Raw genomic sequence first — 44,054 nt, 5'->3', positions numbered from 1 at the left:
CAACTTCACTTTAGAGACCTGCGGGCCGATCATGACCGCCTTGATGAAGCCTGCGGGCGCTACGCGCCCTTGCCTTCATCAAGGCAGTGCGCCCCTTCGAGGGGCCGCTTCCCAATGTGCTATGGCACTGAATTTACGAGCCGGGCGATCCTGCAATGGGCCAGCCAGAACAAGGTCGAGTGGCATTACATCGATCCCGGTAAGCCCCAGCAGAACGGCTTCATCGAGAGCTTCAACGGCTCATTGCGCGATGAGCTGCTCAACGAGGAGCTGTTCGACAGCTTGGCTGACGCCCGCCGGAAGCTGGCCATCTGGCGCTACGACTACGACCATGTTCGCCCTCACTCATCGTTGGGAAATCGAACGCCTGCACAAGCGCGTCGGACGTTCGTGCAGGACGATAGCATCACGCCCGGCGCGCTTGTGCAGGCGAGCATACCGGAATATTCAACCGCAAGACTCTCGTTATGATCGAGGGACCGCCGGGGGGCAGGTCACTTGCCTCGAATTCCTGAAGGCCGGCGACACCTTGGTCGTTTGGAAACTCGACCGTCTCGGGCGATCATTGACCAATCTTCTGGCGATCATAACCGATCTGAAAAATCGAGGTGTGGCCTTCCGATCGCTAACGGAGCAGATGGACACAAGCACGCCCCATGGTGAATTGCTGTTTTCGCTCTTCGGCGCGCTCGCCCAATATGAACGCGCGCTCACGCGTGAGCGGGTGATGGCAGGCTTGGTCGCAGCTCGACGACGGGGCCGGCGCGGGGGCCGGCCGCCCAGCATTGACGCGGAAACGATCGAGCAGATCACGGCAGCCCTCGATGCCGGCGCAAGCAAGGCGTCGGTGTGCCGATCATTCAAGGTGCCGCGATCGACCCTCATCGGCACGCTCGATCGCATTGGCTGGACGGGACCGGTCAAGGCCTGACCCGATGCCCCGCCGCTCTGTTCTGACCGAGGCGCAACACGCCGAGTTGTTCGCCTTGCCGGAGAGCGAGCCAGATCTGGTGCGATACTGGACGCTCAGTTCCGCAGATCTGCGCGTCTTCACGAGCCGGAGGCGTCCCCACAACCGCCTCGGTTTTGCGCTGCAGCTCTGCGCCTTGCGATATCCTGGCCGATTGCTGAAACCCGGCGAATTCATCCCTGATGCTCCTCTCAGGTTCGTCGGGGATCAGCTCGGCGTCGAGCCGGACGCGCTTGCCGATTATGCCACGCGTGGTCCCACCCGGTATGAGCAACTCGATACGCTGCGCGAGGTATTCGGTTTCCGGCAATTGAGCCGTCCGATCCATGCAGAACTGCAGGCTTGGCTCTTGCCGATCGCACTGACCATGACCGGTGGAATCGATCTCGCGCGGATCCTGATGGAAGAATTCCGCCGCCGGCAGATAATCGTGCCCGGTATCACGTCCCTGGAACGCATGGTGAGCAAAGCTCTGTTAGATGCCGAGCGGAACGTGGGCAACCTGCTGACGGGAAGTCTGACTTCAGTGCAATGCGGCCTGCTGGACTCGCTGCTGCTGCAGCACAATGCAGGCCGCATCAGCATTCTTGCCTGGATCCGCCAACCACCCGGTAGACCGGGACGACGTGCCTTCGCGGAAATTCTCGAGCGATTGTCCACATTGCGGGCAATCGGCTTGGAGCCTGTCCTGCTCATCGCCTGGTTGATGCCGATCGTGACGCTGGGCCTGGCGCTGCTGCTCCTCGGGATCGTCATCGCGCTGGGCCGCACCGCCTGGCCACGCTGGTTCGCAGCGCTGGCCAATCCCGTCTCGCTGGTCGCGATCGGCATGCTGATCGCGCGCATCCTGCCCGAGCCGGCGCACACCTGGCTTGACGGCGCCGCGTTCAACCTCGGCTGGCTCGTTGTCTATGCCGTCTCGACGGCGCTGCTCTGGAATGGTGGCCGTTCGCCGGTCGCATCACGGGACGAAGCAGCATGACCGAAGCTGCGACAGCGACAGGCGACGAACAAGTGGGGGAGGAAGCATCAGGCGCTTTCAGCATGAAGCCACTGATGTTCGAGACCTTCGTCTGCTCGATGGCGATGATGTCGTTCGTGGCGCTCGCGGGCCCCATCGCGCGCGTGCTTGGCCTCGAGCCATGGCAGGTCGGCGGGGCGATGACCGCGTCGGGCATCGCCTGGATGATCATGGCGCGGTTCTGGGGCGGCCTTAGCGATCGGCGCGGCGCTCGTCGCTTGACGGCTTAATTGGATCGGGGGCGCCGCGATCAAGCGTTACCGCTCGGTTAGAGAATGGGATGACCAAATTATCGCTGCAACTTTGCCATCGCTTCCACTTCGATGGTTGTAAGCTCGTCGATTGTCAGGTCGAGCGCAGAGCGCTGCGTCTTCAAGTCGACCAACCTTTCCCGGATGCGGGCAATCAATCGCTCCATTTGCTCCTTATGCTCGGGATCGGCATCGTAGAGATCGAGAAACTCCTTGATTTCCTTGATGGAGAAGCCAAGGCGTTTGCCGCGCAAAATCAGCTGTATGCGTCCGATCTCACGCCTGGAATATGCCCGGGTACTGCCTACCCGTTGAGGGGCGATAAGCCCCTCCTTTTCGTAGAAGCGTAGCGTGCGAAGTGTCAGTCCGAGTTCCTGAGCGACATCCTGGATGCCGTACACTTGTAAATCCGCATCCTTTGCGCGGGTTCTCCCCTTGTGCGTGGGGTTGTCGCGATCCGCGTCCTTAAGCGTTTCATCGTCCTCGGCGAGGTGGAGCGAGTTCCCCATGCCATCCACTCCCTGTCCTCCAATCACGGCTACCCTACCACTCAAGCGCATAAGCCTCGTAGCTTGACAGGGGATAGAGGCTCAGGCGAGCTTTTTGTTCTCCTCCTCGATCAAATCCTTCTTCGAAAGTTTGCCGATCAACGTCTTGGGCAGGCTGTCCCGGAATGCGAAGGCCTTGGGCATCTCGATCTTGCTGAGGCGATCCTGCAAAAAGACCTTGAGTTCATCGACGGTCAGGTTCGATCCCTCGTGCAGCGCGATGAACAACTTGGGAGATTGACCTCTGTAGGCGTCAGGAATCGCGATTGCGATCGCCTCCTTTACCGCCGGGTGCTGGTAGGCCGCATCCTCGATGATCCGGGGATATACATTATATCCGCCACAGAAGATGATGTCCTTGATGCGGTCGACGAGGAAGAGATAGCCATCCTCATCAAAATAGCCGATATCGCCGGTTCGTAGCGCGCCATCGACGAAGACAGCACTGGTTTCTGCAGGGCGCTGCCAATAGCCCTTCATCACCTGAGGGCCGCGGGCGCACACTTCTCCGCGTTCTCCCTGGGGAAGAACCCGCGAGGGATTCTCCGGATCTCGGATCTCGATGATGGTGCCGGGGAAACTTGGGCCGCAGCTATTGTCCTTCACCGTCCCAAACAACGGGTTGCAGGCTATGATCGGGGCGGTTTCGGAGAGCCCATATCCTTCCACGACCCTGGCACGCGTGCGTGCCTCGAACTCCTCGCGTACCTCGAGCGGGAGCGGTGCGCCGCCGGATATACAGGCGCGCACGGCCGAGAGATCGGGTATCTCGTCGTCCGGAAGCGCGTTCAGGGCAACATAGATCGTAGGCACGCCGAAGAACTGTGTCGGCGGCTTGCGCTTCATCGTGTTGAGAACCTGCTTCATCTCAAACCGTGGCAGCAGGACGATTTCGGCGCCGATTTCGACTGAGAAGTTGAGCACCGTCGTGAGTGCGAAGACGTGAAACATGGGCAGGACGCCGAGAGTTCTCTCCTGCTGCGGGCGAAGTCCTCCCACATGCACCACCATCTGGGCGCTGTTCGCCGTGAGGTTGGCGTGGGTCAGCATTGCGCCCTTGGGCACGCCGGTTGTGCCTCCGGTATATTGAAGGACCGCGACATCATCAGGGTGACGTTCTACCGCGTCAGGTTCGGCATCATGGGCGAGAAGCGCCTTGAGCCGGACATGAAGGCCTTCGTCGAGTATCCGCGCGTGGTCTTTTCGCTTGAATAGCGCAAAGCCCAGGCCTTGCAGCCAGGGCAGCATATCCCTCATGCCGCACAACACGATCTTGTCCAGCCCGGCACGTGGCGCGACGGCTTGCACTTTCTCGTGGATTATCCGGACGTCCGGTACCGCCATCATGCGCGTTCCCGAGTCCCGGATCTGATGCTCCAGTTCGCGCTCCGTGTAGAGCGGGTTGAAGTTGACCACGATCGCACCCACGCGCAGCGCCGCGAAGTACAATATCGCGAAATAGGGGCAGTTCGGCAGGCACAGGCCGAACCGATCGCCCTTGCGCAGCCCCTGATCCTGCAATCCACGTGCTGCACGGCGAACGAGTTGCCCCACCTGCGCATAAGTCCAGGTTCGCCCGAGAAAGTCGATGGCGACGCGTTCGGGATAAAGGTTCAACGCATTGTCGAGGAGGTCGGTCAGGAGCCGTGGCGGAATTGCCGGTTCCGGTATCGACGGGAAGGCGCTGATGGCGGGCTGGGGCATGGCGATCTCCAGCATCAGAAGTGGAAACGTCCGCCGAGCGACAGCACGACGGCGTGCGCGTCCTCGAGCTTGCCGTCCATCAGGATCGGCGTCTGCACGGCCGTGCCGGCATAGGCCGCTGTCGTGCGATCAATAGTCGTATCCTTGAACGTAATATACGCTGCGCCCGCATCGAGCGTGAACCGGGAAGACACGGCATAGCTTGTGCCGGCAGCGAAATTCCAACGGTTGCTGTCAGGCACTCGAGCGTCCCGATTGCCGTTGCGCGTCGGGGTCTGGGCGTGTTGAACGCCGGCACGAACGGTCCAGGCTGGTGTGACCGCGTAATCGATGCCGCCTGCGAAGCTCCAAGTGTCCCGGTAATTTTCCGGGATTGAAACGTTGAGCGGCGCGCCGAGCCGGATAGCGTCGAATTTCGACCAACCCATGCGGGTCACCTGACCGTTGAGGGTGACCTTGGGCGACACCGCCACGCGCGCTCCGAAGATCGCCTGCCAGGGGGTCTCGAACGTGGCGTTTGCATTCACTACGCTGTTTTGCCCGGCGAGCGGACCAAGAAGACCGGTCGTCGTCACCGAACCGTCGAGATTATGCTTCACGCTCGACTTGTAGCTGGCGCCCAGTTGCATGGGGCCGGCGCGATATTGCAGCCCGGCCGACCAGCCAAGATCCCAACCATTGCCTTTCAGCTCCTGGTGGCCGTCGGCGAGAAGAGGCGATAGGTTCGGCAGATAGTTGGACAATGATGCGTCGGCATATTCGATATTAAGCGCGGCGCCGATGCTGAGATTTGGCGTAACGAGGTAGGCGATCGATGGCTGGATGTCGTATGTTCGCAGCTTGGTCTTGTCGGCGCTATACCGTGCCCAGCTGTCGGCATCATAATTGGTTGTGAAGCTATAAGGGGAGGCGACGGTCAGCCCCAAAGCGAGCCGTGATGTCAGGCCGACGGCTATCGCGCCGGAGGGTAGTACGCCATTATTGATCGGATCACGAGAGCGTTGGCTCCCGCCTACAGCCGCAGCCGACTGCCCGGGACGGACAATGAGCGTGTTGACATTGTCAACCGACCCTTTGGGAAGGATTACGCTTACGGCCTGGTGGGCATCGACTCCTTCCATGCCTGCGATCGCAGCCGGATTCCACCAGAGGGACTGTACGCCCTGGTCGGCGACCTCGCCCGAAAAGGCTCGTCCGGCACCTCTGGACGATTGTTCCTGAAGGTAAAAGGCCTGCGCGCTCGCGGCTTGCGGCGCGAGCAATCCAGCCGCCACGGCCGATGTTGCGATCCCAACTTTCCAATTTTTGCCTGCCACGCCCATCTCCCCTTTCGTGATTGTCAAATTCCTCGTGCTTATCGGAGGCGCGTCCATGTCTGCGTCTTGCACAGGGGCCAGACGATGCAGCCCTTGAGGCGCAAATGATCCCGATCGGCTAACGTGACCGTCGCGCTGTATGTACCGCCATCCTCAGCGTTGTAGATGGAACCACCCGACCAACTGCCCGACTTCCACGTAAAACCCTGCAGAATCTGCAATCCACGAAGCGGACGACCGCGCAACGCAGCGGTCTTGTTCTTTTCGTCACGTAGTTCGGGGTTGGCTTTGATCCCGTCGGAACTGATCAAGGCACCGCAGATCGATTGCCCGCAGCGGGTGATTTCCACGACGCCATGACGGCTCTCGGTTTGCCAGCGACCGACAACGGTGTCGGCGGGCAATGCAGTGCTCGAAGCCAGTAGTGTCAGAATGATCGACATTGTTCCTCTCCGCGCGCCTTCAGGCGACCGTCTGTTTCACGTCTGGAGCCAATATGCGGCGAATCAGCGTCCCATAACCATCTCGATGACGTATAGGTAAGTCAATAGCTCAATGCGTCATCAAAATGCCTATTAGGTTGTGTGCGAATTGGAGGGGTCAGGCGCTGCTGGCCCCGTCGTCAGGGTTCGGGCGTGTTCGTGTGTGACGCCGTCAAGCTATTGATCTGTGCGTGCCTTCAAGCAAGGAAAGATTGCGATAATTGCCCAGTTCCTGAATGCGCTGGATGGAACGCGACACTTCGCCGTCAGCCGCCCCGTTCGCGGCAACGACCAGGCGCCCGTAGCCGCCGGCGTGAATGCGAAAGTCGCTCCAGATCCGGACGCTATCCCCGATGATGCAGGAGACGAGATGGCCCGGATGGAAGTCGGCCCGATCGACAACCGGCTCGGCGTAGCTATCGTTCGCCACAACGACGATGTGGGTTGCGCGGATGACCAGGCCCGGCAGCGTTTCCATCCACTGCAAGGTATCACTGAAGGGGCCGACGTCGGGAGCAGACCAGAACTGCGCGTCCGCGCTGACCGAGGTTGACGTTAGCGTCGTGGTGACCGCTTCACTGTGCCTTTCCCAGGCCAGCCGCCCGTTGGCGGACCACTCCGTTTCCAGGTGGCGCAGGTTGCGATCGAGTCCAGAGGCACATCGCTGCTCCAGGATCAGCCATTCCTTCTCCCGGTCATTCTCATCGACCAGGCGAACCGTCTGAAATGCCATGGCGGGCAATTCGAGTGCAGGAAAACGGCGCAGATGCATTTCGCCGACGATCTGACGCCGGAGGGGATGCTCAGAAAATCGCATGTGTGCGCCTTCGAAAACAGGTGCAGTGGCGCTTGGGGAGAGGCGCAGCCGTCGATAAGACGGGCGCGAGCATCATCGCCGGGATGAGAGTGCGCGGTTTTTCACTGGCGAGCATCCGTACGTTCCTCGGCCAAGACCTCCGATATCAAGCCTCCCGGGAACCGGTGCATGACGATTCCCTCGACGGCGTGAGAAGAGTGCCAAAGATTTTAGTTGACGTAAACGTCATTTCACGCACCATTAGGTAATCAGATGTCCGATTCCCTGGAGAGGCTATCATCGATGCGTAATGTGGTTGTTGCGGGCTATGCCCGGTCCCCCTTTCACCTGGCAGGCAAGGGCGCGCTGGCGCGCGTCCGCCCTGACGATCTGGCCGCTCAGGTCATTCGCGGACTGATTCAGCAGACCGGCGTGAAGGCCGAAGATATCGAGGATATCGTGCTGGGCTGCGCTTTTCCTGAAGGCGAGCAGGGCTTCAACATCGCGCGCCTTATCGGTCTTCTCGCCGACCTGCCGCTCTCTGTCGGCGGCATGACCGTTAATCGCTTCTGCGGATCGTCGATGAGCTCGGTCCACATCGCTGCGGGCCAGATTCAGCTTGGCGCCGGCGAGGCCTTCATCTGCGCGGGCGTGGAGTCGATGAGCCGCGTGCCGATGATGGGGTTCAATCCGCTGCCGAACCCCGAGCTCGCGAAGAAGAGCGCCGCCTATATGGGCATGGGCGACACGGCGGAGAATGTCGCGACCAAATATCAGATCACCCGTGCCCAGCAGGAAGCCTTTGCGGTCGCCAGTCAGGACAAGGCGGCCGCGGCTATCGCGGCCGGCAAGCTCGAGGCCGAGATCGTGCCGATCACGACCAAGGCGGGCGTGGTCGACAAGGATGGCACGCCGCGTGCCGGCACGACGACGGAAACCCTCGCCGGGCTGAAGCCGGCCTTCAGCCAGGACGGCACGGTAACGGCGGGAACGTCCTCGCCGCTGACCGATGGCGCAAGCGCAATCCTGGTCACGAGCGAGGATTATGCGCGCGCGCATGGACTGCCGATCCTTGCCCGCATCAAGTCGGTTGCTGTCTCTGGCTGCCAGCCGGAGATCATGGGCATCGGACCGGTCGAGGCCTCGCGCAAGGCGCTGCAGCGGGCGGGGCTCAGTGTGGACCAGCTTGACGTTGTCGAGCTCAACGAAGCCTTTGCGAGCCAGTCACTGGCCTGCATCAGCGACCTGGGGCTTGACCAGTCGAAGGTCAATCTGGACGGCGGCGCCATCGCGATAGGCCACCCTCTGGGGGCGACCGGTGTGCGGATCGTGGGCAAGGCCGCGGCTCTGCTGAAGCGCGAAGGCGGCAGCTATGCGCTTGCCACCCAGTGCATCGGCGGCGGTCAGGGCATCGCCACCGTGCTGGAGGCGGCGGAATGAGCGAGCAGGCCATCAAGCCAGTCGGCGCCCCGCCGGAAACCATCAAAAAGGTCTGCGTGATCGGCGCAGGCGTCATGGGCGCCGGCATCGCAGCGCAGGTCGCCAATGCCGGCGTGCCGGTGCTGCTGCTCGATATCGTGCCCAAGGAGGGCGGCGATCGTGACGCCGTGGCGAAGGGTGCGGTCGCGAAGATGCTGAAGACCGATCCGGCGCCCTTCATGTCGAAGGCTGCGGCGAAGCTCGTTGAAACGGGCAATATCGACGACCATCTCGAGCGGGTGGCCGAATGCGACTGGATCGTCGAGGCGATCGTCGAACGGCTCGACATCAAGCAGGCGCTCTACGCCAAGCTCGAGCAGCTCAAGCGTCCGGGCACGGCGGTATCGTCCAATACCTCGACGATTCCGCTTGGCCATCTGGTCGAGGGGCGGGACGATCAGTTCAAACAGGACTTCCTGATCACCCATTTCTTCAATCCGCCGCGCTACATGCGGCTCATCGAAATCGTGACCGGCCCCGACACTGATACGGCTGTGGCGAGGCGCGTCTCGGATTTCGTCGATCGAAAGCTCGGCAAGCGCATCGTGCCGGCGCGGGACACGCCGGGCTTCATCGCCAATCGCATCGGTACCTACTGGCTGGCCGTCGCGATCAATGCCGCGATGGACCAGGGGCTGACGGTGGAGGAAGCCGACCAGATCGGCGGAAAGCCGATGGGCGTGCCCAAGACCGGCATTTTCGGCCTTGTCGATCTCGTTGGCGTCGACCTCATGCCGCTGCTCACGAAGAGCCTGTCCTCGACGCTGCCGGCAGGTGACGCCTATTTCGACACGGTGAGGCCGATGCCGCTCGTCGACAGGATGATCGCGGAAGGCTTTACCGGGCGGAAGGGCAAGGGCGGTTTCTACGCGTTCGACAAGGCGACGAAGACCAAGAAAGCGCTCGATCTCGCGACCGGCGAATATCGCGTATCGGTGAAGCCGGCTTCCTTGCCGGGCCGGGCCGAGAAGGACCTGGCAGCATTGGTTGCTGCGCCCGGCAAGGTCGGCGCCTATGCCTGGGAAATTCTCGGCAAGGTTCTTTCCTATGCCGCGAGTCTGGTCGGTGAAGCTGCGGACAACATCGTCGGCATCGATGACGCGATGAAGCTCGGCTACAACTGGAAGTTCGGGCCGTTCGAACTGATCGATCGCCTCGGGCCGGGCAAGCTCGCCGAACGGCTGGCCGCCGAGGGGCGGGATGTTCCCGCGATCCTCAAGGTAGCCGGAGATCGGCCTTTCTACCGGGTGCAGGACGGCCGTCGGCAATATCTCGATGCCGCCGGCGACTATCATGATGTCGTGCGGCCCGAGGGCGTGCTGCTGCTGGAAGACATCAAGCTCCATAGCCAGCCGATCCTCAAAAATGGTTCGGCGGCACTCTGGGATGTCGGCGACGGCGTTGCCTGCCTTGAGTTCACCGGCAAGATGAACGCGCTCGACGGCGATGTGATGAAGCTGATCGGTCAGGCGATCCCGGTCGTGCAGGACAAGTTCAAGGCGCTCGTCGTCTATAATGAGGGCAGCAATTTCTCCGCCGGCGCCAATCTCGGTCTTGCTCTGTTCGCACTGAACATCGCGGCATGGGGCGAGATCGAAAAGCTCGTCGCGGGCGGGCAGCAGGCCTACAAGGCGCTCAAATATGCGCTGTTCCCGGTCGTGAGCGCTCCGGCCGGCATGGCATTGGGCGGCGGTTGCGAGATCCTGCTCAACAGTGATGCCGTGCAGGCCCATGCCGAAAGCTATGTGGGTCTGGTCGAGTGCGGCGTGGGTCTGATCCCTGGCTGGGGCGGATGCGGTGAAATGATCGATCGCTGGCGCTCCAGTCCCGGCATGCCCAAGGGGCCGATGCCGGCCGTAGCCAAGGTCTTCGAGACGGTATCGACAGCCACTGTGGCAAAGTCGGCCGCCGAGGCGAAGGAGCATGGCTTCCTGCGTCCCTCGGACGGCATTACGATGAACCGGGACCGTCTGCTGGCGGACGCCAAGGCGAAGGCACTGGAACTGGCCGACGGTTACAAACCGCCTGTGGCTCCGGAATTCCGCTTGCCTGGCGCGGGAGGCAAGTCCGCTCTTTCGATGGCTGTCGAAGGCTTCCAGGCCCGTGGCCTCGCCACATCTTACGATGGTGTCGTATCCGGCGCGCTCGCCGACGTCCTGACGGGCGGCGAGAAGGATCTCATCGACATCGTGACCGAAGAGGATCTGCTGGCGCTCGAGCGCAAGGCCTTCATGCAACTGGTGCGCGACCCGCGGACCCAGGCGCGCGTCGAGCAGATGCTCGTCACCGGCAAGCCGCTGCGTAACTGATTGGCGGCCGGCGGCCGGATGGCCGACCGGTCAGGAGATATAAATATGCAAGTCTATGACGCCCCGTTGCGCGACATGCGCTTCGTGCTCAACGAACTCCATGCCGATGACGGCTTCGGGGATATTCCCGCACTGTCGGAGTTCACACCGGATCTCACCGATGCGATCCTCGAGGAGGCGGCGCGCTTCTGTCGCGACGTCCTGTTGCCGATCAACCGGTCGGGCGACGAGGAGGGGTGTCATCTGGAAAACGGCGTTGTGCGGACGCCGGCGGGGTTCGCGCAAGCCTATAAGCAATTCGCCGAAGGTGGCTGGACCGCGCTCGCATCCGATCCAGAATGGGGTGGGCAAGGGCTGCCGGAAGCGGTCAACAAGCTGGTCGAAGAGATGATCTGCTCGTCCAACCTTTCCTTCGGCCTCTATCCGGGCCTCACCCATGGTGCGACCACTGCGATCGAGGGCCATGGGAGCGACGCGCTCAAGCAGGCCTACCTGCCCAAGATGGTAAGCGGTCAATGGTCCGGCACGATGTGCCTGACCGAGCCTCATTGCGGTACCGATCTCGGGCTCCTGCGCAGCCGCGCGGTCCCGCAGGGCGATGGCAGCTACAAGGTCACCGGCTCCAAGATCTTCATCTCCGCCGGTGAGCATGACCTGACCGAGAATATCATCCATCTCGTGCTCGCCCGCCTGCCCGACGCCCCCAAGGGCGTAAAGGGCATCAGCCTGTTCCTCGTTCCCAAATATCTTCCCAAGGAGGACGGCACTCCCGGTCAATCGAACGGCGTCGCCTGCGCCGCGATCGAGCACAAGATGGGTCTCAAGGCGTCGGCGACCTGCCAGATGAACTTCGACGATTCGACCGGTTGGCTGGTCGGCGAGCCGGGCAAGGGCATGGCCGCCATGTTCACGATGATGAACACTGAGCGCGTCTCTGTCGGCATTCAGGGCCTCGGTGTCGGTGAAGCCGCGTATCAGGCGGCCGCCTGGTATGCGAAGGACCGTATTCAGGGCCGGGCGCTCTCGGGCCCCAAATATCCCGAACAGGCTGCCGATCCGATCATCGTCCATCCCGATGTTCGCCGCATGTTGATGACGATGCGGGCCTATAATGAGGGGTGCCGGGCGCTCTCGGCCTGGGTCTCGCGCGCGCTGGACGCGGAAAAACATTCTCCCGAACCCGAAGTGCGCCAGCGTGCGAGTGACTTCATCGCGCTCATGACCCCCGTCGTCAAAGCGCTCTTCACCGACCTTGCGTTCGACAGTGCGAACCTCGCTGTCCAATGCTATGGCGGCCACGGCTACATCCGCGAAAGCGGCGTCGAGCAATATGCCCGTGATGCCCGGATCACCATGATCTATGAGGGGACGAACGGCGTTCAGGCGCTCGATCTCGTCGGCCGCAAGCTCGGCGCCCATATGGGCCGCTATCTGCGCAGCTTCTTCCATCCGGTGTCGGCTTTCATCGAGGAAAACAACGTCGACGGACCGATGAAGCCGATGGTCGAGGCGCTCGCCAAGGCGTTCGGGGCGCTGCAGCTTTCGACGGCCACGGTCGCGCAGCGGGCACTCAAGGATCCCGAAGAGGCGGGCGCGGCGTCGGCGGACTATCTGCGTCTGATGGGCCTGGTGGCCATGGGCTATTGCTTTGCCAAGGCGACCAAGATCGCAGGCTTGCAGCTCTTCTTCGGCAGCGAGGACAAGCGCTTCTACGATGCCAAGATCAAGACGGCGACGTTCTTCTTCGAGCGTATCCTGCCTCAGGCGACCGCCAGCTTCCTGGCGATCAAGGCGGGCAAGAAGTCGCTGATGGCGCTGGAAGACGACGTGTTTTGACGCTTCCGGCAAGCCTCGAAAAGCGGCTGGCCATTCCAGCCATCGTTGCGCCGATGTTCCTTGTGTCGGGACCGGACCTTGTCGTCAGTTGCTGCGAGGCGGGACTGCTTGGTACTTTCCCGGCGCTCAACCAGCGCACCAGTCAAGGTTTCGGTGAATGGCTGGATGAAATCGAGGAGCGGCTGGCTCCCATGCCGGGAGCGGCGCCCTTCGGCGTCAACCTCATCGTCCATAAGAGCAATCCGAGGCTCGACGCCGATCTGGAACTGATCGTTCGGCACCATGTGCCATTGGTCATCACCTCGCTCGGCGCCGTCGCGGATCTTGTCCAGGTGGTTCAGGGCTATGGCGGGCTGGTCTTTCACGACGTGACGAACGTGCGTCATGCGGAAAAGGCGCTCGAAGCTGGCGTCGACGGTCTGATCGCGGTCGCTGCCGGCGCGGGGGGACATGCCGGCACGATGAGCCCGTTCGCACTGGTTGACGAGATACGGCGCTTCTTCCAGGGGCCGCTGGCGCTTTCCGGCGCCATCACGCGCGGCCACCAGATCGCGGCCGCGCAGATGATGGGGGCCGATCTTGCCTATATCGGATCCCACTTCATCGCGTCGGAAGAGAGTCTCGCCTCGCCGGCACAGAAAGACATGGTGATCGGGGCCGGACCAGCGGATATCGTCTATACGGACCGGGTCACCGGCGTCGGGGCCAATTTTCTCCGGCCCTCGCTGGAAGCCGCGACTCTCCCTGAGCCACATGGCGCGCTTTCGGTTTCGGAGGAGGCCAAGGCCTGGAAGACGATCTGGTCGGCAGGCCACGGTGTCGGCGCTACCACTGCCGTCCAACCGGCCCGATCCATCTGTGAGAGACTCATTGCCGAATATCAGGCGGCATTACAATCAGAGTAGGATTGATCCATGAAGGTGCTTGTGCCCGTCAAGCGGGTTATCGATTATAATGTGAAACCGCGCGTGAAGGCGGATGGGACGGGCGTCGATTTGGCGAACGTGAAAATGTCGATGAACCCGTTCGACGAGATCGCCGTCGAAGAGGCTATCCGCCTCAAGGAAAAGGGAGTCGCGACCGAAATCGTGGTGGTGTCGATCGGCGTCGCCAAGGCGCAGGAAACGCTGCGCACCGCGCTCGCCATGGGGGCCGACCGCGCGATCCTCGTCCAGACTGACGATGAGGTCGAGCCGCTCGCCGTCGCCAAGATCCTGAAGACCATCGCCACCGAGGAGGCTCCGGGCCTGGTGATCCTCGGCAAGCAGGCCATCGACGATGATGCCAATCAGACCGGCCAGATGCTGGCAGCCCTTCTCGGTTGGGGGCAGGGCACATTCGCCAGCAAGGTCGAAGTATCGGGCGAGACTGTCGCGGTGACCCGTGAGGTGGATGGCGGTCTGGAGACCGTAAGCCTCAAACTGCCGGCGATCGTGACGACCGATCTGCGTCTCAACGAACCGCGCTATGCGAGCCTGCCCAATATCATGAAGGCCAAATCCAAGCCGCTGGCGACGAAGACGCCGGCCGATCTCGGTGTTGAGATCGCCTCGCGCCTCAAGACGCTCAAGGTGACCGAACCCCCCAAGCGCTCGGCGGGCATCAAGGTGGCCGACGTCGATGAATTGGTCGCCAGGCTCAAGGAAATGGCGATTTGATAAACTTTCAAACGCGCCGAACTTGCCGAACCTCTCCCATGCAAGTGACGGCGCACCCCGCTTCATCCTGTGCGCACAGAGATGAAGCGGGGGCGGATTTCTCGGAGAATAAGTTATGAATACGCTCGTCTGGGTTGAACATGACAATGCGTCGGTCAAGGATGCGACGCTATCGGCCGTCACCGCCGCTGCCAAACTTGGTGAGGTCCATCTGCTGGTTGCCGGTGCGGGCATCGGCGGCGTGGCCGAGGCTGCTGCGAAGGTCGCGGGTGTCGCCAAAGTCGTAACGTTCGACGATGCGGCGTTCAAACACGCTTTGCCCGAGAATGTCGCGCCGGCCGTCGCGGACCTGATGCGCGGCTATGACGCGTTCGTGGCGCCTTCCACTTCGAATGGCAAGAACATCGCGCCGCGCGTGGCGGCCTTGCTTGATGTGATGCAGGTCAGCGACATCCTGTCGGTGGAAAGCGCTGACACGTTCACGCGTCCCATCTACGCGGGAAATGCGATCGCGACGGTCCAGTCGTCTGATGCAAAGAAGGTTATCACGGTGCGTGGCACAGCCTTCGAGAAGGCGGCCCGCGAGGGTGGCTCGGCCAGTATCGAGGCTGCGACGGGCACGGATGCGGGACTTTCCAGCTTCGTGGGTGCCGAGATCGCCCAGTCCGAGCGCCCGGAACTCACCTCGGCCAAAATCATCGTCTCGGGCGGGCGAGCGCTGGGCTCGGCCGGGCAGTTTCATGGCGTGATCGATCCGCTGGCCGACAAGCTGGGCGCGGGTGTGGGCGCAAGCCGCGCGGCGGTCGATGCTGGCTATGCGCCCAACGATTTTCAGGTCGGCCAGACCGGCAAGATCGTGGCGCCGGAAGTCTATGTCGCCGTCGGCATATCGGGTGCGATTCAGCACCTTGCTGGCATGAAGGATAGCAAGACCATCATCGCGATCAACAAGGATGAGGACGCGCCCATCTTCCAGGTCGCCGATATCGGCCTGGTCGGCGACCTCTTCAAGATCGTTCCTGAACTGACCGAAAAGCTTTGAGGTAAGCGATGACCGGTCTGGAAGAGATCGAACAGTTCATGGCGGCCGGCACCCGGCCGCCCATGATGGACCTGTTCGACATCGATCTGCTTGAGGCGGAGGAGGGGAAGGTCGTCTTTGTCGCGACGCCCACCTCGCAGACCTACAATTTCATGGGCATCGCCCATGGTGGCTATGCCGCGACGCTGCTGGATTCGGCCTGCGGCATCGCGGCGAACTCCGCGGCCCAAGTGCCCATCAACTGCGTCACGCTCGAACTCAAGGTCGCCTATCATGCGCCCTTGACCGACAGGGTCGGGATGGTCCGTGCAATCGGCCAGGTGGTGTCGATGGGCAAGAGGGTGGCGCATACCGAGGCGCGTCTGATCGACATGGCCGGCAAACTCTATGCCTCCGCGACATCGACCTTGCTGCTCGTCGATCGGGCGGCCTGAACAGGAAAGAAGATATGGAAGTCGTTATCCCGCACAGCCTTGGTAAAATCGAAGCGAAGAGCAGGATCGAGGCCGGCCTGCCCAAGCTGGCAGCGCATATCCCGGGAGGCGGTTCGCTCAGTTCCGAGTGGGTATCGGACTACGCACTACACTTGGTCATCGGGGCGATGGGGCAGAATATCCCGGTGCAACTCGACATTGAGGATAGCGAGATTCGCGGCGACGTCAGCGTACCGCTGTTCCTCAAAATGATGTCAGGACAGATTTCGGATTTTGTGAAAACGAGCGCCGAGAAAATGCTCAGCAAGGCATGATGAATTTACTGGCCGCAGGACAATATCGTTGCTCTGCGATGATTGAGTTTACGAGAATCTGCCCTGTTTCCTAGCCGATAGTGTCCGCGCGAGGGCTTTGTGATGGAAGAAATCGCTCCCCGAGTTTTCAGGATCATTAGCCGTCAGCTCGGCGTCTATCCGGATCAGATTGCCCTTGCTTCGTCTTTCTACGATGACATCGGCGTGGATAGTCTCGATGTGCTGGAAGTTGTGATGGCGCTTGAAGACGAATTCGGACTCACTATCCCGGATGAAGCCGCCGGTGAGGTCAAAACAGTAGAGGATGCGGTCAAGCTGGTCGAAGCATGGATAGCCAAGTGAGATAAAACCCACGATCCTCTGAAACCGCAATTCACGACGACAATGAAATCTAGATAGCTCTTTGGTCGCCTGACGTATCACTTCCATGATCAAGGCTACCGTGATCGCGCATAGCCGCCATATGCTTTGCGCCAGAAACCGGATTTCATCTATCGCTTTGCCCACTCGATGACGGAATGGTGTTTCCGAAAAGAATATAGCGAACCATGTTATCTAATGACGAATCGCTGTCTTCTCACATTTGACGAACTGGCTGGTAACGTCGGAGCGGGAAGATGCATGAAAGAGGTAGATCATGCGATACCGTTCATTAGGCCTGGCTACAGTCTTGATTGTCACGAGCACCGCTTGGGCGCAGACGCCGTCGGATAACCAACATGCGCTGATCGGACCGCCCCAACTCCACGCCCTTCCCGTCACCGCTCCGACGCTCGTCGAGGCCTATGGTCCTGATCCTCTGCAGATCGGTGAACTGCGCTTGCCTGCAGGTCCTGGCCCGTTTCCCGTCGTCATGGTCATTCACGGTGGCTGCTGGACCAAAGGCTATGAGACACTGGCAGGCACGGCGCCGTTGGCGAGCGCCTTGACGGACAAGGGCGTGGCGACATGGAATATAGAGTATCGACAGGTTGGTGACACCCGCGGCGGGTGGCCTGGGACCTTCCAGGATTGGGGAGCGGCGCTCGATCACTTGAGGGTGCTGGCACGAACCCAGCCTCTGGACCTGAAGCATGTGGTGACGGTGGGACATTCGGCCGGCGCCCACGCTGCCCTGTGGCTGGCGGCCCGTCCCAGATTGCCTGCCGACAGCGAGGTCCGCGGCGCTGATCCACTGAAGGTTTCCGCCGCGGTCGCCATCGACGGCCCAGGCGACCTGCGAACCCTGTACGGGTTCGACAAGGATATTTGCGGCCGCCCGATCTTCGTCAACCTGTTCGGGGGCGCTCCTGACGCACAGGCGGGCCGCTACCGTCAGGCAAATCCGATCGAATGGCTGCCTCTGGCCGTGCCTCAATTCATGGTCGCTTCCGTCGTGCTGGAGCCTTCAGCCGCGCAAGCCTATGCAGCAGCCGCACAGTCGGCCGGCGATAAGGCGACGGTGATCACCCTGGAGAATGCGGGCCACTTCAACATGCTTTCGCCTGCGGACCCCACCTGGGCGCCGGTAGAGGCCGCGATCCTCGCGGCGGCGAAAGCAGAGCAATAGTCGAGGCAGCCTCCGGTTTATCCCCATCTCGGTGATCTCTATCTGATGAAGCCCTGCAGAGGTCCGCTTCGAACACCTCCCCCTGGGTTGCGCCAAGGTCGCGTCGGCCGGGGCGAGAGGGTTGCACTTGGGGTGCCCCTGACGATCTCGTTCCATTGAGGCGTCAGTCAGGCTTGAGAGGCTGAAGGTCCGGCGCGGAAATCTTCGTGAAGCGCCACCAGGCCAGGCCTCCGTAGACCAGAATGAGGATGGCGAGGTTGAGCACCTCCCGCGTCTGCTCGGCAAGGCTCGCGCCCATCTGATTGAGCCCGACCATGAGATGAATGCCCGCGGTGGTTGGCAGGAGGCGCGCGAGGAGCGCCAGCCAGGCCGGCGTCGCCTCCGCCGGCCAGGAGAGACCCGCGAGGAAGAAGATGGCGAGCGACGTGCCCATCCACAGTTGCAGGGGTCGTTCCCGTGTCCGGAAGAGGCTGGCCAGCGCAAGCGCCGCCGCCACAGTCGCGCCCACGAACAAACTGCCGCCCACGATCAAGGCGCCAGGAGAGCCGGCGGCGCGGGGATAGTCCTGAAACCAGAACACAAAACCCGCATAATAGGCCACGTCGGCCCAGCCGATCACGAAGAAGGCCAGGGCAATTCCGATAAGGGTGCGCGAGGGCAGACGAAAGCGTCCCAGTGTCTCGCGCAGGGTGGCGGCGAGCATCGTCAGGCCCATCAGCAGGGTCTGGTGAATGATGAGGAAGCCGACCCCGGGGAACACCGTGCTGCCATAGCCTTCGCGCGTGTTGAACAGCGGGCGCTGAACGAGCGACAGGGCAGGGCGGGCGGGTGCGCCCTGCGCCATGGCCTGATCGCTCGCCGCCTCGCCGGCGATCGTGGTGAGCGCCAGGCCGATGCCTGACAGCGCCGTGCTGCTGCGCAGCAGATAGGCGCCGTTGCCGTAGAGCGCGACCGTGCCCTGGGCGCCGTTCAGAATATGTCGCTCGAACCCCTCGGGGATGATGACCACGGCCCCTGCGCCGGTCGTCTCGAGCCAGAGCCGGGCGGCTCCTGGAGAGGCCGGGCGCGCGGCAAGATCGGCCTGCTGGAGCGCTGCGATCCGGCGCACGAGACTGCGGCTTGCGCCGCTGTCGTCGAGATCGACGACGGCCACCGGAATGCGGACCGCGACCTCCCCGGAATAGGCTGAAGGGTAGAAGAAGGAATAGAGGATCGTCGACACGACGATCAGCATGAAGGCGGAGCGGTCGGAGAGAACGGCGCGGAAGGTAGCGAGGAAGGCGCGGCCGATCATCGTCGTCCCCAGACCTCCGGGCTCATCCGCGCCGAGACATAGCGCGGCAGCCCGGCGCCCGAGCCGACGACGAGAAAGGCAAACAGCGCCAGGATCGATCCAAGAGATGCGAGCACGGGTGCGCCGATCATCCATTGCTCCGCGACCAGCCGCGCGAAGCGGGTAAAAGGCAGCAGCGCGCTCCATAGCCGGGCGAAGGCGGAGGCCGACTCGATCGGGAAGATCGCCCCGGCGAAGGCGAAGGAAGCGCCCGCATAGAGGGCGGTCATCGACAGCGCCTGCCCCATGGAAAGGGTGGCCCCGACGATGAACAAGGCCATGCCCGCATAGGCGAGATAGAGGGCGAGATAGCCGCCCATCAGCATCGCCACGCTCCCTTGCACGGGCCAGCCCCGGTAGACCGCGAGATAGCCGGTCGCAAGCGCCCCCCAGAGCAGGAAGATGAGGATATAGGGCGCGATCTTGCCGGCGACGGCGGCGACCGCCTCGCCTCGAGGCCCTGCAAGCCATGCTCCGATGGTCCCGTCCCGCAGCTCGCGACCGAGCGCGCTCACGACCGCGATCATGAACAGCAGGTGCAGGAGTGCGGGGTGGATCAGGGCGACGAGTTGCAGCTCGTAACTGGCCTGCGGGTTGTAGAGGATCCGGCTCTGCACGCTCACCGGCTGCGGCCGCACACGCGCGGGACCGGCGATCGCGGCGCTTTGCTCCCCGGCCAAGGCCTTTGCGTGGGCCTGGACCACGGTGCCGACTTCACGCAACACCGAACCCGAGGGCGTGGAATAGCTCGCATTGTAGAAGAGGAGGATCTTGCCGGTCTCGCCGCGCAGCACGGTGCGCTCGAGATCACGCGGGATCAGGACCACGGCATAGGCGGCGTTGGAGCGGACCAGATGCTCGGCCTGTGCCATGTCCGGTGGCCGCGCCGCGACCTTGAGCCCGGGTGACGCCTCCAGCTTGCGGATGAGGTCGCACGCGACGCCGCCGCCGTCCTCGTCGACCACGACGATCGGCAGGTTCCGCATGACGCCTGCCGACAACTGGACCGCGACGATCGCCAGCAGCAGCAGAGGCAGCCAGGTGACCAGCGCCAGATCCCAGACGCTGCCGCGCAGGAAGGCGGTTTCGCGCCGGGCGCTATCGACGAAGGCCCGGATCATTGCGGCCAGTCGAACAGGACCGTCATGCCGGGGCGCAGCCCATCGACCCGCGACACGGGCGACAGGCGCACGTCAAAGCTCTTCACGTCAAATCCGCTCGACTGGCGGGTCGCGCGCCATGTCGCGAAATCGCCGGCGGGCGCGATGTAGAAGACCCGAAACTGGGCGCAACGATCGCCGAGCGCAGGTATGCGGCCGGTCAGGACCCGTCCCCGGCGGATCGCACTGAACTGATCTTCTCTCAGGGTGAGCGTCACCCAGGGATGATCGATGTCGGTCAGGACGAAGACGGGAAATCCCTGCGGCACGAGTTCGCCCGACTGCGCCAGCCTGCGTCCGATCTCACCGTCCGACGGCGCGAACACCCAGGTTTCCTTCTCGGCCGCCTCGACTTCGGCCAGGGCGCCGCGCGCCTGGCGCACCTGTCCGCTCGCGGCCTGCCGATCCTGTCGCCGCGCCCCGGCCAGCGCCAGATCATATTGCGCGCGCGCCGCTCGGGCCGCTTCATTGGAGGCCAGGGCGTTTGCGCGGCTCTCGTCGCGTTTCTGCCCTGCCAGCACACCCTGTTCAAAGAGGCGCTCGGTGCGCTGATAGGTGGTCTGGGCGAGGTCCGCCGCCGCCTGCGCGCGTCGCCACTGGGCCTCGGCAGCCCGGATATCCTCCGGCCGTGCGCCTTCATCGGCCTTGTCCGCATTCGCCTGCGCGGCGGCGAGCGCGCCGCCGGCCTGTTCGGAGCGGGCTTCGACCTCGGGACTGTCGAGCGTATAGAGCAGCTGTCCCGTCTTCACCGGCTGGCCTTCCTCGACATGAAAGGCCGTGATCCGAGCCGAGACCTTGCTCGTGATCCGCAGTTCGCGGGCCTCGACCATGCCCTGGAGCTGATCGGGAACCGGGCGATAGGCCAGCCAGAGACCGAGGCCGAGAATGACCACGACGAGGAAAGCAATGAGCGGCAGCAACTTGCGCTTCCGCCCGGTCGGAACCGGCGGAGCCGTCTCGTCCGGGGTGACCAGGGTTTCCGATGTGGCGGTCATGGCGTGACCCTTTCACCCTGGTCGATATAGTCCGGCAATGTGGCGATCTGACCGCTGACGTGGAGAAGCTGGGCGAGCGCGACAACGAAATCATATCCGGCCTGGGCGCGCTGGATCCGGGAGCGGGCAAGACCGAGCTGCGCATCGATCACGTCGAGCGAGGTTGTCTGCTGCTCCTGATAGCCGAGGGTCTGGACCCGCAGATTCTCCTGCGCCGCAGTGATGGCCGTGTCGGTCAGCTCAAACCGCCGTCGCGCGGCTTCCGCATCGTTCCAGGACCGCGTGACGCCGATTTCGATCTGGGTGCGGGCTTCGCGCAGGCCCGCATTGGCTTGCGTCACCGTTTCCCGCGCGGCCTGCACCGCTTGCGAGCGGCCCACACCGGAGAAGAGCGTGTAGCGCAGCCCGACGCCCACCGACCAGTCGGGATCGGTCAACAGCGTGTCGCGCCGATCGAAATTATACTGGGCGAAGCCATAGATCGTAGGCCGGAGCTTGGCGCGCTGAAGGGCCACCCCCGCTTCAGCCTGGTCTTCCAGCGCGCCGAGCCGATCCAGTTGGGGATGGGCGCGCAGGGCCGCGTCCACATAGGTGTCGAGCGAACGGAGCGGCTGACGGATCACGAAGATCGGGGAGACGGGATCGACGCCGGACGGCGCCCGCAGCGCGCCGGCAAGCGCTACCTGCGCACTCGCGAGATCGGCCTGCGCCTTTTCCAGTTCGCGCGCGGCGTCGTCGCGCGCTACCTGCGCCTGGAGGCGTTGGGCCCGGCTTATGAACCCTTCCTGTTCGAGCTTGAGGGCGTCCGCGACATGCCGCTCTAATCCCGCAAGCGCATCACGGCGAACATCGCGCACGCGCTCGAGCAACTGCTGGCCGAAATAGAGCTGGGTCATCTGCAACAGACCGTTGTCGATGACGATCTGGCGTTCGGCGCGCGACTGTCCCAGTTGCGCCGCGGCGCCCGCCTGGGCGGCGGGAATCTGGCCGCCGGAATAGAGCGGCAGCGTCGCCGTCACGATCGGCCGGGTGCTGGTGCGCTCGATCTCGAAGCGCAGGGGGTCAGAGATGGAATAATCCTGGGCCACGTCCGCCAGCGGGCCGAGCGGCAGATAGAGGGTTTTCTGATAGCGGATCATCTGTCCTTCGAACTCGACGGTCGGACGCCGCAACGTGCTCGTGGAGCCTTTCTGGGCCTCCTTGCTGCGCACATCGGCGTCGGCGCCCTGGATCGCGTCCGACCGCTCGAGCAGCCTCGCCTGGGCGCTTCGATAATCGAGATCAAGCCTGTCGATCGTTTGCGCCTGCGCGCCCTGACAGACCGCAGTCGCCAGCGCGGCAACCAGCATCGAACATCGCAAGGTCATGAAGAACGTCTCCTGCTCCCGCACGGTAACGTTGACATCCAACCGACTCAATACATATTTGTATCGAAATGCTCCCGCCCGTGATCCCGTGAGCCGCCGCCGCCCGGCACGAACGCGCCCGACCCGGGCGCAGACCCGGGAGCGCATCCTGGATGGCGCTCTCGAGGCCTTCGCCGAACGTGGCTTCCATGGCTCCACCCAGGAAGATATTTGCGAGCGCGTCGGTCTGAGCCGGGGGGCCTATAATTCCAGCTTCCGATCCAAGGACGAATTGTTCTTCGCCCTCTATGACCGGGTGATCGAGCGCTTGCAGTCGAGGCTGGAGGAGGCGACCGCTTGCGCCCTGTCCATGCCCGGCTCGACGGCCGACAATTTCCTCAAGGCCTTTATCGCCAGCTATCCGTTCGATCGAGACTGGTATCTGCTCCAGGCCGAGTTCGGCTTCTATGCCCTACGCCATCCTGCCATGGCGAGCCACTATGCCGAACGGCAAGGACGGATCCTCGCCATCATCGAGGGCGCGCTCGCCGACATCCTTCGCGAGGACTCCCGCATCGTTGCCCGGGGCCTCCCGCGCATCGCGCGACTGATCCTGGCTGTCCACGAGGGAAGCATGTTCCAGGGCCTGCTCGAACCGCACGAGGTCGCAAGCGGAGAGCTTCTGGACTTTCTCGTGGATCTCATGCTGGCGAGGGCGGCACCGAGAGTCGACTAAGAATGGATTGCTGATCTTGCCTTGCGGGAGGCCGCGCAACAGCATGCCTGCCTCTATTTGTGACGTGGGAGATCGTTTAGTGAAGGAGACCGCGCTGTATCGCCGTGGCGACGGCCTGGGTGCGCCTGTTGACAGCGAGACACTTGAAGATCGCGCGAAAATGCCATTTTACGCCATCTTCGCCGATACCCAATATGTTGGCGATCTCCGCGCTCGTAAGACCATCCCGCGCCAGGCCGAGGATATGGAGTTGGCGGCGAGACAGGTCGGATCCTTCGGTATGTTGTGAACTCGGCAAGTGATGTTGTGCTGCGGACCGATCAAACCTCGCCTTTACGGCCCATCCCGCGTGAATATGCTCCAGGATATTCCGGAACTCCCGCGCTGTTTCCTTCAGTCCTGTGCTGTCGCGAATTTCCGAGGCCTCTTCCGCTGACCGTATGGAAAGTTGCAGCGCCTCTTTACGTAGATGCAGCACCGAACGCAGCATGAGGGTTTTGAGTATGATATGTTGCCATCCTGCCCTGCGGATGCGGGCCAGGATACGGTCCGTCAATTGGCGCGCGAGGTGATCCTTCCGGTCGGCAAGCGCCCGCGTCGCAGACAGAAGCATGCACTCGACGTCCGCAATGGCGAGGTGAGCCGAAGTGATGGCGTCGTTCCTGGGAATATTGGGGATGGTGACCGATCGACCCGACGCGATTTCATGTTCCGCAGTCAGGATATCGGCCATGAGTTGCAGTCGCGGCATGTGGTCGCGTACGGCTTTCACGTCCAGTTCGGTCAGGATTTTTTCGCAGAGGTCCGCATCTCCGGCCAGACGAGCGGCCCGTAATATGGCCCGTGCCGTATGAATGCGGACGTCGACGATCTGGTCGCAGAAAAGCAACGGCCATTCCAGTTCTGCCAGAGGCACGCCGCTTTCGGCCAGCACAGCGAGGCGCAATGTTTTCAGCGTCTGCTCGGCGACCGGGGAGACCATATCCGTCAGATGCGCGTCGATCCTATTTCGTGCGGGAATGATCTGCCCCTGCGTCAGCAGGAGCAGCACTTCGGCAATCTTTGCCCAGTCGCGGGCAAAGCCCTGATCGGCCAGGGCAAAGGCTTGATCCAGTAGGGGACGTAGTGCCGCGAACTCGGCCGCGTTCGACTGGCTCGCCACGATGCTCGCGAGGCAGGCCAGGGCGGAGGCCTTCATCATCGGATTTTCCCGGGCGTGCAGCTCGAGCCATTGCCGGCAGAGCATTTCCGCCCGGACGACATCGTCCCTCAGCGCCGCTGTCGTCGCACCGAGCAGCGTCAGCAATTCCTCATGCGCATCCGTGCGTGACAGCAACTTCAAAAGGTGCGTCGCCCCTGCATGCTGCTGCTGGAAGGAAAGGGCCCATATCTTTCCCAGGCCAGCCATGGGATTGGTCAGCAACGCTGTGTCGGGCACGCCCTCGAGCCAATGGGCCAACTCATCGATACGGCCTTGTCGCAGGGCGACATCCATGACGATCTCACCGCCCAGCCCCCGCGCCCAGGCCGGATCGCCGGCCCGCAGCGAAAGCGCTATCGTTTGCGCTGGCCGGCCGGCGCGCCAGTGATGAAAAGCCGCACGTTTTAGAAGATGGCTTGGAGAGGAACGAAGCTGCGACTGTCCGCTCAAGGCAAGATGGTGTCGCAGCGCCGGATTGAGCGCAAACATTCCGTCACTGTCCGGCCTCAATAGGAGGCATTCGCGTTGCGCACGTGCGATCCATTGCGCGCCGTCGTGGACGCGCAGGGCAAAATCGTGGCTTTCGGCATCGAGGGGAGCGATTAATGCCGCCTTTTTCAGCCATGTGCGCAGAGCGGGCGATAAGGGCGCCAACACCATCTGATCGAGATAACAGATGATCTCGGGCCATAAATGCAGTGGCTGCATCCGGTGGGATACACGGCCCGCGATGCGGCACAATGCGGGCCAACCCTGTGTGTCCGATATGATCCGGTCGAGGGCTGAAGGGACCCGGATCAATTCCTTCAGATCCTGGGCGCGGCAGGCCAGGGCATCGGGGCCGACTTCCTGCCAGTCAGCGTTGAGGACGCCAAATCCCCAGGGAGCGGAGGTTGCAAGGACCGCTCGCCAATCATCGGGAAGAGCATCCATCATGTCTCTTGTCAGCGTTTCGAGATGCGGCGCTTCTTGAACATCATCGAGGCAAATAATCCCGGGCCTGTCCTGATGCCATATCCATTGGAGAATGGACTCGATGTCCGCGGCGGTTCCGGCCTGAAAGGCGAGGCGACGCAGGGTGCCCTTCTTTGTGTCGTCGCTTGCAAGACTTGCCCAAAGCGCCGGGCGACCAGTGTCCGCCGCCTCCTTCCAACCGGCCGCGAGCGTCGCCGATTTGCCGTAGCCGCAAGGTGCGCGCAGCAGGCTGACGCGCGCGGTCAATTCCACACGGCGAAGTGCCGTTTCCGCCAGTCGCGAAAGCAGCGTTGGAGTCCATTCGGTTCCCAGGCCCATGTCGGGTCGATACTACATGTTCGTGTAGTTCCCTATTGCTTTTGCGCTCGTAAGACTCGCGCGAAGGTCATGTTTTCGACGAGAATGAAATGATTGAAGAGAGCCATTCGATTTCGCAGGAACCCTGTGATGGCCGCCCGGTGGAAATGCTCTTCACCGCGCAAAAGGCAATGTCGGACGAGCGCCGGATGCGCTTTGGCCTTGCTGAAAGACGCGCTGCGCTGGCGCGCCTCGCGGCTGCCATACGAAAGTTCGAAGGGGAGATCGTCCAGGCCATGGCGACCGACTTCGGCAAGCCGGAGGCCGAAGTGTTTCTGACGGAAATTCTTCCGGTCATGCAGGAAATCCGCCACAGCCGTCGTAATCTGCGCCGATGGATGCGGCCAGTCCATGTCGGACCGACATTGATCGGTTTCGGCACGGCCGGACGGATCGTGCCGCAGCCACGCGGCGTGTGCCTTATCATCGCGCCCTGGAATTACCCATTCAATCTCTGCCTGGGGCCGCTTGTCTCCTGCCTTGCTGCCGGCAACAGCGCTATCCTGAAGCCTTCGGAGATGACACCTGCTACCTCGGGCGTCATCGCGCGGCTGATCGCCGACACATTTCCGCCAGACTTGGTTACCGTCGCCCTCGGCGGGAAGGAGATGTCTCAGGCCCTGCTCGCGCTGCCCTTCGATCATATCTTCTTCACCGGCAGCCCCGAGGTCGGGAAAGTCGTAATGCAGGCAGCCTCCCGCCACCTGACCTCCGTTACGCTGGAACTGGGTGGCAAGTCGCCCACGATCGTGGGACCGGATGCCGACATAGAGACGGCCGCCAGTTGGATCGCCTTCGGCAAATTCTCCAATGCCGGTCAAACCTGCATCGCGCCCGATCATGTGTTCGTCCACGCTTCGATCCGCGACCGGTTCGTGGAAGCGCTGCGCCGCCGGATCGCCGCCGCTTATGGTTCGGGCATGACGAGCCCCTATCTCGCAAGGATCGTCAATGATCGCCATGCGGACAGACTGGGGGGCCTGATTGCGGATGCCCTGGCCACGGGCGGGCGGATCATTGTCGGCGGCGAAAGGCAGGGAAGGGCGCTGGCGCCCACAGTGCTGGAGGCGATCGCTCCCGAGGCGGCGATCGACCATGAGGAGATATTCGGTCCCGTCCTGCCGGTCCTGACCTATGATGACATTGAAACCGTGATCGGTCGGATCAACGCAAGACCCAAGCCGCTGGCGCTTTATGTGTTCGATCGTGACCGGGCGAGAGTGGATCATATCCTGGCGGCCACGACTTCCGGCAGTGCAGGCGTCAACCTTACCATCGTCCAATACGTCCACGATCATCTGCCGTTCGGCGGTGTGAACAATTCCGGGATCGGGGCGGCACATGGCCATCACGGGTTCCGGACTTTCAGTCATGAGCGCGCCGTTCTCCAGAACCGCTTCTCCGCTCTGCCTCTCGTCTTTCCTCCCTATTCGGGCCGGGCAGCGCGTCTGATCCGACTTGCCAAACGCTTTCTGGGGTAAATCCATGTACGACTATATCATCATTGGCGGCGGCTCGGCCGGCTGCGTCATGGCCAACCGCCTTTCTGCTGATTCGGATAAAGCTGTCTGCCTCATCGAGGCGGGGCCGCGCGATCGCAATCCCTTCATTCACATGCCGCTTGGCGTCGGCGTCATTGCCCGCACGGGATGGGTGAACTGGAACTGTGAGACCGAAGTCGAGCCTCACCTTAACAACCGGCGGCTCTATTGGCCGCGCGGCAAGACGCTGGGTGGCAGCAGCTCGATCAATGCAATGGTCTACATTCGCGGCGATCGGGCGGACTATGAGGGCTGGGGGGCGGCCGCCGGAGCTGACTGGGACTGGCCGCGCATGCGCGAGCTTTTTATCGCGCTCGAAAACAATCAGGCTATCCACGACGAGCATCATGGCAATGCCGGGCCACTTTGCGTCTCCAATCTTGGGCGAGTGAACCCACTTACGGAAGACTTCGTCGAAGCTGGGGTGGAACTGCACTACCCGCGAAATCCCGACTTCAATGGCGTGAGCCAGGAAGGCTTTGGTGTCTATCAGGTGACCCAGAAAGACGGGCAACGGTTCAGCACGGCGCGAGCGTTTCTCGATCCGGCTCGCTCGCGCAAGAATCTCGCCATCGAAACGAACGGCCTCGTCGAACGGATACTGTTCAAGGACCGTCGCGCCATCGGGGTCCGCGTCGGCGGCCGGGACCTGCTGCTGCGCCCCGGTGGAGAGGTGATCCTTTCGGCTGGCGCGGTCAATTCGCCGCAGATTCTGATGCTGTCGGGCGTCGGCCCGGCGAGCGAACTCAGGCAGCATGGCATAGAGATCGTTCTGGATGCGCCCGAAGTCGGAGCCAATCTCGCCGATCACCTCGACTATACGGCTGTGGCAACCACGGCCGATCGCGAAGGATTTGGGGTGGCGCCCAGTTTCCTGCCTCGTGCGATACGCGGCGCATGGAGCTATTTCCTTCATCATGAAGGCGAATTGACGTCAAATGCCTCGGAGGGCGGCGCTTTCCTCAAATCCGACGCCGGCCGGGAGCGGCCCAATCTTCAATTCCATTTCCTGCCGGCGATCCTGCGTGACCATGGCCGCAAGACAGCCTTCGGCTACGGAATGACCGTGCATGTCTGCGACCTTCTACCGAAGAGCCGCGGCAGGATCGGGCTCAAGATCGCCGATCCCACGGCTCATCCGCGCATAGAGGGCAATTATCTCAGTCATCCCGATGATGTGGGCGTCTTGCTGAATGGCGCGAAGCTAGCCCGCAAGCTCCTTCATGCGCCGGCGCTCGCCCGTCACTTGCGCGAGGAGGTGCGACCGGGACCCGCGGTCCAGACCGACGAGGCTCTGATCGACGACATCCGCGCGCGCGCTGAAACAATCTATCATCCGGTAGGAACATGCCGCATGGGCAGTGACTCGGCATCCGTGGTCGATCCGGCAGCCCGTGTACGTGGCATTGACGGTTTGCGCGTGGTCGATGCATCGATCATGCCGTCGATCGTGTCGGGCAACACTAACGCGCCTACCATGGCGATCGCGGAAAATGTCGCGCAAATGATGATCCGGCCTTGAGGAAGAATGGCGATGAGGTTCAGTTTCGTATTGGCAGCCATGCTGCTACTTGCAGCATCTGCGTCCGTCGAGGCACAGCGCGCTTCTTTCGGAGTGTGGAAGAATCCGCAGGACAGCGTACATGTGCGAGCCCAGCCGTGCGGAAGCAGAATGTGCGGGGTCGTGGTCTGGGCAAGTGACAAAGCCAAGGCGGATGCGCGGCGCGGCGGGACAAACGATCTGGTAGGTCTGATCCTGTTTCGCGATTTTGTTCCTGAAAAGAAGGGCGTGTGGCGCGGCAGTGTTTTTGTACCCGACATCGGCCAAACCTTCTCTGGAACAATCACCACGCTCGACGATCGGCGGATGGAGGGAAAGGGGTGCCTGACAGGGCGGATCATGTGCAAATCGCAGATATGGACGAAAGTGAACTGAAATCCGTCCAATCATCGTCTGACCGAGAGCGGCAAGCCAAGGATTTTAATAAGACACATCAAAAGCTTCTACGATAAATTGAAGAGGCGCGGAGCAGGAAGCGGGCATGGCGACAGCGATGTGTGCAGCCGCCACGGGATCAATTCGGCGACGGGCCTTGCGGCCGCCAGACGGCGCGGGCGCTACGGTGGCCGCCCGCGAACGATCGATGCGGAAAAGCTCGATCAGATCACCGCCGCCCTTGCCGGTGGCGCTAGCAAGTCGTCGATCAGCCGCACGTTCAACGTGCCCCGATCGACCCTCGCAGATACGCTCGCGCGGGCCGGATGGCTCAAACCGCCGCGCCTTGCGTAACGACAAAAACATAATTATATTTCCGTAATGCCATCCATGCGCTTCTCCTGGCACCCGGCCAAAGCCGAGAGCAATCTGAAGAAGCACGGCGTCAGCTTTGCGATCGCTACTCGTGCGTTCACAGATCCTTTCGCGCTGAGCGATCAGGATCGGATCGAAGGTGGCGAGCGACGATGGCAAACCTTGGGCCTCGTGGAAGGGCATCTGCTCCTCCTCGTGGCCCACACTGTCGTCGAGCAAGACGATGACGGCGAGTATGTGGAGATCATTCATATCATTTCGGCTCGAAAGGCCGATCGAACGGAAAGGCGACGTTATGAAGAAGAAAGACGCTGATACCGTCCGTTTCCAACTCGATCCGGACAATCTGCCGCCGTTGACCGAAGCGCAACAGGCCGAACTGGATGCCCTGCAGGCGATGCCGGATAGCGGGATCGACTATAGCGACTCTCCGGCGCTGACAGAGGATTTCTGGCGGAACGGGCAGCGTGGGCGCTTCTATAAGCCCATCAAGCAGCAGGTGACGGCACGCCTTGATGCTGATGTGCTCGCCTGGCTCAAATCGCAGGGTAAGGGCTACCAAGCCCGCATGAACGCCATACTTCGCCGTGAGATGCTGGCGACCGCCAGAAGGCAGGAAAAGCCACGTTAATTTAGATAGTTAGGCTATCGGTTATCGTGTGGTTTCCGTCAGCGCCGAACCGTAACCTCTAGGGTCAGGACCCATTGATATAACCGGCTCGATCTGATTCAGGCTCCGCGAGGAGATTGAAGATGAGCGACCTGTATTGGCTCACGGACGAGCAGATGGCTCGGCTTGAGCCCTACTTTCCCAAGAGCCATGGCAAACCGCGTGTCGACGATCGCCGGGTGTTGAGCGGGATCATTTTCGTCAACAGGAATGGGTTGCGCTGGCGGGATGCACCAAAGGACTATGGGCCGCACAAGACGCTTTACAACCGCTGGAAGCGGTGGGGTGACAAGGGCGTTTTCCTTCGGATGATGGAAGGTCTGGCAGTGCCTCAGTCTTCCGAACGCAGGACGGTTATGATCGACGCAACCTATCTCAAGGCCCACCGCACGGCATCGAGCCTGGCGGTAAAAAAGGGGGCGCGGGACGCCTGATCGGGCGCACGAAAGGCGGTATGAACACCAAGCTCCATGCCGTTACCGATGCGAACGGCCGTCCGATCTCTTCATGACCGCAGGGCAGGTCAGCGATTATATCGGTGCCGCTGCCCTGTTGGACGAACTTCCCAAAGCCCAATGGTTGCTCGCTGATCGCGGCTACGATGCCGACTGGTTCCGCGATGCTTTGCAGGAAAAGGGCATCACCCCCTGCATCCCCGGTCGCAAATCCCGGAACAAGGCCGTCAAACACGACAAGCGCCGCTACAAACGGCGCAACCGCATCGAGATCATGTTCGGCCGCCTCAAAGACTGGCGACGGGTCGCGACGCGCTACGACCGATGCCCCAACGCCTTCTTCTCGGCCATCGCCCTCGCTGCCACCGTCATCTTCTGGCTTTGATCAGTGAGTCCTGAGCCTAGCTACTCCTCTTCTATCCCCATCGCTTTCAAGTCCAATCCCAATTCCTTTAAACTGGGCAGGGGAGGAGGATCGAAGGCTACCAGTGCATCGATAAAGTCATGAAAGCTGTCGTATACGGGGGTTATCGCCCTAGAAGGCAGAGCTTCATCGTGCAGCCATACGGATATCTTTCCATCAATTCTGTCAATTAACAGCATATTACCCAGACCGATTTCCGCAAAAACCACAGATATTTTTGGAATCTGCATGGATAATTGTTAGTTTATGAGAATTATTCCTAAGCTTCCGCCAACAGGGCCATATATAACTGAAACGCCAATTCTTCCTGAATCATCGGAATAGGCGCATTTTTCCGCAGGAAATTCAACATCCTTATTGAAAACTATCGCTGATCCGAATTCAATAAATAAATCACGAAGCTCAGACGGCAGCAATATTCTTAATGAACTCTCTATCTGGTCTAATTCGATCAAAGAATCTCCCGGCATGTGGAGTGATTCTGCATCGAATGATGGATCAAACTGAAAGGTCATATATTTTCTGCCTTACATCATTAGGGCGTCGCTATCGTGTCCGTTCCGCACCGCGCCTCAATCACGCCACCTGATTGGTATAGCCGTTAGCGGAGGGGCACGACAATCAGGTCAATCTTGGCGCGTCGATGCTTTGATTGGTGCTGCGCTCCATCTACGATTGAATATCCGCCATCCGACTAAGCCCGCGACAACGCCCAGCAGGCCGCCCACGAGATAGGCGGTTGGCGCATCATTCGGCACAAAAAAGAAGCCGCCAGCAACATAGCCGCCGATTACGGCGGTGCGTGTCACCGCACCATAGATCGCGGCGACCTTGCCATGATCGGCGGGCGGGCATTCTGACTGGAACAAGGTTCGGACAGCGACGTTGTGGATGCTGTTTGCGCCGCCGCCTAGGATGAAGGCGACGGCAACGATTGCCAGCCCGATCGGCGCAAGGCCGATCCACAGCATGGTCGCGCCCATGACAGCGGCCGTGCCGAACGCCTCCAGTCCGACCCTATGGCCAATAACCCTTTCGGCCAGCCCAGCGCCGATCAACATCCCAACCGCCCATAGTGCCGTCAGCATTCCAAACGCGGTCGGCCCGCTCCCAGCGTCACCATCACGAGAAACACGAAAGCAACGTCGGCTATGGCGGTCGCAAACACTTCGAGGCTGAGCGCACCCGTAACCACCATCAACCGCCGATTGCGGAGCAGCGGCAGGTAGTCCGCGAACAGGGTCTCTTCCTCCTGATCGTCCCGTTGTGGCTTGCGGCGAAGCCTGCTCGCCATCACGACGAGGGCCAAAAGGGCAAAACTGGCGGCATCGGCTAAAAGCGCATTGCGCGATCCGATCCATCCCACCAGTACGCCCCCAGCGACTGGACCAGCGAGCATTCCAAGGCTGCGAACCATTTCCATAAGGGAATTGGCGAGTGCGAGGTCATTCCAAGCCGCTCGCCAGCACTGGAATCAACGCGAATGTTGCGGCGCTGCTGATCGTGAACAGCACGCTCAACAGCGCGGCCCCGGCGAGCGTGAACATGGGATAATAGGCGATAAATGCTATCACGCCCGCTTGCAGAACTGACACCATGACCAGAATGCGGGCCGCCTCCCGGCGGTCGATCAAGCGGCCCGCCCAGGGTGCGGCGATCAGACCGGGTAGCAGCTCCGCGGTCAGCAGCGTCGGCACCGCATAGCCGGATGCGTTCTCGGCAGTGCGGAACATCAACGTCAGCAACGTGATTTCATCGCCGGTCGTCGAAATCGTAAGCGCCACAAGGACCAACCATCCCCAGCCTTGCCGAAACTCAACTCCCACTCACTTAACCTTCCGCACAGCCCCGCACTTTCCGGGTCACTCTGCACACTTCAAATCTCAACCGACAATCAGGTGAATAGCTTTAGCGTCGTTCTGCCAACCACTTAAGCGCCGATAGGCTTGGCATGAACAGATATTCGCCTCCCTTCATGACATTGAAGGTCTGCACACCGTCGATGCGCTTGCGCGCAGGCGCCTGCGGGATCGTGAACCGGCCGTCCTCCTCATGCAGACCAACGATTGGATCGCGCTCTTCGCCAAGGTCGACGAAATTCCCGCGATTGATCCATTCCTGCTGCATGAACTCGATCGTGTCATAGGCACGCGCGCTGATGAAGATGAAGAACAGGCCGCGATCGCCTTTCTTATCGTCCTGCGGCGTGACATCCTCGGAATAGACCGGCCCGAAGGTCGAGGAACGACGGATGATCCTGTGGATGTTGACGTCGGTGAGCAGCGTCAACTCGGAGTCGCGGGGATTGAGCCGGCGCATATGGCAGCCAAGCGGCACAACGCGACCTTTGGGGTCATCCTTGAAGCTAAAGTCGTTGTTGCGCTGCGGGTCGGCGCCGAGGTCGGGATCGTCGTGATCGGGCGACAGCGTCAAGGGCGCGCCTGACCGCCAGCGACCGAACATCTTGGCGGCTAATAGCTCGCGTTCCTCCGGCGTCTCGCCATGCGCCTTGAGGAAGGCGTTAAAACAGCCGACCCGGCTGTTGTACTTGCGCATAACGACGAAGGTGCCGTTCTTGCCCAGCCCGGCGGGCTCGGGCATGCCAAGCGGTTGGCCGTTCTCGCTTTCATATCCAAGAATGAACTCGCCCGCCTTGATCGGGCGCTCCTCGCCCGGCAGCGGATCGACGCCGCTACCTTCGACGGCGGGCTGGGAGATCGAATCCCGGAAACCGAACGGGTTTTTCGCGCCGTCCGGCGCGCCGAAGCGATGCTCGCCGAGCAAGGTGACGCCGCTGCTCCGGTCGAGTTCGGTGCGCGCCGTCGCCAGCGCCTTGTCGAGCGCATCATCGTCGACCGCGTAGATGGTCAGCGCGAGATGGCAGTTGCCCGGCTTGAACACGTCTTCCCAGTTTTCCGGCGCGTTGGGTCCGAAGTCGCGAAGCTGCTCCGCGCGTGCGGCCATGCCCTGCTGGAAGGGGAGCGGGAATGTCTTGAGCTGCGCTTCGGGAACGCCGAGCGCCTTCAGCCCCTCGAAGCTGAGTGCGGCCCCGATCCAGAAATCAAGATCCTCGCTCCAGTTGTCGGCAGATGCGATATGGGGCGCGAGCCGGCCGAGAAGATCGCGCGCGCCCTCCGCCTCGTCGAAATGGAGCATGGCGTGGATACCGACATAAGGCTCGGGCCGGCTTCGCAGGATCAGCGCCTGAATGTCGTGCAGATCGAGCGTAACGCTGTCGCGCCGGAAGCGCTCTTTCAGTTTCTGAAGGATCGCCATGGCTCAGCCCACCTTGTCCAGGAATTCGTTGACGGCATGTTCCATCCGCTGAAGGCGGCGCACGTCGACGACGGTCACCTGCGGGTTGGCGACGAACCAGCCGGCAGCGGTGATCTGATGCTCGGCGATGAAATCCTTGACCTTGGGGCTTGCGATGCCAGGCCAACCTTCGACCGAAGCGAAAAGCAGGTCCATCAGGTCGGGGATCTTGGTGGCGAAGTCGTTGATATAGGTGTCCCAGTCGCCGTCATAGGCGGTGGCGAACAGGATTCGTGTGTCGTTGTCGAAGAACACGAACCGCATATTGTGGAGCGTGCCGACCTTCTGCGCGCCATCGAAATTGCCGTTCACCAGCCCGAAGATGCGTTTCAGCCGGTCCGCGCCGCCTGGCTTCAAGTTTGCGATGGCTGTGAGCTCGGAGACATTGCCGGACTGGGCGCCGACACGGCCAGCCGAGCCCGCCGTGCCCTTGAGGTCGGGATTGTGCTTCGTCACCATCTGCTCAAGGGCGAGCTTGGCGAGCTGCGGCGCGTCGCCGGCCACTTCCTCGATCCGCCGCCGGATGGCTTGAAGGCGGGTTTCGTCGATCTGCGGGGTGTCTTCGGTTTCGGCCATGGCTGGCCTCCTTTCGTGATTGCGTGTGACGATCGGTGCGTCAGTCCGGGATGGCGTCGATGTTTGTCGGCTCGACACGAGGCTGGGCGTTCATCTCATGGCGGTAGCGGGTGGATCGTTCATAGGCGGCGATGCGCACGCGCATGATCGAGCCGAGTGGCTGATGATCGCGGATACCGTGCCAGGGATTGAACGACAGCACATCATCGCCGTAGACGCGCCGCGCCGGCGAATAGGCCTCCTGTGGCGGGATGCGCAGGGTCGCGATCGGCTGGTGCGGCGAAAGGTCTTCCGGCCAGAGCACGGCGGCGTCCTCGACCGGCATCCTGTCGAGATCGGCACAGAGCTGAGCACGGAGCTGATACTCTGCGCCTTGCTCGCGGAAATGTTCAACCACCAGATCGCGCATGGTGGAATCCTCAACCGCGCCGACATCCTTGCCGGTCAGTGCACGGACGTTGTCGGAGAACGGCGCGGCACTGATCTTGGCGATATGGTCGCCGAAGCGGATCGCCGCCATCGAATGATAGGTTTCGCCCAGCAAATGGTTATTGTCGCGAGCGAGCCCGCGCAGCGTGGCGCCGGGCTCGACGCCGACCGCTTCGACTGCCGCCTCCACGCCGCGCGCGACCCCAGCCATCGCTCGCTGGAGAAAGGCCGGGTTCTGGGCATTCTTCTCCAGAAGGCTGATGAGCTGGCGATATTTACCGATCGTGCCGAAGCTCAAGGTCGGGATGTTGACGAGCAGGAAATCCTGGTTGTGGCCCTGGTCTTCGGGGAGAAGCCGCTCGCCATCGACACCGATCACCTTGATCGCCATGCCACGCGGCGCGGGAATGGTATCGGAGTGGATGTCGCCCGGCGCCGAAGAGAGGCGGATCACCACCGGATAGTTGGCGGGTCGGGCGAACAAGCCCTGGCGCAGATGCGAGGGCAGTTCGTGAACGATCAGTTCGCCCTTCAGGAACCCATGGCTTTTGGCATGGGCGTCGCGCACGGCGTGGCGATGACGCTCGAAGGCCCGCCGGTTGGTGGTGGCCATGATCTCGAGGATCTCGGCGGTCAGCCGCTCCTCGTCCTCGCCGAGAACCTCCACGTCCGGGGAATAGCCAATGTAGGTTTGAGCCAAGAGCGCTCCTTCACACTGAGATTTCGTTGCCCAGGAACGATTTCGGGTCGAAATCGCCGTTGATTGCGGATATCAGTTGATATCTGGTTTCACTGAGAACGCGGAACCTCCGAAAAGGTTTCGCACGTCTCGCCCGTTGGTTGGAGAACGAACCCATGCCGCTTACGCGCAAGGACACGCAGCGCCAGACGCGGGACCGGCTGATCGCGGCCGCGCATTCCTCGATTATCGAGGAGGGGGTCGCTGCCATGTCGATTCGCAACATCTGCAGCGCCGCAGGGCATTCGCAGGGCGCCTTCTACTCGAACTTCGCCAGCAAGGATGATCTGCTGGTCGAGATTCTGCAAAGCCATATCCAGGACGAGGTCACACTGCTTCGCGACCTGGTCGCGCACTGCTCCGGCGACGATATCGAGGCGACGCTGCAGGTGCTGGCCGCGCGGCTCGCGAAGTTGGCCGACGAGGCACAATGGTCACTGCTCTCGATCGAATTGCAGCTCCATGCCCGGCGCGATCCGGCTTTCGCCGAGCGGCACCGGGAGGGCAAGGCGGCCTGCTATCGGATGTTCGGTGAGCTCGTCGCCGATCTGACGCAACGCTTCGCACTTCGTCCGGCCTTGCCGCCGATGCAGACCGGTATCGGTCTTTACGCGCTCTGGATGGGACTGGCGGTGCAGGGCGATGTCGAAGGCGCCATGCCGCGCGACGAGATGCTCGTCGGCTTCTTCCGCGCCATGGCAGGACTGGGTTCGTCGCTTGAGGAGCAGGCGTATTCGTGAGCGGGATCGTGTCAGATCGTCGACGCATCGGCTGCGATGAGCACGGACACCCACTCGTCGGCGAGGTGGATGAGCGTCGGCGCTTCCATATCCGCTTCCGCGCCCGGGACGCCGACATCGACGAACTCGGCCATGTCAACAATGCGGTCTGGGTGACCTGGATTCAGGATGCGTCGGTGGCGCATTGGCTGACGGCCGCGCGGCCGCAGGATCGCGACCGGTTCGTCGCGGTCGTGCTGCGCCATGAGGTCGACTATCGCGGCAATGTCCGGGCGGGAGACGAGGTCAGTGCGATCACCTGGGTCGTCCGAGCGCCGCGGGGTGCCCGCTATGCACGATGTGTCGAATTCCATGCCGAAGACGGCCGGACGATCGTCGCCTCGCTGACCCAATGGGCCCTGGTCGATCGGGAAACCGGCAAGCTGGCCCGCGTCCCGGTGGAGGTGGCGGCTCCGTTTCTAAGTGACGATACCGCGCAGAAGGAAATTGGATGAGCGATATCAGGAAAGTGGCGGTTCTCGGCACGGGAGTCCTCGGGAGCCAGATCGCCTTCCAGACGGCCTATAGCGGCTTCGATGTTGTCGCCTACGACATCAGCGAGGAAGCGCTCGAACAGGCGCGCGCACGGCTGGCGGCGCTCGTCGAAACCTACACGAACGAGGTGTCGGGCGCGGCTGGCGGCAAGGCGGCCGGGGCGCTCAAGCGGATCGCTCTGCTGAGCGATCTCGGCGCGGCCGTCGCGGACGCGGACCTCGTGATCGAGGCGGTTCCGGAGGTTCTTTCGATCAAGCAGGCGCTCTACGAGAAACTGGCGGGGCTCGCGCCGGACAGGACGATCTTCGCCACCAATAGCTCGACCCTGCTGCCGAGCGACCTGAAGGCTTACACCGGCCGACCGGACCGGTTTCTGGCGCTGCACTTCGCCAACAGCATCTGGAAGTTCAACACCGCCGAGGTGATGGGCACGGACGACACCGATCCGGCCGTGTTCGATACCCTGATCGCCTTCTCCTCCGCGATCGGCATGGTGCCGATCCCGGTGCGCAAGGAAAAAGCGGGCTACGTCCTCAACTCCCTGCTGGTGCCGTTCCTGAACGCGGCCACCGATCTGGCTGCCGGCGGCTATGCCGAGCCGGAAGATGTCGACAAGGTCTGGCGGATCGCCACCGGCGCGCCGATGGGGCCGTTCCAGATCTACGACATCATCGGATTGAACACCCCCTACAACATCCTCTCGCATGGCGGCGAGCATGCTCAGTCGCTCGCCGCCTGGCTGAAGGAAAACTACATCGACAAGGGCAGGCTCGGCATCGCCTCGGGCGAAGGCTTCTACAGCTACAAGCCCTCCGCAGACTGATCCCAACAAGAAGAACAGGAGTTCGCCATGCACTATAGCAGCGGAAACTATGAAGCCTTCGTGCGTCCCCGCAAGCCCGAGGGCGCCGACAAGAAGACGGCCTGGTTTGTCGGTTCGGGGCTGGCGGGGCTTGCCGGCGCGGCCTTCCTGATCCGCGACGGCGGCGTTTCCGGCGACCGCATCACCATCCTTGAAGAGCTGGAAATCCCTGGTGGCGCGCTCGATGGTCTGGACGTGCCCGAAAAGGGCTTCGTCATTCGCGGCGGCCGCGAAATGGAAGAACATTTCGAGTGCCTGTGGGACCTTTATCGCTCGATCCCCTCGCTGGAGATCGAGGACGCCAGCGTGCTCGACGAGTTCTACCGGCTCAACAAGGACGATCCCAACTTTTCGCTCCAGCGCACGACGCAGAACCAGGGCCAGGACGTGCCCGACAAAGCGCTGTTGACGCTAAACGACAAGGCCCAGAAGGACCTGCTCTCGGTCTTCCTCGCGACGCGCGAGGAGATGGAGAACAAGCGTATCAACGAGGTCTTCGGCGAAGACTTCCTCAAAAGCAATTTCTGGCTCTACTGGCGCACCATGTTCGCCTTCGAGGAATGGCATTCGGCGCTGGAGATGAAGCTCTACCTGCACCGCTTCATCCATCACATCGGCAGTCTCGCCGACTTCTCCTCGCTCAAGTTCAACCGCTATAACCAGTATGAATCGATGGTCCTGCCGCTGGTGAAGTGGCTGACCGATCACGGCGTCACGTTCCGCTACGGCGTCGAGGTCACCGATGTCGATTTCGACATCCAGCCCGGCCGCAAGCAAGCGACCCGCATTCACTGGAAAGAGCGCGGCGTCGAAGGCGGCGTCGATCTCGCGCCAGACGATCTCGTCTTCATAACCATCGGCTCATTGACCGAGAATTCCGACAATGGCGACCACAGGACACCGGCGAAGCTCAACGAAGGACCGGCGCCGGCCTGGGACCTGTGGCGGCGGATCGCGGCGAAGGATCCGGCCTTCGGCCGCCCGGACGTATTCGGCGCCCATATCCCGGAGACGAAATGGGCCTCCGCGTCGATCACTGCCCTCGACGCCCGCATTCCGGCCTATGTCGAGAAGATCACGAAGCGGAACCCCTTTACCGGCAAGATCGTCTCCGCCGGTATCGTCACGGTGAAGGACTCGGCGTGGCTGCTGAGCTGGACGGTTCATCGCCAGCCGCATTTCAAGAAGCAGCCCAAAGATCAGATGATCGCCTGGTTCTACGCGCTCTTTGTCGATTGCCCCGGCGACTTCGTGAAGAAGCCGATGCAGGAATGCACCGGTGAGGAGATCACCCAGGAATGGCTCTATCACCTCGGCGTGCCGGTCGAGGACATTCCCGAACTCGCGGCATCCGGCGCCAGCACCGTTCCCACGATGATGCCCTATATTACCGCCTTCTTCATGCCGCGCCAGGCGGGTGACCGGCCGGACGTGGTGCCGGAGGGCGCGGTCAACTTCGCCTTCATCGGCCAGTTCGCGGAGTCGAAGCAGCGGGACTGCATCTTCACCACGGAATATTCGGTGAGAACCCCGATGGAGGCCGTCTACACGCTGATGAATGTCGAGCGCGGCGTGCCCGAGGTCTTCAACTCGACCTATGATATCCGTACACTTCTTGCTGCGATCGGTCCGCTGCGGGACGGCAAGGGCATCGATCTTCCCGGGCCGGCCTTCCTGCGCAAGCTGCTGATGAAGAAGCTCGAAGGCACCGAGATCGCCAAGCTGCTCGAAGAGTTCCATCTGATCGAGGAGTGAACAAAGACCGGAAGGCACGCGCGGCGTGTGAAAGGTGATGAATGGCCGACGACGATCAGAAGAGCGAACGCGCCGCCGAGGTGACTGGGGCGCACGGCCATCATCACCATCATGAGCCGGACGGCGTAACGCCGTCCGGTCACGTCGACCATGATCCGGTCTGCGGCATGGTGGTCGATCCCGCCAGGACCGCTCACAATGCTGAGTATGAAGGCGAGCGCTACGTCTTCTGCTCGGCCGGCTGCAAGGCGAAGTTCGACGCCGACCCCGTGCATTATGCGGCACTGGCAGCGCATGCTGCACATCACCATGAGGGTGCTGCCGCCCATGGCGATCATTCCCACCATAGCCACACGCATGGACCTGATACCCATGAGCATCACCACGTTGCGGCAGTAACGGCAACCGCAACGGAAGGGACGATCTGGACATGCCCGATGCATCCGGAAATCCGCCGGGACGCGCCGGGCAGTTGTCCGATCTGCGGCATGGCGCTGGAGCCGCTGATCGCGGCGGCGGATGCCGGACCCAGTCCCGAACTTGCCGATATGACCCGGCGCTTCTGGATCGGCCTCGCGCTCGCCTTGCCCGTGTTCCTGCTGGAGATGGGCGGCCACCTGATCCCGGCGCTGCACCATCTGGGGCCGATGCACATCTCGATCTGGATCCAGTTCGCCCTGGCGACGCCGGTGGTGCTGTGGGCCGGATGGCCGTTCTTCGCGCGTGGCTGGGCGTCGATCGTCAACCGCAGCCTCAACATGTTCACGCTGATCGCGATGGGGACCGGCGTCGCCTGGGGATACAGCATCGTCGCGACATTCGCGCCGCAGCTCTTCCCGCAGGCTTTCCGTGACGCTGATGGCGCGGTCGCGGTCTATTATGAGGCGGCCGCCGTCATCACCGTGCTGGTGCTGCTTGGTCAGGTTATGGAGTTGCGCGCCCGGGAACAGACGTCCGGCGCGATCCGCGCGCTTCTCAATCTCGCGCCGAAGACCGCACGACGCATCGGGGCAGACGGTGTGGAAGAAGATGTGCCGGTCGAGGCGATTGCGATCGGCGAGCGGCTCAGGGTCCGGCCCGGGGAAACCGTGCCGGTGGATGGCGTGGTCGAGCAGGGGCGCTCATCGATCGATGAATCGATGGTGACCGGCGAATCCATGCCGGTGACGCGCGTAGTCGGCGAAGCGGTCGTAGGAGGTACGCTGAATCAGACCGGCGCGCTCGTCATCCGGGCGGAAAAAGTCGGGCGCGACACGATGCTGGCTCGCATCGTCCAGATGGTCGCGGATGCCCAGCGCTCGCGCGCGCCGATCCAGCGCATGGCTGATCAGGTGTCGGGCTGGTTCGTGCCGGTCGTCATCGCCGTAGCGCTGCTCGCCTTCGCGGCCTGGGGTGTATGGGGGCTAGAGCCGCGTCTGGCGCATGGCCTGATCGCGGCCGTTTCCGTGCTGATCATTGCCTGCCCCTGCGCGCTCGGGCTTGCGACGCCGATGTCGATCATGGTCGGTATCGGCAAGGGGGCGGCCGCCGGCGTTCTGATCAAGAACGCGGAGGCGCTCGAGCGGATGGAGAAGATCGATACTCTGGTGGTCGACAAGACCGGGACGCTTACCGAAGGCAAACCGGCGGTGACCCGGATCGTCGCGGCGCCGGGATTTGTCGAGGAGATCATCCTGCGGCTGGCGGCAGGTGTTGAAAAAGCCTCGGAGCATCCGCTTGCGCGCGCGATCGTGGCGGCTGCCGAGGAACGAAAGATCGCCATCCCCGATGTCGCCGATTTCGACTCGCCGACCGGTAAGGGCGCGGTCGGCGTGATCGAGGGACGGCAAGTGGTGCTCGGCAGCACCGCCTTTCTCGCCGAGCATGGGATCGATACGGCGTCGCTCGCCGGGCAGGCGGATGAGTTGCGCCGCGACGGTGCGACGGCGATCTATATCGGGATAGGCAATGCCATCGGCGGCATCTTCGCCATCGCCGACCCGATCAAGGCGACCACGCCTGAGGCACTGAAGGCCCTGCATGCCGAAGGCATCCGCATCGTCATGCTGACCGGCGACAATCGCACCACGGCCGAAGCCGTCGCCAGAAAGCTCGGCATTGATGAGGTCGAGGCCGATGTGCTGCCGGACCAGAAGGCGGCGGTGGTCGAGCGCCTGAAGGCGCAGGGCAAGGTGGTGGCCATGGCGGGTGACGGCGTAAATGACGCGCCGGCGCTCGCCGCCGCTGATGTCGGCATAGCCATGGGATCAGGGACCGACGTTGCCATCGAGAGCGCGGGGGTAACGCTGCTCAAGGGCGATCTCACCGGCATTGTCCGCGCGCGACGCCTGTCGCAGGCGACGATGGCCAACATCCGCCAGAACCTCGCCTTCGCTTTCATCTACAATGCGGCAGGCGTGCCGATCGCGGCGGGGGCGCTCTATCCCACGTTTGGGCTGCTGCTGTCGCCGATCATCGCTGCTGCCGCGATGGCGCTGTCGTCCGTCAGCGTCATCGGCAATTCGCTGCGGCTCCGGACAGTGAAGGCATGACGGACCAAGGCCCCGACCTTGTGGCGGGGTCTTGCGTGGGGTCTTAGTCGGCGCGCCTGCCGTTGGGGCGGGACCAGATCAGCGAGAAGGTGTCTTCGCCCTCGTTGTCGAAGAGGTTGGCATAGATCAGAGCGCCGATCTTCTCATGATGCCCTCGGCTGTCAGGGCGTCCGCGATCTGACGGTCGAGTGATCCCACAGCATTGAGCGTTCGCACCATCTCCTCGATGCGTGCGAAGTGAGCCAGATCGTCATAGTTGGCGGTATTGCGGATGATCACATGCTCTGTTCGCGCGCCGGTCTGCCACAGGATCGCGAACCAGATACGGCCTTGCGCACGGCTCTTGTCGACCGTCACGCTGTCGATCACGAGCCGCATCATCTCTTTGCGTTCGTCGATGCCAGCCCGCTTCGAGAACGCGGGCAACAGGGTCGGCAATGGTCAGGATACGCGTTCGCGCGGCGGCGGCCAGGGCGTTAACCTGCTCGACATGCCACCGCGCGTAATCCTGTTCGACGCGTCGGCTTCGCGTATTTTCTCTTCCCACAACGTTTCCAGCGAACGTGCGACGAGCCGCTTTTCCGACTCCACGGCATCATATTGTCGGCGTGCACGCTCCGCTTCGTAATGCGCCTTCTCCCGATTCAGCGCCCATTGACGTTCCAGCAGCCGGTTTTCGCCGTTCATCTGTTCATGAGCCGCAAGCGCAAGGTCGATGCGATCGGGTTGCAGAGCTTCGATCAACAGCCGCTCGACCTCTGCATCAACCTGGTTTGCGCGCACATTCTGGCAGTGCCCGCTCTGCTCGCTATCGATGCAGTGATAGACGGGGGTCTTCTTATGGGCAGAGTGAGTGAAGACCCATGCGGTGTCCGCATATCCCGCAGACCACGATGTGGTCTGCCCCCACCGAGTGGACCGATTGGTTTGTTAGTGCATTAAGCGCATCGCCGCCATATCCGGACGGAGGTGGAGCGAAGCGGAACCGGAGGCCGGATATGGCGGTGTCGCCGTTTCCGGTGCCGGTGGCCGGTAGCCCAGGCTGCTATGCGGGCGGACGGTGTTGTAATGCCGCCGCCATGCCTCGATCAGCACCTTGGCCTCGGCGAGGCTGTAGAAGATCTCGCCATTGAGCAGTTCGTCGCGAAGCGACCCGTTGAAGCTTTCGTTATATCCATTTTCCCATGGTGATCCCGGCGCGATGTAGAGGGTCTTTACGCCGATCTGCCCCAGCCATTTCTGGACGGCGGTCGCGATAAACTCGCTACCATAGCACATTGGGAAGCGGCCCCTCGAAGGGGCGCACTGCCTTGATGAAGGCAAGGGCGCGTAGCGCCCGCAGGCTTCATCAAGGCGGTCA

At 62.2% G+C, this 44,054-nt stretch carries 46 protein-coding genes and 3 pseudogenes; 27 read left to right on the top strand and 22 right to left on the bottom strand.

Annotation, left to right across the window (positions count from 1 at the left end):
* The 4 genes and pseudogenes from F4U94_RS20605 to F4U94_RS20590 all read left to right on the top strand — a co-directional run.
* Positions 1–471, top strand: a 471-nt coding sequence (locus tag F4U94_RS20605; RefSeq protein WP_428842955.1) for an integrase core domain-containing protein, incomplete at its 5' end; no start/stop codon positions are given.
* Positions 422–931 (top strand): recombinase family protein, encoded by a 510-nt coding sequence (locus F4U94_RS20600; protein WP_025290585.1) that lies wholly within the window; start codon positions 422–424, stop codon positions 929–931. The genes F4U94_RS20605 and F4U94_RS20600, both read left to right, overlap by 50 nt.
* 4 nt (positions 932–935) lie before the next feature.
* A pseudogene (locus tag F4U94_RS20595) lies at positions 936–1,667 on the top strand (DUF4158 domain-containing protein); the annotation flags it as partial.
* 281 nt (positions 1,668–1,948) lie between these two features.
* Positions 1,949–2,221, top strand: a complete 273-nt coding sequence (locus F4U94_RS20590) for a hypothetical protein (protein WP_017503288.1) — start codon at positions 1,949–1,951, stop codon at positions 2,219–2,221.
* 59 nt (positions 2,222–2,280) lie between these two features.
* Here the strand turns inward: F4U94_RS20590 and F4U94_RS20585 are convergent, their stop codons facing one another.
* From F4U94_RS20585 to F4U94_RS20565, 5 genes are all read right to left on the bottom strand, one after another.
* Positions 2,281–2,751 carry a MerR family transcriptional regulator gene (locus F4U94_RS20585; RefSeq protein WP_017503287.1) on the bottom strand — a complete coding sequence of 157 codons (471 nt, stop codon included), beginning with the start codon at positions 2,749–2,751 and terminating at the stop codon, positions 2,281–2,283.
* 81 nt (positions 2,752–2,832) lie between these two features.
* Positions 2,833–4,509, bottom strand: a complete 1,677-nt coding sequence (locus F4U94_RS20580; protein WP_017503286.1) for a long-chain-fatty-acid--CoA ligase — start codon at positions 4,507–4,509, stop codon at positions 2,833–2,835.
* Positions 4,509–5,816 (bottom strand): OmpP1/FadL family transporter, encoded by a 1,308-nt coding sequence (locus F4U94_RS20575; protein WP_036526777.1) that lies wholly within the window; start codon positions 5,814–5,816, stop codon positions 4,509–4,511. The genes F4U94_RS20580 and F4U94_RS20575 overlap by 1 nt, the downstream gene beginning before the upstream one ends.
* 32 nt (positions 5,817–5,848) lie before the next feature.
* Positions 5,849–6,253 (bottom strand): DUF2147 domain-containing protein, encoded by a 405-nt coding sequence (locus tag F4U94_RS20570; RefSeq protein ID WP_026109759.1) that lies wholly within the window; start codon positions 6,251–6,253, stop codon positions 5,849–5,851.
* Between the two features lie 211 nt (positions 6,254–6,464).
* The gene (locus tag F4U94_RS20565) at positions 6,465–7,109 is read right to left on the bottom strand and encodes a DUF3422 family protein (RefSeq protein ID WP_004206967.1); all 645 of its coding nucleotides are present in this window, start codon (positions 7,107–7,109) and stop codon (positions 6,465–6,467) included.
* A 282-nt stretch (positions 7,110–7,391) separates the two neighbouring features.
* Between F4U94_RS20565 and F4U94_RS20560 the strand changes: the two genes are divergently transcribed.
* The 10 genes from F4U94_RS20560 (at position 7,392) to F4U94_RS20515 (ending at position 17,709) form a co-directional block, all read left to right on the top strand.
* The gene (locus F4U94_RS20560) at positions 7,392–8,528 is read left to right on the top strand and encodes a thiolase family protein (RefSeq protein ID WP_150412187.1); all 1,137 of its coding nucleotides are present in this window, start codon (positions 7,392–7,394) and stop codon (positions 8,526–8,528) included.
* On the top strand, positions 8,525–10,876 hold the full coding sequence (locus F4U94_RS20555; RefSeq protein ID WP_004206971.1) for a 3-hydroxyacyl-CoA dehydrogenase/enoyl-CoA hydratase family protein: 2,352 nt from the start codon (positions 8,525–8,527) through the stop codon (positions 10,874–10,876). Before F4U94_RS20560 ends, F4U94_RS20555 begins: the two co-directional genes overlap by 4 nt.
* Before the next feature lie 45 nt (positions 10,877–10,921).
* On the top strand, positions 10,922–12,712 hold the full coding sequence (locus F4U94_RS20550; RefSeq protein ID WP_150412186.1) for an acyl-CoA dehydrogenase C-terminal domain-containing protein: 1,791 nt from the start codon (positions 10,922–10,924) through the stop codon (positions 12,710–12,712).
* Entirely contained in the window at positions 12,709–13,617 is a 909-nt protein-coding gene (locus tag F4U94_RS20545; protein ID WP_164523917.1) for an NAD(P)H-dependent flavin oxidoreductase, read from the top strand. Before F4U94_RS20550 ends, F4U94_RS20545 begins: the two co-directional genes overlap by 4 nt.
* Positions 13,618–13,626: 9 nt before the next feature.
* Positions 13,627–14,370 carry an electron transfer flavoprotein subunit beta/FixA family protein gene (locus F4U94_RS20540; RefSeq protein ID WP_150412185.1) on the top strand — a complete coding sequence of 248 codons (744 nt, stop codon included), beginning with the start codon at positions 13,627–13,629 and terminating at the stop codon, positions 14,368–14,370.
* A gap of 115 nt (positions 14,371–14,485) precedes the next feature.
* On the top strand, positions 14,486–15,412 hold the full coding sequence (locus tag F4U94_RS20535; RefSeq protein ID WP_004206978.1) for an electron transfer flavoprotein subunit alpha/FixB family protein: 927 nt from the start codon (positions 14,486–14,488) through the stop codon (positions 15,410–15,412).
* An 8-nt stretch (positions 15,413–15,420) separates the two neighbouring features.
* Entirely contained in the window at positions 15,421–15,846 is a 426-nt protein-coding gene (locus tag F4U94_RS20530; RefSeq protein ID WP_004206979.1) for a PaaI family thioesterase, read from the top strand.
* Positions 15,847–15,860: 14 nt separating this feature from the next.
* Positions 15,861–16,160 (top strand): polyhydroxyalkanoic acid system family protein, encoded by a 300-nt coding sequence (locus F4U94_RS20525; protein WP_004206980.1) that lies wholly within the window; start codon positions 15,861–15,863, stop codon positions 16,158–16,160.
* Positions 16,161–16,262: 102 nt separating this feature from the next.
* The gene (acpP, locus tag F4U94_RS20520; protein ID WP_004206981.1) at positions 16,263–16,502 is read left to right on the top strand and encodes an acyl carrier protein; all 240 of its coding nucleotides are present in this window, start codon (positions 16,263–16,265) and stop codon (positions 16,500–16,502) included.
* A 295-nt stretch (positions 16,503–16,797) separates the two neighbouring features.
* Positions 16,798–17,709, top strand: coding sequence for an alpha/beta hydrolase family protein (locus F4U94_RS20515; RefSeq protein WP_004206984.1), 912 nt, complete (start codon positions 16,798–16,800; stop codon positions 17,707–17,709).
* Positions 17,710–17,872: 163 nt separating this feature from the next.
* Here F4U94_RS20515 and F4U94_RS20510 read toward each other — a convergent pair whose 3' ends face one another.
* Genes F4U94_RS20510 through F4U94_RS20495 form a run of 4 tightly spaced genes read right to left on the bottom strand, consistent with a single transcriptional unit; the run spans position 17,873 to position 22,564 of the window.
* Positions 17,873–19,003 (bottom strand): ABC transporter permease, encoded by a 1,131-nt coding sequence (locus F4U94_RS20510; protein ID WP_150412184.1) that lies wholly within the window; start codon positions 19,001–19,003, stop codon positions 17,873–17,875.
* Entirely contained in the window at positions 19,000–20,163 is a 1,164-nt protein-coding gene (locus tag F4U94_RS20505) for an ABC transporter permease (RefSeq protein ID WP_150412183.1), read from the bottom strand. Before F4U94_RS20505 ends, F4U94_RS20510 begins: the two co-directional genes overlap by 4 nt.
* Positions 20,160–21,197, bottom strand: a complete 1,038-nt coding sequence (locus F4U94_RS20500; RefSeq protein WP_197716491.1) for an HlyD family secretion protein — start codon at positions 21,195–21,197, stop codon at positions 20,160–20,162. The genes F4U94_RS20505 and F4U94_RS20500 overlap by 4 nt, the downstream gene beginning before the upstream one ends.
* A complete protein-coding gene (locus F4U94_RS20495; RefSeq protein ID WP_025290596.1) occupies positions 21,194–22,564 on the bottom strand; it encodes a TolC family protein in 1,371 nt (456 codons plus the stop codon). Before F4U94_RS20495 ends, F4U94_RS20500 begins: the two co-directional genes overlap by 4 nt.
* An 88-nt stretch (positions 22,565–22,652) precedes the next feature.
* Here F4U94_RS20495 and F4U94_RS20490 point away from each other — a divergent pair, with 88 nt between their 5' ends.
* A complete protein-coding gene (locus F4U94_RS20490; protein WP_120252833.1) occupies positions 22,653–23,279 on the top strand; it encodes a TetR/AcrR family transcriptional regulator in 627 nt (208 codons plus the stop codon).
* A gap of 76 nt (positions 23,280–23,355) precedes the next feature.
* Here F4U94_RS20490 and F4U94_RS20485 read toward each other — a convergent pair whose 3' ends face one another.
* On the bottom strand, positions 23,356–25,773 hold the full coding sequence (locus tag F4U94_RS20485) for a helix-turn-helix transcriptional regulator (protein WP_120252834.1): 2,418 nt from the start codon (positions 25,771–25,773) through the stop codon (positions 23,356–23,358).
* Positions 25,774–25,862: 89 nt separating this feature from the next.
* Between F4U94_RS20485 and F4U94_RS20480 the strand changes: the two genes are divergently transcribed.
* From F4U94_RS20480 to F4U94_RS20450, 7 genes and pseudogenes are all read left to right on the top strand, one after another.
* Positions 25,863–27,293, top strand: a complete 1,431-nt coding sequence (locus tag F4U94_RS20480; protein WP_037474520.1) for an aldehyde dehydrogenase family protein — start codon at positions 25,863–25,865, stop codon at positions 27,291–27,293.
* A 4-nt stretch (positions 27,294–27,297) separates the two neighbouring features.
* Entirely contained in the window at positions 27,298–28,875 is a 1,578-nt protein-coding gene (locus tag F4U94_RS20475; RefSeq protein WP_037474518.1) for a GMC family oxidoreductase, read from the top strand.
* 12 nt (positions 28,876–28,887) lie between these two features.
* Positions 28,888–29,289, top strand: coding sequence for a DUF2147 domain-containing protein (locus F4U94_RS20470; protein WP_004207001.1), 402 nt, complete (start codon positions 28,888–28,890; stop codon positions 29,287–29,289).
* Between the two features lie 120 nt (positions 29,290–29,409).
* Positions 29,410–29,643 carry a helix-turn-helix domain-containing protein gene (locus F4U94_RS20465; RefSeq protein ID WP_425505083.1) on the top strand — a complete coding sequence of 78 codons (234 nt, stop codon included), beginning with the start codon at positions 29,410–29,412 and terminating at the stop codon, positions 29,641–29,643.
* Positions 29,644–29,670: 27 nt separating this feature from the next.
* A complete protein-coding gene (locus tag F4U94_RS20460; RefSeq protein ID WP_037474511.1) occupies positions 29,671–29,979 on the top strand; it encodes a BrnT family toxin in 309 nt (102 codons plus the stop codon).
* Positions 29,960–30,295, top strand: coding sequence for a BrnA antitoxin family protein (locus tag F4U94_RS20455; RefSeq protein WP_004206995.1), 336 nt, complete (start codon positions 29,960–29,962; stop codon positions 30,293–30,295). Before F4U94_RS20460 ends, F4U94_RS20455 begins: the two co-directional genes overlap by 20 nt.
* A gap of 122 nt (positions 30,296–30,417) precedes the next feature.
* A pseudogene (locus F4U94_RS20450) lies at positions 30,418–31,174 on the top strand (IS5 family transposase).
* Positions 31,175–31,194: 20 nt separating this feature from the next.
* On the opposite strand, the gene F4U94_RS20445 reads toward F4U94_RS20450, so the two are convergent.
* From F4U94_RS20445 to F4U94_RS20420, 8 genes are all read right to left on the bottom strand, one after another.
* Positions 31,195–31,443, bottom strand: a complete 249-nt coding sequence (locus tag F4U94_RS20445; RefSeq protein WP_120252836.1) for an SMI1/KNR4 family protein — start codon at positions 31,441–31,443, stop codon at positions 31,195–31,197.
* A 9-nt stretch (positions 31,444–31,452) separates the two neighbouring features.
* Positions 31,453–31,728, bottom strand: a complete 276-nt coding sequence (locus F4U94_RS20440) for a hypothetical protein (RefSeq protein ID WP_145986290.1) — start codon at positions 31,726–31,728, stop codon at positions 31,453–31,455.
* 111 nt (positions 31,729–31,839) lie between these two features.
* Complete coding sequence (locus F4U94_RS25145; protein ID WP_245892582.1) at positions 31,840–32,196, bottom strand: MFS transporter; 357 nt, start codon at positions 32,194–32,196, stop codon at positions 31,840–31,842.
* A gap of 98 nt (positions 32,197–32,294) precedes the next feature.
* Positions 32,295–32,630: an MFS transporter gene (locus F4U94_RS25140; RefSeq protein WP_234831925.1), complete on the bottom strand. Its 336-nt coding sequence runs from the start codon at positions 32,628–32,630 to the stop codon at positions 32,295–32,297.
* Between the two features lie 28 nt (positions 32,631–32,658).
* Positions 32,659–32,997: a hypothetical protein gene (locus tag F4U94_RS25135; RefSeq protein WP_017503244.1), complete on the bottom strand. Its 339-nt coding sequence runs from the start codon at positions 32,995–32,997 to the stop codon at positions 32,659–32,661.
* Positions 32,998–33,121: 124 nt separating this feature from the next.
* Entirely contained in the window at positions 33,122–34,489 is a 1,368-nt protein-coding gene (locus F4U94_RS20430; protein WP_120252837.1) for a Dyp-type peroxidase, read from the bottom strand.
* Between the two features lie 3 nt (positions 34,490–34,492).
* Complete coding sequence (locus tag F4U94_RS20425) at positions 34,493–35,104, bottom strand: hypothetical protein (RefSeq protein ID WP_017503242.1); 612 nt, start codon at positions 35,102–35,104, stop codon at positions 34,493–34,495.
* Between the two features lie 40 nt (positions 35,105–35,144).
* Positions 35,145–36,233 carry a catalase family protein gene (locus tag F4U94_RS20420; RefSeq protein WP_246171674.1) on the bottom strand — a complete coding sequence of 363 codons (1,089 nt, stop codon included), beginning with the start codon at positions 36,231–36,233 and terminating at the stop codon, positions 35,145–35,147.
* Positions 36,234–36,388: 155 nt separating this feature from the next.
* Here F4U94_RS20420 and F4U94_RS20415 point away from each other — a divergent pair, with 155 nt between their 5' ends.
* Positions 36,389–37,012 (top strand): TetR/AcrR family transcriptional regulator, encoded by a 624-nt coding sequence (locus F4U94_RS20415; protein WP_120252838.1) that lies wholly within the window; start codon positions 36,389–36,391, stop codon positions 37,010–37,012.
* An 11-nt stretch (positions 37,013–37,023) separates the two neighbouring features.
* Here the strand turns inward: F4U94_RS20415 and F4U94_RS25400 are convergent, their stop codons facing one another.
* Positions 37,024–37,146 (bottom strand): hypothetical protein, encoded by a 123-nt coding sequence (locus tag F4U94_RS25400; protein WP_269462558.1) that lies wholly within the window; start codon positions 37,144–37,146, stop codon positions 37,024–37,026.
* Here F4U94_RS25400 and F4U94_RS20410 point away from each other — a divergent pair.
* Genes F4U94_RS20410 through F4U94_RS20395 form a run of 4 tightly spaced genes read left to right on the top strand, consistent with a single transcriptional unit; the run spans position 37,102 to position 42,694 of the window.
* Entirely contained in the window at positions 37,102–37,506 is a 405-nt protein-coding gene (locus tag F4U94_RS20410; RefSeq protein ID WP_035219913.1) for an acyl-CoA thioesterase, read from the top strand. The genes F4U94_RS25400 and F4U94_RS20410 overlap by 45 nt on opposite strands.
* Complete coding sequence (locus F4U94_RS20405; protein WP_120252840.1) at positions 37,503–38,369, top strand: 3-hydroxyacyl-CoA dehydrogenase; 867 nt, start codon at positions 37,503–37,505, stop codon at positions 38,367–38,369. Before F4U94_RS20410 ends, F4U94_RS20405 begins: the two co-directional genes overlap by 4 nt.
* Before the next feature lie 27 nt (positions 38,370–38,396).
* A complete protein-coding gene (locus tag F4U94_RS20400) occupies positions 38,397–40,163 on the top strand; it encodes an oleate hydratase (protein ID WP_120252583.1) in 1,767 nt (588 codons plus the stop codon).
* 41 nt (positions 40,164–40,204) lie between these two features.
* Positions 40,205–42,694: a heavy metal translocating P-type ATPase gene (locus tag F4U94_RS20395; RefSeq protein ID WP_150412182.1), complete on the top strand. Its 2,490-nt coding sequence runs from the start codon at positions 40,205–40,207 to the stop codon at positions 42,692–42,694.
* Between the two features lie 126 nt (positions 42,695–42,820).
* On the opposite strand, the gene F4U94_RS20385 is transcribed toward F4U94_RS20395, so the two are convergent.
* The 3 genes and pseudogenes from F4U94_RS20385 to F4U94_RS20375 all read right to left on the bottom strand — a co-directional run.
* Complete coding sequence (locus F4U94_RS20385) at positions 42,821–43,132, bottom strand: hypothetical protein (RefSeq protein WP_099232143.1); 312 nt, start codon at positions 43,130–43,132, stop codon at positions 42,821–42,823.
* Between the two features lie 3 nt (positions 43,133–43,135).
* On the bottom strand, positions 43,136–43,438 hold the full coding sequence (locus F4U94_RS20380; RefSeq protein WP_133085112.1) for a hypothetical protein: 303 nt from the start codon (positions 43,436–43,438) through the stop codon (positions 43,136–43,138).
* Between the two features lie 186 nt (positions 43,439–43,624).
* Positions 43,625–43,963, bottom strand: a pseudogene (locus tag F4U94_RS20375) (integrase core domain-containing protein); the annotation flags it as partial.
* Positions 43,964–44,054 lie beyond the last annotated feature (91 nt).

The organism is Sphingobium limneticum (genome assembly GCF_008710155.1).
In the GTDB taxonomy this organism is placed as follows: domain Bacteria; phylum Pseudomonadota; class Alphaproteobacteria; order Sphingomonadales; family Sphingomonadaceae; genus Sphingobium; species Sphingobium limneticum.
Note: the sequence above shows the minus strand (reverse complement) of the source record. Positions and strands in the feature narration are given on the sequence as shown.

Coding starts and splice junctions, on each gene's coding strand:
- F4U94_RS20475 (WP_037474518.1), top strand. CDS start 27,298: ATGTACGACTATATCATCATTGGCGGCGGCTCGGCCGGCTGCGTCATG.
- F4U94_RS20405 (WP_120252840.1), top strand. CDS start 37,503: ATGAGCGATATCAGGAAAGTGGCGGTTCTCGGCACGGGAGTCCTCGGG.
- F4U94_RS20415 (WP_120252838.1), top strand. CDS start 36,389: ATGCCGCTTACGCGCAAGGACACGCAGCGCCAGACGCGGGACCGGCTG.
- F4U94_RS20485 (WP_120252834.1), bottom strand. CDS start 25,773: ATGGGCCTGGGAACCGAATGGACTCCAACGCTGCTTTCGCGACTGGCG.
- F4U94_RS20430 (WP_120252837.1), bottom strand. CDS start 34,489: ATGGCGATCCTTCAGAAACTGAAAGAGCGCTTCCGGCGCGACAGCGTT.
- F4U94_RS25145 (WP_245892582.1), bottom strand. CDS start 32,196: ATGGGCGCGACCATGCTGTGGATCGGCCTTGCGCCGATCGGGCTGGCA.
- F4U94_RS20515 (WP_004206984.1), top strand. CDS start 16,798: ATGCGATACCGTTCATTAGGCCTGGCTACAGTCTTGATTGTCACGAGC.
- F4U94_RS20570 (WP_026109759.1), bottom strand. CDS start 6,253: ATGTCGATCATTCTGACACTACTGGCTTCGAGCACTGCATTGCCCGCC.
- F4U94_RS20470 (WP_004207001.1), top strand. CDS start 28,888: ATGAGGTTCAGTTTCGTATTGGCAGCCATGCTGCTACTTGCAGCATCT.
- F4U94_RS20555 (WP_004206971.1), top strand. CDS start 8,525: ATGAGCGAGCAGGCCATCAAGCCAGTCGGCGCCCCGCCGGAAACCATC.
- F4U94_RS20445 (WP_120252836.1), bottom strand. CDS start 31,443: ATGCAGATTCCAAAAATATCTGTGGTTTTTGCGGAAATCGGTCTGGGT.
- F4U94_RS20560 (WP_150412187.1), top strand. CDS start 7,392: ATGCGTAATGTGGTTGTTGCGGGCTATGCCCGGTCCCCCTTTCACCTG.
- F4U94_RS20530 (WP_004206979.1), top strand. CDS start 15,421: ATGACCGGTCTGGAAGAGATCGAACAGTTCATGGCGGCCGGCACCCGG.
- F4U94_RS20550 (WP_150412186.1), top strand. CDS start 10,922: ATGCAAGTCTATGACGCCCCGTTGCGCGACATGCGCTTCGTGCTCAAC.
- F4U94_RS20495 (WP_025290596.1), bottom strand. CDS start 22,564: ATGACCTTGCGATGTTCGATGCTGGTTGCCGCGCTGGCGACTGCGGTC.
- acpP (WP_004206981.1), top strand. CDS start 16,263: ATGGAAGAAATCGCTCCCCGAGTTTTCAGGATCATTAGCCGTCAGCTC.
- F4U94_RS20440 (WP_145986290.1), bottom strand. CDS start 31,728: ATGACCTTTCAGTTTGATCCATCATTCGATGCAGAATCACTCCACATG.
- F4U94_RS20505 (WP_150412183.1), bottom strand. CDS start 20,163: ATGATCCGGGCCTTCGTCGATAGCGCCCGGCGCGAAACCGCCTTCCTG.
- F4U94_RS20525 (WP_004206980.1), top strand. CDS start 15,861: ATGGAAGTCGTTATCCCGCACAGCCTTGGTAAAATCGAAGCGAAGAGC.
- F4U94_RS20585 (WP_017503287.1), bottom strand. CDS start 2,751: ATGGGGAACTCGCTCCACCTCGCCGAGGACGATGAAACGCTTAAGGAC.
- F4U94_RS20425 (WP_017503242.1), bottom strand. CDS start 35,104: ATGGCCGAAACCGAAGACACCCCGCAGATCGACGAAACCCGCCTTCAA.
- F4U94_RS20395 (WP_150412182.1), top strand. CDS start 40,205: ATGGCCGACGACGATCAGAAGAGCGAACGCGCCGCCGAGGTGACTGGG.
- F4U94_RS20575 (WP_036526777.1), bottom strand. CDS start 5,816: ATGGGCGTGGCAGGCAAAAATTGGAAAGTTGGGATCGCAACATCGGCC.
- F4U94_RS20540 (WP_150412185.1), top strand. CDS start 13,627: ATGAAGGTGCTTGTGCCCGTCAAGCGGGTTATCGATTATAATGTGAAA.
- F4U94_RS20580 (WP_017503286.1), bottom strand. CDS start 4,509: ATGCTGGAGATCGCCATGCCCCAGCCCGCCATCAGCGCCTTCCCGTCG.
- F4U94_RS25400 (WP_269462558.1), bottom strand. CDS start 37,146: ATGGCCGAGTTCGTCGATGTCGGCGTCCCGGGCGCGGAAGCGGATATG.
- F4U94_RS20565 (WP_004206967.1), bottom strand. CDS start 7,109: ATGCGATTTTCTGAGCATCCCCTCCGGCGTCAGATCGTCGGCGAAATG.
- F4U94_RS20535 (WP_004206978.1), top strand. CDS start 14,486: ATGAATACGCTCGTCTGGGTTGAACATGACAATGCGTCGGTCAAGGAT.
- F4U94_RS20455 (WP_004206995.1), top strand. CDS start 29,960: ATGAAGAAGAAAGACGCTGATACCGTCCGTTTCCAACTCGATCCGGAC.
- F4U94_RS20460 (WP_037474511.1), top strand. CDS start 29,671: ATGCCATCCATGCGCTTCTCCTGGCACCCGGCCAAAGCCGAGAGCAAT.
- F4U94_RS20500 (WP_197716491.1), bottom strand. CDS start 21,197: ATGACCGCCACATCGGAAACCCTGGTCACCCCGGACGAGACGGCTCCG.
- F4U94_RS20400 (WP_120252583.1), top strand. CDS start 38,397: ATGCACTATAGCAGCGGAAACTATGAAGCCTTCGTGCGTCCCCGCAAG.
- F4U94_RS20480 (WP_037474520.1), top strand. CDS start 25,863: ATGATTGAAGAGAGCCATTCGATTTCGCAGGAACCCTGTGATGGCCGC.
- F4U94_RS20590 (WP_017503288.1), top strand. CDS start 1,949: ATGACCGAAGCTGCGACAGCGACAGGCGACGAACAAGTGGGGGAGGAA.
- F4U94_RS25140 (WP_234831925.1), bottom strand. CDS start 32,630: ATGGTTCGCAGCCTTGGAATGCTCGCTGGTCCAGTCGCTGGGGGCGTA.
- F4U94_RS20510 (WP_150412184.1), bottom strand. CDS start 19,003: ATGATCGGCCGCGCCTTCCTCGCTACCTTCCGCGCCGTTCTCTCCGAC.